Consider the following 53,909-nt stretch of genomic DNA (forward strand, 5'->3'; position numbering starts at 1 on the left):
CGATCCCACGATACCCAATAGAGCTGTCGGCTAGATAGTCTTGGACAACCGCGAGCTTGAATTGCTCGCTGTACTTGGTCATGAAAAAACCCCAAAAGTTGTGTCCAACTTTTGGGGGTCAGTTCACTTCGGGTGTCCCTTTTTTCATGGCGCTGCGTTCAGGCGCAGCCGCATCGCGTATTCCATGCGCCCGGGCGCCCCCGCCATCGGATAGGCCTCGCCCAGCACCGTGAAGCCCGCGCGCTCGTACAGCGACACCGCCGCGCGGTTGGCGCAGTTCACGCCCAGCCCGACGGTGTGTGCGCCGCGCTCCCTGGCCCAGGCCAACGCTGCGTCGAGCAGCGCGGCGGCCACGCCGCGGCCGCGGCACTGCGGCGCGACCCACATCTGGTAAAGGTTCACGGTGTCCGGATCGTCGGCATCGACCTTGGCCCACACCAGCCCGACGGCGTCGCCGTCCAGTTCCGCGACCAGCGGGCAATCGATACCGGACACCGCTGCCTTGTCGAGCCGCGCAGACCAGCTGTCGAGCGGACGCGCCGCTTCCTCTGCGAGCGAGCTGCCGAAGGCCTCCGGGGAGTCCTCCAGCGCACGCAGGCGGATGCTGCGGTAGGCCGGCCCGTCGTCCGGCCGCAGGCGGCGGATCAAGGCTCCCGCCATCACTGGCCCGGATTCAGCGTGCGGCCCTTGGCGGCATAGCCGGAAGCCTTGGGCGCATCGGTCCAGGTCGGGCGCGCCGTGTCGTTGGCGATGTCGTACACGCCCTGCGCCAGCATGCGCGTCACGCGCGCCATGTTGTCGTAGTCGAGCTTGTCCCAGGTATCGTCCTTGCCGTGGTAGTCCGAGAAGCCGTAGGCCACCGACAGCGTATGCGCCGGCACACCGACGTCGGCCAGCGACTGGTTATCGGCGCGCGAGAAGAAGGCGTCGCTGAAGGATGCGTGCTTCCACAGGCGGATGCCGGTCTGGTCGGCCGACTTCTTGAGCATGCTGCCGAGGGTCGAGAAATCGTAGCCGGTCATGGCGATGGAATTCTCTTGCTTGCCTTCGCTGTCGTCGGTGCGGCCGGTCTGCTCGAGGTTGATGTTGACCACCGTGTCCTTCAGCGGGAACACCGGGTGGCGCGCATAGTACTTCGAGCCGAGCATGCCGAGTTCTTCGCCGAAGAAGGTCATGAACACGATGCTGCGGCGCGGACGCTCCTTGCGCGAGGCCAGCTGGTTGGCCGCCTCGATCACCGAGACCACGCCGCTGGCGTCGTCGTTGGCGCCGTTATAGATCTCGCCGTCGCGGATGCCGACGTGGTCGTGGTGGGCCGTCATCAGGACGTAGGTGTTCTTCAGTTGCGGGTCCGAGCCGCGCAGCACGCCGACCACGTTGCGCAGCTTGACCGGACGGACGCTTGCTGCCGCCACCGCAACGCGGACCTGCGCCCCACTCTTTTCCAGCGCCGCTGCGGCGTCAGCCGCGTGCAGCACCAGCACCGGCGGCGCGCCCTTCACGACCGGCTGCTCCGGATTGATCAGCCAGCCGCCGGTGCCGGCGCCGTGGCGCTTCTCGCGGTCGATCATGATGACCAATGCCGGCTTGCTCTTGAGTTTTTCCTGCAGCTGGCGCGCGGCGCCCGGTACCGGGGCGGCCGGCACCACCAGCACCTTGCCGTTCGCGGCCTCGCTGTTTTCCAGCGCTTCCTTCCAGGGCATGAACACGGCCGGCGTACTCGCCAGCGACACCGCATCGAGGAAGTTGCCGGTCGCGCCGCCCGCCGGCACGGCGATCGTGCTGCCGCCGGCATTGATATTCAGGCTCACGTCCCCGGCCTTGCGCTCGGCGTACTGCCAGTTCGCAGTCTGGAAGTAGCCGTCGTCGCCGGCCGGCTCCAGGCCCGCCTTGCGGAACTGCGTCGCGATGTAGTCGGTCGCCAGGTCCTGCCCGCGCGAGGGCGTGCCGCGGCCTTCCAGCTCGTCGGAAGCAAGGTATTTCACGTGGGTGCGCAGCGCATCGGGGGTGATGGTCGCGGTGGGAACCTGGGCGCAGCCGGCGGCGGCCAGTGCGAGGACGAGAGCGGAAAGGTAAAGACGCATGCGATTGCTTTCGGGTCAAATGGCAAGAAAGGCAATATCGCATGGCGCCCCACGGCTGGTCAATCCGCGGCGGCCACAAATGAATGCATATGTCTCGCCTTCGGTCACGGCGCGGCCCGCAGCCGCTCTTCCAGTTCGTGTTCTTCCGGCGGATTGGCGAATACCTGCTGCAGCGTCCAGCCTTTCTTGTCGAGCAGGTAGGCTACCTTCAGGTGGAATTCGCGATACAGGCCGCTCCTGCCGAAATCGAGCTCGCGGGCGCCCGCGGCGAACAGGCTGCGGTTCTCGTCGAAATCGAAGTCGCCGCCCTTGCCCACGTAGTCGGCATAACCTTCCAGCAGCCATTGCGGATAGCGCAGCATGACAGTGCGGCCAAAGGCGCGCGACACGTCCGCGTGGGTGATTTCATGCGCGATGTAGTACGACAGCGAACGCTGCGCGGCATCGGCGATCGGTCGGGGCCCTGGCGGCAGAATGCGGTTCGCCGGGATATCGGAAGCGCGGATGAACACCTGCCGTGTCAGCCAGACGTCGGTGGCGCCGCCCATGCGCGAATGGAAGGCGCGGCCGTACAGCCACAGCCGCCAGGGCTCGTTGCAGAAGAAGATCTCGACCGGGACCTCGCGGTCGTGCAGGGACGAGGTACGCAGGCGCCGCGTCACGTCGTCGAGCACTTCCGTGATCTCGCCCGGGATCGGCTGGTCCGACCAGACCTGATAGTTCTGGTAGACGCTGCGGTAGGCAAACACCGGCTTGGGGAACACGCATACCAGCAGGTACAGGCTTGCCACCGCCAGCAGGCCGGCCAGGCAGGTCTTCAGGAAGCGCGCCAGGCGGCGAACCGGGCGGGCGGTTTGGATGGTCCGTGCTATCAAGATCGTTCTCGCGTCAGGGCGGCGACCGGCGGGATGCCGGATGCGCGACAGGCGCAAGTTACTGAACGAGTCTTATCGAAAGCTTAACGGAGGGCGCGTCGCGCCCCGCCGGGTGAAGAATATGCGGATTGCGTAGAACTCAGTCCTCTTCCCACGCCTCGTGCGCCGCGGTCGGCGGCCGCCGGTAGACCTTGCCCTGGGTGGTGAAGCCGATCAGGCGCGCCACCACCGCCGCCAGGTACATCACGCCGACCAGCATCTCGATGCTGCACAGGGCGCGCGCATGCACCGTGAGCGGAATCACGTCGCCGATGCCGGTGCTCGAGAGCAGCGCGAAGCTCAGGTAATTCAGCTCGCTCCACGAGCGCGGTGCGGATGCGTTGACGGCAGCCGCAAAGGTGCCGGGCTGCAGCTCCTGCACCATCAGATAGAGGTGGGTGAAACCCCAGGCCAGCAGGGTGAAGGTGGCGCCGGCCGCGAACAGTTCGTCGGTGGTGGCACGACGGTCGGCCATCATATAGGCGATCAGGCTGCCGGCGGCGTAGAAGTAGAACAGTGCTTCCAGCGCCGAGGACCAGGGCAGCAGCGTGCTGCGCAGGTCGAGGAAGGACTGCAGCGCCAGCAGGATCACGATCGGCACCGCCAAGGCCACGCTGATCCAGGTCTCGCCCGGGGTGCGGCGCACCATGCGGATGGTCAGCGACAGCACCAGCACGCCGAACACATTGAACGCCGCGTGCCCGGCCGGCGCATGTTCGATGAAGGGATACAGCAGCATGCCGAGCAGCTGCACCAGCAGCAGGATGGCGGAGGGATGGCGGCGCGTATGGATCAGCAGGCGCAAAGGTCGCATGGTCAAAAAAGCAAAGTGGATCACCCCCTCATTGTAGGACCCCTTTGGCCGAACAGCGCACAGAATGCGCGCACCGCCGCGTCCGGATCCTCGGCCGCGTAGACGGAGGTGATGGCCGCCACCATGGACGCGCCGCGCGCTACCAGTGGAGCGGCATTCTGCGGCGTCATCCCGCCGATCACGACCATCGGCAGCGACACCCGGTCGCGCCACACGTCGACCAGTTCCGCCGGGGTGACGAAACTGTATTTTTTCACCGGCGACGGATAGAAGCCGCCGAAGGCGACATAGCTGGCGCCGGCCTGCTGGGCGCTTTCCGCCAGCTTCAGCTCGCCGTAGCAGGAGGCGCCGACGATCTTGTCCGGACCGAGCAGCGCGCGCGCATGGGCGACCGGTGCGTCGGTGCCGCCCAGGTGCACGCCGTCGGCATCGATGTCGCGGCACAGGTCGATGTGGTCGTTGATGACCAGCGGCCGGCCGTAGCGGCGGCACAGCGCGAGCAAGGCCCCCGCCTGTTCGGCGCGCAGGGCCGGGCTAGCGCTCTTGTGCCGGTACTGCACCAGCGACGCGCCGGCGGCCAGCGCACTGCCGGTCACCGCCAGCAAGGTGTCGGTGTCGTCCCAGTCCGGTGTGACGAGATAGAGTCCGCGCAGGGAGTGCGTGTCCATGATGCTCCTTTCAGTGTGTATGGAGGATGCGGCGCGGGATGCGCTGTCCCGGCGCGATCCAGAAGGCATGCGCCAGCGTCTGGTGGCAGTAGTCCTGCGCGTGCTCGAGTGATTCGCCCATGGCGTCGCCCAGCGCCAGGCGCGCCGCGATCGCGGCGGCCAGCGTGCAGCCGCTGCCGTGGTAGCTGTGCGGCAGGCGCGGCATGCGCCAGCTGCGCTGTTCGACGTTGGCGCGCAGCCAGCGGTTGACCACGATGTCACCCTCGCCGTGTCCGCCGGTCAGCAGCACATGCTCGCAGGGCACGGCCCCCAGCGCCTGCGCTTCCGGCAGGTTCGGCACCAGCACGGTGGCCAGCGGCAGCAGCTCGGCCAGCGCCGCCAGCGCGCTGCCCCTGCCGAGCGCATCGCCGTGGCCGCTGGCCAGCACCGGGTCGAGCACCACCGGCAGCTGCGGGTCGGCGGCGCGCAGCTGCCGCAGCAGGCGGGCAATGGCCAGCGCGTTCTCGCGGCAGCCGGGAATGCCGATCTTGACCGCATCGATGCTGCAGGCATCGATCAGGGCGTCCGCCTGGCGCAGGATCAGGCCAGCATCGACCGGCTGCACCTCGTGCACCCGGTTGTTGTCCTGCACCGTGAGCGCGGTCGCGACCGGCAGCGCATGGCCGCCGAGCGCGCCAATGGCGGCAATGTCCGCCGCCAGCCCGGCCCCGCCGCCGGGATCGAGCCCGGCGAACACCAGCACGGTCGGCACCATCAGGTGGCCATGCCCTGCAGCGGCGACGAGGGCGCGGCAGCGAAACGTTTCGGCATGCGCCCCGCCCGGTAGGCTTCGCGCCCGGCGATGACGGCGTGGCGCATGGCGCGCGCCATGCGCACCGGGTCACCCGCCGCGGCGATTGCGGTGTTCATCAACACGCCGTCGCAGCCCAGCTCCATCGCGATCGCCGCGTCCGACGCGGTGCCGACGCCGGCGTCGACCAGCACCGGCACCGTGGCCTGCTCGATGATGAGCGACAGGTTCCACGGGTTCAGGATGCCCATGCCCGAGCCGATCAGGGAAGCGAGTGGCATCACGGCCACGCAACCGATCTCCTGCAGGATGCGGGCCTGCACCGGGTCGTCGCTGCAGTAGACCATCACGTCGAAGCCGTCACGCACCAGGGTCTCCGCGGCTTTCAGGGTTTCCGGCATCTGCGGGAACAGGGTCTTCTCGTCGCCCAGCACTTCGAGCTTGACCAGCTTGCGCCCGCCCAGCAGCTCGCGCGCCATCTGCAGGGTGTAGACCGCGTCCCTGGCCGTGTAGCAGCCGGCCGTGTTGGGCAGGATGGTGAATTCGTCCGGCGGCAAGACGTCGAGCAGGCTGGGGGCGTTCGGATCCTGGCCGATGTTCACGCGGCGGATCGCCACCGTGACGATCTCGGCGCCCGCTGCCAGCGTGGCATCGCGCGTCTGCGCCAGGTCGCGGTACTTGCCGCTGCCGACCAGCAGGCGCGAGCCGTACTGGCGGCCGGCGATGGTGAGGAAATCATTGTCTGCAATTGCGTTCATTTCTTCTCCTGTAGCGTGGGCGGGTCTCCCGCCCACGCGGTTGACCGGCCCATACCAAAACGTCGTGTCAATTCATACGGGATGTGACCGCGTGGGCGGAATCCGCCCACCCTACGAATTCAACCGCCGCCGATGGCGCGGACGATGTCTATCTTGTCTCTGGCCTGCACCTGGCACTGCGCCCAGCGCTGGCGCGGCACCACTTCGCGGTTGACCGCAACCGCCACCGCCTGCCCGGCCAGCCCGAGCTGGCCGGCCAGTTCCTGCAGCGACACCCCGGGCGGCACGCGGTAGGGTTCGCCATTCAGTTCGATGTCCAGCATCACACCTCCCGGTACAGCCTGGCGCCGCCGCGCACGAATTCGATCGCCTTTTCTTCCATGCCCCTGGCCAGTGCCGCGTCTTCCCCAACGCCGCTGGCGGCGGCGTACTCGCGCACCTCCTGGGTGATCTTCATCGAGCAGAAATGAGGCCCGCACATCGAGCAGAAATGGGCCACCTTGGCGGAATCCTTGGGCAGGGTCTCGTCGTGGAAGGCGCGTGCCTTGTCGGGGTCGAGGCCGAGGTTGAACTGGTCTTCCCAGCGGAACTCGAAGCGTGCCTTGGACAGGGCGTTGTCGCGCATCTGCGCGCCCGGGTGGCCCTTGGCCAGGTCGGCGGCGTGGGCCGCGATCTTGTAGGTGATGATGCCGTCCTTGACGTCCTGCTTGTCGGGCAGGCCCAGGTGCTCCTTGGGCGTGACGTAGCACAGCATGGCGGTGCCGTACCAGCCGATGGTGGCGGCGCCGATGCCGGAAGTGATGTGGTCGTAGCCGGGCGCGATGTCGGTAGTCAGCGGTCCGAGGGTGTAGAACGGCGCCTCGCTGCACTGCTCCAGCTGCAGGTCCATGTTTTCCTTGATCAGGTGCAGCGGCACGTGGCCCGGGCCCTCGATCATGGTCTGGACGTCGTGCTTCCACGCGATTTGCGTGAGCTCGCCCAGGGTCTTCAGTTCGGCCAGCTGGGCTTCGTCGTTGGCATCGAAGATCGAGCCGGGGCGCAGGCCGTCGCCCAGGCTGAAGGACACGTCGTAGGCCTTCATGATCTCGCAGATCTCTTCGAAATGCGTGTACAGGAAGGATTCCTGGTGGTGGGCCAGGCACCACTTGGCCATGATCGAGCCGCCGCGCGAGACGATGCCGGTCAGGCGCTTGGCCGTCATCGGCACGTAGGCCAGGCGCACGCCGGCGTGGATGGTGAAGTAGTCGACACCCTGCTCCGCCTGCTCGATCAGGGTGTCGCGGTAGATCTCCCAGGTCAGTTCCTCGGCCTTGCCACCGACCTTTTCCAGCGCCTGGTAGATCGGCACCGTCCCGATCGGCACCGGCGAGTTACGGATGATCCATTCGCGCGTCTCGTGGATATGCTTGCCGGTCGAAAGGTCCATGACGTTGTCGGCGCCCCAGCGGATCGCCCAGGTCATCTTTTCCACTTCCTCGCCGATGGAAGAGGTCACGGCCGAGTTGCCGATGTTGGCGTTGATCTTCACCAGGAAGTTGCGGCCGATGATCATCGGCTCGATTTCCGGGTGGTTGATGTTGGCCGGGATGATGGCGCGGCCTCGCGCCACTTCCTGGCGCACGAATTCCGGTGTGATTTCAGGCGGGATGCTGGCGCCGAAGGACTGGCCGGGATGCTGGCGCGCCATCAGGCTGGCCACGCGCGCGCCCATCGGGCCGGAATCGACCAGCGAAGCGAGATATTCCTTGCGCCGCAGGTTTTCGCGCAGGGCGATGAATTCCATCTCGGGGGTAACGATGCCCTGGCGCGCGTAGTGCATCTGGGTGACGTTGCGGCCCGCTTTCGCGCGGCGCGGGGTGCGCTGCAGCTCGAAGCGCAGCGCGGCCAGCGCCGGGTCGGCCAGGCGCGCCTTGCCGTAGTTGGAGGTGGGACCTGGCAGCTCCTCGGTGTCGCCGCGTTCGAGGATCCACGGCAGGCGCGGCGTGCCCAGGCCGCGACGCACATCAATGGAAGTTAGCGGGTCGGTGTACGGCCCCGAGGTGTCGTAGACGAACAGCGGCGGGTTGGCTTCGCCGCCGAAGCTGTCGGGCGTGGGCGATTGCGAGATCTCGCGCATCGGCACGCGGATGTCGGGCCGGCTGCCTTCGATGTAGACCTTGCGCGAGTTGGGGAAGGGTTCGATCGCCGCCTGGTCGACCGTGGCGGTCGCGGCTTCAAACTTGTGCGGTGCGTTCATGTGGCTCCTTTGCGGAGCCAGCAAAGGAGTGTGCCAGTACGGCCGCGCAGGCGCGTGCGCACCTTAGGCCTGCTTCTGACTGCTTCCCTTCGCTGGCATTATCCAGATCAGGTTCGGAGGGTATTTCTCACCCGTGTCGCGCATTTGCATATCTGCGACAACAGGACCCCTAGCGTGTGCCGCGCCCGGCTTCCCGGACGCAGCGGGCCGGATTATAGCGCCATCTACTCTATAATGGTTCTTTTCGCACAATTTTTAGCTCAGCACACCATGGAACTAGCCAAGTCTTTCGAGCCCGCAGACATTGAACAATACTGGCGCACCGAGTGGGAAAAGCGCGGTTACTTCACCGCCACCATGGAGGACGGCAAGCCGTCGTTCAGCATCCAGCTGCCGCCGCCGAACGTGACCGGCACCCTGCACATGGGCCATGCCTTCAACCAGACCGTCATGGACGGCCTGACCCGCTACTACCGCATGCGCGGCTATAACACCGCGTGGATCCCGGGCACCGACCACGCCGGCATTGCGACCCAGATCGTGGTGGAGCGCCAGCTCGACGCGCAGAAAATCTCGCGCCACGACCTTGGCCGCGAAGCCTTCGTGGAAAAGGTCTGGGAGTGGAAGGAAAAGTCGGGCAACACCATCACCGGCCAGATGCGCCGCATGGGCACCTCGCCGGACTGGCAGCGCGAATACTTCACCATGGACGAGACCCGCTCGAAAACCGTGGCGGAAGTCTTCGTGCGCCTGTACGAACAGGGCCTGATCTACCGCGGCAAGCGCCTGGTCAACTGGGACCCGGTGCTGGGCACGGCGGTGTCGGACCTGGAAGTCGACTCGCAGGAAGAAGACGGCTCGATGTGGTACATCAAGTACCCGCTTGCAGACGGCTCGGGCCACCTGACGGTCGCCACCACCCGTCCTGAAACCATGCTGGGCGACGTCGCCGTGGCGGTCGACCCGACCGACGAGCGCTATACGAGCCTAGTCGGCAAGCTGTTGACCCTGCCGCTGACCGGCCGCCAGATCCCGGTCATAGCGGACAGCTACGTCGACAAGGAATTCGGCACCGGCTGCGTGAAGATCACCCCGGCCCACGATTTCAATGACTACGCGGTCGGCCAGCGCGCCGGCCTTGCGCCGCTCAACATCTTCACGCTGGACGCGAAGATCAACGAAAACGGCCCGGCCCAGTACCAGGGTCTGGACCGCTTCGCCGCGCGCAAGCAGATCGTCGCCGACCTCGACGCGCAAGGCCTGCTCGAGCAGGTCAAGCCGCACAAGCTGATGGTCCCGCGTGGCGACCGCACCAATGTCGTCATCGAGCCGATGCTGACCGACCAGTGGTTCGTCGCCATGAGCAAGCCGGCGCCGGAAGGCACCTTCAACCCGGGCAAGTCGATCACCGAAGTCGCGCTGGAGAAGGTCGCGAGCGGCCAGATCAAGTTCGTGCCGGAGAATTGGACCACCACCTACAACCAGTGGCTGGGCAACATCCAGGACTGGTGCATCTCGCGCCAGCTGTGGTGGGGCCACCGCATCCCGGCATGGTATGGCGAGAACGGCGAGATCGTCGTCGCCCGCAGCGAAGAAGAAGCCAGGACCAAGGCGGCAGCACAAGGCATCGCCGGCGAATTGCGCCGTGACGACGACGTGCTCGATACCTGGTTCTCCTCGGCCCTGGTGCCCTTCTCGACCATGGGCTGGCCGGAAGAAACCCCGGACATGAAGCACTTCCTGCCTTCGTCCGTGCTGGTGACCGGTTTCGACATCATCTTCTTCTGGGTCGCCCGCATGGTGATGATGACGAGCCACTTCACCGGCAAGGTGCCGTTCGAGACCGTGTACGTGCACGGCCTGGTGCGCGACAGCCAGGGCCAGAAGATGTCGAAGTCGAAGGGCAATACGCTCGACCCGATCGACCTGATCGACGGCATCGACGTCGAGTCGCTGGTTGCCAAGCGCACCACCGGCCTGATGGACCCGCGCGCCGCCGAGAAGATCGCGAAAGCGACGCGCAAGGAATTCCCGGAAGGGATCCCGGCTTTCGGCACCGACGCCGTGCGCTTCACCATGGCGAGCTATGCGTCGCTGGGCCGCAACATCAACTTCGACCTGGGCCGCTGCGAGGGCTACCGCAACTTCTGCAACAAGCTGTGGAACGCCACCCGCTTCGTGATGATGAACACGGAAGGCAAGGACTGCAGCCAGCCGAACCCGGAAGACCTGTCGCAGGCCGACCGCTGGATCATCTCGCTGATGAACCGCGTCGAGCTGGACGTGGCCAAGGGCTTCGCCGACTACCGCTTCGACAACATCGCCAGCAGCATCTACAACTTCGTCTGGTACGAATACTGCGACTGGTACCTGGAACTGGCCAAGGTCTCGGTCCAGCAGGGCACGGAAGCGCAGCAGCGCGCTACCCGCCACACCCTGCTGCGCGTGCTGGAAGTGGTGCTGCGCCTGGCGCATCCGATCATCCCGTTCGTGACCGAAGCCCTGTGGCAGGCGATCGCGCCGATGGCCGGCAAAACCGGCGACAGCATCATGCTGCAGCCTTACCCACTGGCCGACACCTACTTCGTCAGCGAAGAGGCGGAAGCCTGGATGGAGCAGCTCAAGGCACTGATCGACGCCACCCGCAACCTGCGTGGCGAGATGTCGCTGTCGCCGTCGGTGCGCGTGCCGCTGTTCGTCGAGCCGGGCAACAATGACGACCGCGCCCGCATGTCGGTGTTCGCGCCCTACATCCAGTCGCTGGGCAAGCTTGCCGAAGTACAGATCGTCGACGCCCTGCCGGAATCGCCGGCCGCCGTGTCGATCGTCGGCACTACCAAGCTGATGCTGAAGGTCGAGATCGACGTCGCCGCAGAACGCGAGCGCCTGTCGAAAGAGATCGCGCGCCTGCAGGGCGAGATCGCCAAGGCGAGCGGCAAGCTGTCCAACGAAAGCTTCGTCGCGCGCGCTCCGGCCGCGGTGGTGGAGCAGGAAAAGGAACGCGTGGCGAACTTCTCGGCGACGCTGGCCAAGATGCAGGAACAGCTGGCGAAGCTGCCGGCAGCCTGAGGCGTCGTCCTTGCCTCCCCGGTTCGTCCAGCGGGCATGCCTGCCGCACGAACCATGCGTCATGTAATCAAGCAGTTCCCGTTCAATGACAAGTTCCGATACGGGCGCCGGTCCACGCGCCGCGCCTGGCCGTCCCGGCCCGCTGGCGCGACGCCTGCTGCCGAACGAGCCCCGCGTAGCCGCTCCAGTCCGCGAGGCCACGCTGACCGCCCAGTACCTCTTGCCCGCCATTGCCGAACTGGGCGCCTGCATGCTGGCCGTTCGCCTGCAGGTAGACGCCGAACTCGGGCGAGCGAGCCCTGTCAAGCAGGGCAAGGCATACCCACTAGGGCATTGCCTGGAAATCAGCCTGGCTGTGCAGGATCGCCTGCGCTCGCTTGACGAGTCGCAGTTGCCCGAGCAGGCCGCCGCCGGATTGCGCGCGCTGCGAGCCTTCCAGGCTGCCGGCGGCACCGTGCGCCGGACCTGGGGGGCGCTGCGCGAACAATACTTCCAGAACGCCTTCCAGGTCGGCAGCCTGTACGTCGACGTCTCCAACGACACCGTGACGATCACCAAGCCGAAGGTCGAAATCCTGCCTTTCGACGAGGCGCAATTCGTACCGATCCGGGATTTCGTCCACTTCCGCCAGATCGGGTCCGGCTATTGGGAAGGGCATTGGTATGCGAACCACCTCTTGCCCGAGCTTGCCCCGCATTGCCCGCTCATCCACGTGAAGCCCAACGGACACATCAAGATCCATGACGCTGCCCAGTACATGCTGGCGCTGACGCGCGCCGGTGGCTTCGCGCCAAGCGCTGCGGTGCTGCGCGAGGCGCCGATGCCGGACGCCGTTTTCGAGCAGGCCGCGACGGCGCTGCGCAGTGCCGGATATGCCTTGCCCCGTGACGCAGCGCAGGGGCGCGAGCAGGCCCTGCAGCAGTGCAGCCGCCAGCGCGCCAGGCGCTGGCACCAGTCTCCTGATGTTCTGAAGCGCGTCGTCCAGGACGTCCAGCAGGCGAACCTGCGGCTGGTGCAGCACACCGCCAACACCCACCCATCACCCACCCAGGATCAAGCCGTGAAAACTATTACGATCGACAACACCGATTATGATGTCGCCAGCCTCTCCCAGGAGGCGAAGGTGCAGTTACAAAGCATCCAGTTCGTGGACCAGGAACTCGCCCGCCTGCAGGCGCAGCTTGCTGTGCTGCAGACCGCGCGCGCGTCCTACGTCCAGGCCTTGAAGAGTCTCCTGCCGCCGGCCTGAATCCGGCGCGCCACGCCTTATTTTCCGGTCGATGCTTGCTGGCTGCGCAGCGCCTCCACTGCCCCCACCACCGCCTTGTGCGCTGCCCCGCACTCCAGCCTGGCCATCTGCTGCATGCTCATGCCTTTCCCGATCTCTTCCGCCACCAGGTAGCCCAGGTAGCAGCCACGCCGCGCCGGCAGGCCAGTGCCGTCGCCGCCCCGGCCCTGGAACAGGCCCGCATAGTGCGTCTGGTCCTCGCTCTCCAGCTTGCCGTGCAGGTCGTCGAAGGCGCGGCCCAGTTGCTTGCGCGTGTCAGCCACCAGGTTGTGGGGAATGTCGAGCAGCAGTTCGCTGTTGTTCGCCGACGGATTCATGCGCTTGGCCACGTAAGTCGCCAGGCCTTCGTTCCACAATCCCACCCACACCGGCTCCTTCGCGCAGTTCATGTTGTGGTAGTCGTGGAACAGCTCATGGTGGAAGAAGGCCGCTTCGTCGCCATCCCCGTGGTACTTGACCATGGCGTCGGCCCCGAAGATGAAATAGGTTTTCCCGTCGAATGTACGGGTGCCGCCATCCATCTCGCCGAGCGAGTGCAGGAACCAGATGTCGGTCTTGGCCGCGTAGTCCGGGAAAGTGGCGCGGAAGCTCGCGATATGGCCCGGCAGGTCCTGGGTGAAGCGCGCCACCTTCCTGTCATAGGCGGCTCGCATGGACGGGAATTCGGTACGGGCTTTGGCGATTTCCCCGTCGTGCTGGGCCTCGGTCCGCCTGCCCCCGAAGCGCTGCACATCGTAGAAGGCCGGGAAGCGCGATGCAATGGTGGTCTTGAAGTCCTGCACGAACGCGCTGTCCGGCTTGCCCGCGTTGCGGTCCCACACCTGCGCGAAGGGAGTGGCCAGCTCATGCACTTGCATGCTCAGGCCTTTCACCTCGGCTGCGCCGGTGGAGGCGGACAGGAGGGCGCCCAGCACCAGGGGCAAGCGGAAAAAGCTCTTCACTGCGGTTCCTCGGTCAAAAATGGCGGATTGTATCGCTTTGGAAACAATTAACATGTCATCAAAGTGTCGGCGGATTGTCAACTTGGCCCTGCCGCGACGATTGGAAGGAATCCTCGGATTCCACTATCCACTTGTCTGGACGGGTTTGCTACACTCTGCCATACCAATAACGATTCTGGAGACCCAAGATGCGACAACTGATGAAGGCAGGCCTGATCGCCATGATGTTCGCGATGCCGGCAGCGTGGGCGCAAAACGCCTCGCCAGCGGGCGTATGGAAAACCATCGACGATGAGACCGGCAAACCCAAGTCCCTCGTCCGCATCACCGAAGAGAACGGTGTTTTGACCGGCAAGATCGACAAGCTGTTCCGCCCGGCCGACCAGGACCAGAACCCGAAGTGCACCGCCTGCGAAGGCGCGCGCAAGGACCAGCCGATCGTCGGCATGACCATCCTGTGGGGCCTGAAGAAGGACGGCAACGAATACACCGGCGGCGAGATCCTCGATCCGTCCAAGGGCAAGACCTACAAGAGCAAGCTGAGCCTGAAGGACAATGGCAGCAAGCTCGACGTGCGCGGCTACATCGGCGCGCCGATGTTCGGCCGTACCCAGACCTGGGTGCGCGAGCAGTAATCTTTCAAGGCGGCCTGCGGGCCGCTTTTTCGTATGTCGCCCGCCAAGGCCTACCTCTTCCTTGCCTTCGCCATCGTGGCCGAGGTCATCGGCACCACCGCGCTCAAGGCCTCCGACAGCTTTACCAAACCGCTGCCCAGCCTGGTCACGGTGGGCTGCTACGCCCTCTCCTTCTACCTGCTGACCTTCAGTCTGCGGATACTCCCCACCGGCATCGCCTATGCGATCTGGTCGGGCGTCGGCATCGTCCTGATTTCCCTGATCAGCTGGGCCGTCTACGGGCAGCGCCTCGACCTGCCTGCCATCGCCGGCCTGGCGCTGATCATCGCGGGCGTCGCGGTCATCAACCTGTTCTCGAACAGCGTCAGCCACTGACTCTTCCATTCGCGCGCCACCAGGATTGTAATTTCGCTATCTTCTCGTTACTGCTGAGTTGTATGCACAACGATTTGTAACGAGGAAACCATGATTTTCTTGCGTCTCGCCTGCCTTGCCGCCGGCATCCTGGTGCTGGTGGCGCCACCGGCCATGCTGTTCCCGAAAGGCGCCGGCCTGTTCGAGCTGTCGCGTTCCGTCACCCTGCTGGCGGCCTTGCTGCTGGCCGCGTCGAGCTTCTTCATCGTCGGCATGACCATCCACCGCATCAAGCGCTCGCCGGCGCTGGGCCGCCTGTGCGCCCTGCTGCTGGGGGCCGCCTTCGTGGCCGGGATGGCGACCATGTGGCACAGCGCCGAGCCGCTGGCCCTGTGGATGAGCGGCGCATTGCTCTGCTTTACCCTGCTGGTCGCGCTGGTGCTGGCCTTCCTGGTGCTGCAGGAACCCAGCCCGAGCCGGGTGCGGGCGCGCGAAAAGCGCCAGCACCGCCCGCCGGTTCTGCATCACCTGTAAACACGCGCACGGCAAAACAGGCCGCCGTCTTCGGCAGGCGCGCTGTGCTATCGTCGGGGCCATCAACGGCCCATAGCCAGATCCCCGATGAGCATACCGACCAGTGCCCCAGGTCCCATCAACGCTGCGCGCCCCGTGGTGCGAGGCCGGCTGCTCCGCTACCTGCGCCTGCTCAGCCTGTTCGCCGGCGTGCTCGCCCTGGTCCATCCACCCCTGCTGCTGCGCCGCATCTCCCACCTGCTGCCGGATATCGCCGAACCCTTCGTCATGCTGGGCGGGATGCTGCTCGCGGCCGGCGGCTACTTCGTGATCGGTCTGGCGGGCCACCGCATGCGCCGCTCTCCGCCGCTGCGTTCCCTCGCTCCGCTGCTGATGATGGTGCCCTTCGGCGCCAGCGCCACCGTGGTCTGGCATGGCGGCCATCCGATGCTGCTGCGGGTGTGCGGCTTCCTGATGGTGTTCACCCTGGTGCTGTACATGAGCTTCATCTATCCCCTGACGCACACCCCGAAGCCGAAGAGCAGCCGCCGCGCGCAAGCCTACAGCCAGCCGGCGTCGCGCGCCATGCGGTAGGCCTCGACCCGGTTGGCGGCGTTGAGCTTGCTGATCGCCTCGGACAGGTAGTTGCGCACCGTCCCTTCCGACAGGTGTACCTGGCGCGCGATGTCGCCGCTGCTCTTGCCTTCCCCGGCCAGGCGCAGCACCTGGCGTTCGCGCTCGGTCAGCGGGTCTGCCCCGCCGCTCCAGCTTTCCATTGCCAGTTCGGGCGCGATCGCCCGCCCGCCGCCATGCACGGCGCGGATCGCCGCCGCCAGGGCGTCGACCGGGGCGTCCTTGAGCAGGTAACCGCGCACGCCGGCCTCCATGGCGCGCCGCAGGTAGCCGCTGCGCCCGAAGGTGGTCACCACGATCACCTTCGCCCCCAGGCGGCGCTCCTTCAGCTGGGTCGCCAGCTCCAGCCCCGTCATCAGGGGCATCTCGATGTCGGTCAGGACGATGTCGGGCTGCAGGCGCTCGCACATGTCGAACGCTTCGCGCCCGTTGGTGGCGGCGCCGGCGACTTCGAAGTCGGGCTCGAGCCTCAGCAGCGCGGCCATTGCGCCGAGGACGAGGGTCTGGTCTTCGGCCAGCAGGATGCGGATCATGACGTGGCTCCGGTGGGAATGCGCAGTTCGAGTTCGAGGCCGGCGCGCGCACGCAAGGCCAGCCTGCCGCCGACCGAGGCGACGCGCTCGCGCATGCCGGACAGGCCGTTGCCGTGGCGGATATCGGCCTCGCTGCGCGCCTTGCCGTCATCAAGGATGCGCAGCACCGCCACGCCGTGCTCCAGTGACAGCGAGACGCTGCAGCGGCTCGCGCCCGCGTGGCGCACCACATTGGTCACGGCTTCGCGCAGGGCCAGCGCCACCACGTTCTCGGCAGCCGGCGCCAGCTCGATGCGCTCGACTTTCTCTTCCAGCCGGACGTCGGCCGCCGCCAGGCTGGCGCGTGCGCTTGCCAGCGCGCTGGCCAGCCCTTTTTCGCGGTAGCCGGTGACGGCGGCGCGCACCTCGGCCAGCGCCTGGCGCGCGCTGGCTTCGATGTCGCCGACTTCGCGCGCGCAGGCATCGGCATCGCGGTGCACGAGTTTACGCGCCAGCTCGGCCTTCAGCGCAATCAGCGACAGCGAATGGCCCAGCAGGTCGTGCAGGTCGCGCGAGATGCGTTCGCGCTCGGCGATGGTGGCCATGTGCTCGACCTCTTCCTGCTTGCGCATCAGCTGCTGGCGCGAACGGCGCAGGCGCGCATCCATCACTGAGCCGAAGCCCACCGGCAGGCTGATGGTCAGGATCGGCATCAGGAACATGAAGCGCGTCTCTTTAATCTGTAGCGAGGCGAGCAGCGCGCAGACGACGATAGCGCCGATCGCCAGCATCGCCTGCTTCATGCGGTCGATGCCGGCCGCCATGGCGCAGGCGAAGATGAAGAAGGTGGCCGCACCCGGATTCCACCGCACCCAGGCCGTGCCGATCAGACAGCCCGCGAGCATGCAGGCATAGACCTGCCAGCCGCGCGCCCAGTAGCTGGCGAAGTACAGGGGCACGAACACCCCCAGCGTCAGGATCAGCATCGCCAGTTCCAGCGGCCCGGGCGTGATGTAGGCGTACTTCCAGCCCATGTAGCCGAGGCTCAGGAGCCAGAAATAAGGCATCCTGCCCTGCTCCGGCGGCACCCACGGTCCCTTCAGCATCCCCATGATCTTCTTCATCGTCGTCTTCGTCTTGTTACGGCAGCAGGCGCACGTCGGCGATCTCGAAGCGGTAGTCGCCCGGCTGCGGGCCGGCGTTGAATCCTAACATGGTGATGGCCGCCGGATCGATGCCTTTGAGGTCACTAAAAGGGACGCTGACCTCGGTCCACTCCGGGCCTGCGGTAAAACTCTTCGCACCGGGCATCTGCACGCCCTGCGACATCGCCATCATCTGGTAGGTCTTGCCGTCGCCGCGCACCTTGAAACGCACGGTCTTCGCCGCGCTCAGGTTGACCGGCTGCATCGGCTGGGCGCCCGGCATGAAAGCCACGCCCGACCAGGCGAAGGGCAGGCCCGGCGCAACCGTCGCACTGATCGCGAGCGGCACCTGGCCGTCCGGCAGGGCCGGCTGCGGCGCCAGCTTCACGGTCGACTTACCGCCGGCGAAGCTGTCGGTGGACGGTCCCCAACCGATGCCGATCGGGCTGGCCAGGCGCTTCTCGCTGAACTGGCTGATACGGCCATCCGGCGGCAGCGCAATGGGATTGCTTCCCTGCGCTTCCTGGGCGGCCTTGGCCACCTGGCGGCGCTGGGCATCGACCAGGCCATTCGCACTCTCGCCATCCTTCCATACTTCGACAATCCGGCGAGTGGCCAGGATGTCGGCGGTGGGATTACCCTCGACCAGCAGAAGGTCCGCCTTGTAGCCCTTGGCGATGCGGCCGCGCTGGCCCAGCTTGAAGGCCCCGGCCGGCGCGCTGGTGGCGGCGGTGAGCGCCTGCGAGGGCGTCATTCCCGCCTCGACCAGGGCCGCCAGTTCGCGGTGCATGCTGACGCCATACTGGGTGCCCGGGTTGCCGGCATCGGTCCCGGCCAGCACCGGCACGCCCGCCTTCACCATCGCGGCGGTGACGGCTTTCGGCGCCACCAGCAGCGCCGGTTTTGCTTCATTGCCGTACCTGGCCTTGAGCGGCGCCTGCCCATCCTTGTCGAGCAGCGCAGCGAAGGACGGGTTGGCCAGCAGGTCGTCGCCGCGGAAGTTGGCCATGCTCTCGAGTACCGCGAAGGTCGGAATCACGAAGGCGCCCTTAGAGCGCGCCAGCCTGGCCAGCCCTTCAGCATCGGCGGAACCAGCCGCAAACAGGTGCACCAGCCCATCTGCGCCCGCCTCCAGCACGGCGCGCGCATCCTTCTCGTTGCTGATGTGGACTACGGCCAGCTTGCCGCGCTTGTGCGCCGCGTCGATCACCGCCTTCACCGTGGCCAGGTCGAGCGATTTGTAGCCATAGCCGCCTTCCATCACGATCTTGATGAAGTCCGAGCCTTCTGCAATGCGGGCGTCCACGAAGGCTTGCGCTTCTTCCGGCCTGGTGATGGTCGGGATCGCGATGCCGAACTGGGTGCCGTGGCCACCGGGCGCCGTGACCAGGGTGCCGGCTGAGAACAGGTCGGCGCGGCGGCTGTTGCCGCCATGTGCCATCTCGAGCTTGGCCTTCTTCAGGGTCGGCACGTCGGTGAACATGTCGATCTGGGTGGTCACGCCGAACAGCACCGGCAGTTCGTGGAAGCGGAAGGCGTGGGTGTGGGCGTCGATCAGGCCCGGCAGCAGGGTGCGGCCGGTGCCGCTGACCACGCGGGCGCCCTGCGGCGCCTTGCCCTTGAAGTCGGCGTCAACGATGACGCCGTTATCGAACAGGACCGAGCGGCGCTCGTGCACGCGCTCGCCGTCGAAGACGCGCACGTCCTGCACCAGGGTGGGCGCGGCGTTGGCCGAATTTGCGGACGCTGCCAGCAGGAGGCTTGCGGCGACGGACAGGACTTTCAGGGCGGTGGGCTTCATGCGTTCCTCGCATTGGTTGGTGTGAAGCCAGTATGCGAGAACGGCGATGGCGCCTGTAGAAGCAGGCGCCATCAGTTTGTCATGACAATTGTCATGCCCTTATGGGGAGGGTGCTGTCCCCTGTCCTGGCGCCGGCCCGTCACGCATGGCTTGTTCGTACGCCGCCTGAAGTTCCTTGAAGACCGAGCGCTCGGGTGCCTGTGCGCCCAGGTGCAGGTAGCGCAACTCTTCCATGAATGCGTCCCACAGCGCTGGGCCGCCTGCTTCCAGCAGCTCGGCGCGCACAGAGAGTTCCTTGCTTGGTGCCGTGTGGCGGCGGCCCCAGGATCCCAGGTGCGCAAGCAGCGGCACCAGCTGGATGCTGGGCTCCGTGAGCGAATAGATGGCTTTCTGACGATGTTGCGGGTCCGGTGCCTTGCTCAGCAAGCCGGCGGCGACCAGACGTTTGAGACGATCCGCCAGGATGTTCGAGGCGATCCCTTCTTCGCTGTTCGCCAGCAGGTCGCCATAGGTACGCCGGTTTCCGAACATGAGGTCCCGGATGACGATCAAGGTCCAGTGATCACCCAACTGTTCCAGTGCCAGGTTGATCGGGCAAGCTGAGCGACCTTTTTGCGGCATCGATATCTCTCCAAATTAATATTGCCTTCCACAGCGCCGCAGCGTAGAGTTCAACCACTTGCAATATGCAATCGGTTGAACTCACCCAAGCATCATACTCTGTAGAGGGACATCCCATGTCGCTTTTGCTTTACGGTCATCCGTTCTCCTCATACACCCAAAAGGTGCTCGTTGCGCTATTCGAAAACGATGTTCCTCATTCTCTTTTATCGCTCGATGACAATGCGCCGAACCATGCGCAACACACTGCCGACTGGCTGGAGCGCTGGCCACTGCGCACGTTTCCATTGCTGGTAGACGCCGACCGTAGCATCGTCGAGGCCAGCGTGATTGTCGAATACCTGCAGCTTGCCTACCCGGGCGCTGTCCCGCTGCTGCCGGAAGATCCGCTGGATGCGCTGAACGTGCGCTTTCTCGACCGCTTCTTCGACCTGCACGTCATCGCTCTGGTGCAGCATGCGGTGGGCGGCGCATTGAGCGGCGATGCCCTCAAAAAACAGGAAGCGCACACCCATGCGGCAGAAAAACTGGAACTGGCCTACGCATGGCTCGAGGCCCACCTGATCAGGAACAAGGCCCCCTGGGTAGCCGGCGCCAATTTTACTCTCGCAGATTGTGCCGCAGCCCCGTCCCTGTTCTATGCTGACTGGACCCATCCGATCAGTGCGGCCTATCCGGAAGTACGTGCGTACCGGGCGCGTTTGCTGGCGCGCCCCTCGTTTGCGCGCGCCGTGAATGGAGGTCGGCCATTCAGGCATTACTTCCCCTTGGGAGCGCCTGACAGGGATTGACTGCTTCAACTGAGGTGGACGCATGCCTGGACGGCGGCTTGCCCGTCACGTAACGCAAACGGAGGATCTGTTGGGACGCTTAATCTTCAGTATCAACCTTACCCTGGACGGCTGCGTCGACCACCAGGAAGGCATCGCCGACGACGAAACACACGCCTTCTTCACCCGCCTCATGGACGAAAGCGGGGCAATGCTGTGGGGCCGCGTCACCTACGAGATGATGGAGAGCTACTGGCCAATGGTCGCCCGCGGCGCTACCGAGGCGCCGCCTGCGATGCGCGAGTGGGCGCTGAAGCTGGAGGCCAAGCCAAAGTATGTGGTGTCCTCGACACGAACGGACTTCCCCTGGACAAACAGTCACCACATCGTCGGCGAGCTGCGATCGGGCATACAACAGCTCAAGGACGCGACACCGAATGGCGTGCTGCTCGGTAGCGGCAAGCTCGCGACCGAGCTGGAGCGGCTGGACCTGATCGACGAGTACAGGCTGCTCGTCCACCCCAGGATCGCCGGCCATGGCCCTACCCTGTACGCAGGCGGACTGCCCGGCACGCGACAGCTCGAGCTGGTCTCGGCGACACCACTGCGCAACGGCGCGGTCGCCATGCACTACCGGCGCGCGCACTGATTCGACCGCGTCCTCGTCCTGCTCATGAGAAAAAGCGCAGGCGATGCAGGACGCATTGATCATCAGCCGTCCCCGCTCCATACTGCAGGCGCTGAACCTCACTTGGAGCTGCCCCATGCCTGTCGAATCCACCGTCGCCGTGCCGGTATCACTGCCGCAGTCGGGCGTCACCTGGATCGATGAACCGGTCCATCTGGCCGACGCCTTCGCGATCCCGCTTCCCGCCGGCGCAACGCGCGACCCGGAAACCCTGGCCCGCTTCATCGTCGCGCACCAGCCGGGCTGGGTCGATTGGCTCACAGGCCTACGCGACACCATCGTCGCCTGCTTCGGCCTGAAAACAGCGCGCCAGCTGGCGCAGCTGGCCGGCAGGGAGAAGAACGAGCGGGTCGGCATCTTCCGCATCTACACCAGGTGCGAGAACGAGATCGTGCTGGGCGAGGACGACCGGCACCTCGACTTCCGGGTGTCCATCCTGTGCGGTGCGCAAGACCTGACGGTGACCACGGTGGTCCACTGCCACAACCTGCTGGGACGGACCTATCTGTTCGTGATCGCCCCCTTCCACCGCATGGTGGTCAAGGCCAGCCTGCGCCGTGCAGCGAGGATCGGCTGGCCCGCATCGGGCCACTTCAGCGAATGATGGTCGTCCCCAGTTTCTGGGCTGAAGCGAGGGCCCAGTATCGCCGTAAAGGAAAGCAGATCACGATCAGGCGTTTCGGCTGGTCCGACGCCAGCGAAGAGGACGCACAACGCAATGCACAGGCACGCGTCGACGAAGCGCTTGCGCGTGCCGTCTCCGGCGAGCCCTTGCCGCGGCGCGAGCGCAAGGTGCCATACAACGGCGGCGATGGGCTCCCGATCCGGGAAGAAGTGGTCGACCGCATCGGCGACACCGTCATCACCCGCAACTCATACGGCGCGCGCTGCCTGAATACGCCAGGCGTGCTGTTTGCCGATATCGATTTCCCTGCCGGCGCCAGTTTGCGCATGGTCGGCGGCATCGCACTGGTCCTGCTCGCGGTCTGTGCGGGTGTGGTATATCGCCTGGCGGCGAGCGGCGAAAGCACCCGCATGTTGTGGATAGCGGGTGTGATCGCCGCGCTGCTGACGCTGTCGCTTTCATCCGCGATCGCGAACCTTATCCACCGCATTGGGGTGCGGACCGGCGGCGGGCCGGAGAAAATCGCCCGCGCGCGCGTTCAGCGCTTCATGAGCACGCGTCCCGACTGGTTGGTCCATGTCTACCGTACGCCGGCCGGATTGCGCCTGCTTGCTACCCACCGCCTGTTTGATCCGCTGGAGCCCGAGGTGGCCGAGTGCTTCCGTGAATTGGGCACCGATCCCGTGTACGTGGCCATGTGCCTGAACCAGCACTGCTTCAGGGCGCGCGTCTCGGCCAAACCCTGGCGCATCGGGATTGAAGGCCGGCTCACCCCACGGCCCGGCGTCTGGCCGGTTTCTCCTGAGCGGCTGCCGCAGCGACGAGCGTGGCTTGCTCACTATGACCAAGTGGCCACCGGCTTCGCTGCCTGCCGCTTCATGGAGTCGATCGGCGGCGGCGTCAGCGCGCCTGCTGCACTTGCAGTGCAGCAGCTACACGATGAACTGTGCCAAGCCCGCTCCGCGCTGCCGATTGCCTGAACAGTGTGTTGCGTGCACCGATTGAATGCGCAGCCTGTAGCAGACATAAGATCTCCCCCTTTCACACCATCACAATCTTTTTCGATAGCGAGACGATCAATGCTGAAGCAGCTATTAACACTCTTTGGGATATCTACTGCAGCTCAAGTCAATGCTCAACCCATTCCCGATGCTGCCGAGCAAGCGTTGCTGCGGCAGATTGCCGAACGCAGTAAAGCAGATCCCCTCATCGGCGCAAAAATTGGTAGTAAGGAGCTCACTCAACGCTTACTCGGCGCGATGAAAACCGAGCGCGGCGTCCATATCGAATCATTACTCTGCGCTCTCGGTGCTCTTGCAGGTTACTCGTGTCAAGCTGCTGTCCGGGCGCAAGCCGTTGCGCGCGGTTTGCCGGAAGTTGGCCTGCTCACTTCCGTGGAGACGAAGGACGGCAAGATCTACTTTTTTGGTGACGACCTGAACAAACTGCTAGCCGAGTCTCAATATTCCGTTTGGAATATCGCCGGTGGCGGCGCACAACAGGCGGGCTGCGGGACTCTCCCCGATGTCGCGGACATATTCAAGCACGCCTCGGCAGTGGTCGGAACACAGGCGTTTGGGGTGCCACGTGTGCCCGATCAGCACACACCACATGATCTTCCACTCAACTATATCCACACCCTTTGGCCGGCGCTGAAGCCTCTTATCGTCAAGTTCTGCCCCAATCCCGAACACTGGCCTGTTTTGCTGAGCCTATCCATCCAGGAGGTCATCGTTATGGGAAGAGCGACGCTCGACCCATGCCTTGCGCTTCGTTTGGTCATGGAGTCGGCAGTTCCGATGTCAAAGGTAAATCTGAATGATGCCTAGCTTGATTTCGGAAACCGTCGCATACCACGCCGCTTAATATATCGTTGAGCGACCGCTTTTGAAATGCGACAGCTTCCGCGTGCAGTCGAGAACTGTAGGTCGTGACAGGCAGTACTCGGCCAGAAGCGGTTGTTCGTCCAAGCTTACTTAGGGATCGACAGATGAGTGAAATCGGATACACAATTGTTGAACCGCCTTCAATAGGGGAATGGCTCGGGAACGTAAAGAATCGTGCGATGCTGTTAGCATTGTTGACATGGCTACGATATCAACTTTCTGACGCACTGAAAGACGATTTTCCGGCGCTGAAAATTGAGGTTATCAAGGTTGAGTATCTAGGTTCGTACCCTGCATTTGGCATTCAGGGCGATAACGACGTCCCATCTGATCTTCCTGAGCGGATCAATGGCCTGATAGAGCGCATCTTGTCCGACTCGTCGATCGCTGACTTCCTCAACTTCGCTATGAATGACAACATCGATTGGGCCGCTGAAGCACAAACTCTTCTCGGTCTTTAAGGTCTGCTTTGGGTCAACATCTGGCTGTCCAGACGGTCTGCCGCTTTACCCCCCGAACCGCTACTCATCGATACCAACGGCAAGAAAATCTGCTCAGGGCTTGCGAAACACGATCGCATGCTGCATTGGAAGCGACTTGACGCTGCGTTCCCACTTCAGGCCATGCGCAGTGGCTTCACGTCGTACCTGCTGCTCGCTCATCTTATGCAGCGGCTTGATCGCGACTGCCGGATCCTCGGCACGGTATTCGACGAAGACCACGCGCCCGCCCGGCTTGAGGGCGCCGACGATGCTGTCGAGGACTTCCGAGGGATAGGCGAGTTCATGATAGACATCGACCATGATGGCCAAGTCGACGCTGGCTGGCGGCAGTTTAACGCTGGTTTCGCTGCCCAACACCGAGACCACGTTGCGCACGCCGCGCTTTGCCATCTGCTTGTCGAGCATGCCGATCATTTCCGGCTGCACGTCGACTGCATAGACACGTCCTCCGGGCTCGACCTTCTTTGCCAACTGCCAGGTGTAGTAGCCAGTGCCGGCGCCGATGTCGGCCACCGTCATGCCGGGCGCCAGCGCCAGTTCCCGCAAAAGCAATTCCGGACGCTCCTCGCGTGCGCGGCTTTGGCGCTCGAGCCATTGCGCGCCCTCCCATCCCATCACGCCAGCGATCTCGCGGCCCATGTAGCGCTTGCCGATGCCGTCAGGGCTGGGTTCGATCCGTTCATAGCGCGTATCGGTGGTCTCTGATTGTGCGACGGCATCGATACTAGCGGATGACAGCAGCGTCAGAGCCGACAGGCAGGCCAGCAGGATGGGTAGAATACGGTGAGTGTGCCAGGTGCGGCAGTTGCGCGAGCAGGTGGGGTGCATGATCGGTTTCCGTAAGAAGTTGCTGGTGCAATAGCGTCGGCAGGCTTGCGGTGAACAGGAATGATCAGTGTAGCTGCGTTGGCGGCTCAACGTGCGTTGGCTAGCTTACAAATTCCTTCATCACTACAAAGGAGTTGATCGACTCTCCTGTCGACTGGCATCGAATCTGGCCGCGCCCGAAAGGATCTTATGCACGCGATTTACTTTAGATGGAAAGTAGCCTCTGGCCATGAGCGAGACTTCGAACAGGCCTGGCTGGAACTCACCAAGCTTGTACGCGACGAGCGAGGCGGGCTAGGGTCGCGCCTGCATCGGTGCGCCGATGGCCACTATTTCGCGTATGCCCAATGGCCGTCCGAACTCGCCTGGGCTGCACAAGCCGAGCCAAGCCCACGCATGGTCGAGCTGCGCAACCGGATGCGTGAATGCGCTGAACTCGTCGATGGCCCGCTGCGGGGTGACGTCGTTGCCGACCTCCTGGTGTCGGCTCCCGACTAAGCTGACAGGCGCCTCGTCAAGCAGGCGGCAGGTTGTCCCACAAATCGCCCGTCGGACTGATACGCGGCGCGGTGACGCCGAAGTGCTGATACGCCAGCGGCGTCGCGATACGCCCGCGCGGCGTGCGCTGCAAATACCCCTGCTGGATCAGATAAGGTTCCAGCACGTCCTCGATGGTGTCGGCCGCTTCGCCGATCGCCGCCGCCAGGTTGCCGATGCCCACCGGGCCGCCGGCGAACTTGAACAGCACCGCCTCCAGCAGCTTGCGGTCCATCACATCGAAGCCGACCGTGTCGACATCCAGCATCTTCAGGGCGCGGTCGGCCATCTCGACGGTGATCTCGCCGGTCCCCTTTACTTCCGCGTAGTCGCGCACGCGGCGCAGCAGGCGGTTGGCGATACGCGGCGTGCCGCGGGCGCGCTTGGCCACTTCGCGCGCGCCGGCTTCGTTGATCGGCGCTTCGAGCAGCGCGGCGCTGCGGGTGACGATCTTGGTCAGTTCCTCGACGTTGTAGAACTCGAGGCGCGCGACGATGCCGAAGCGGTCGCGCAGCGGGTTGGTCAGCATGCCGGCACGGGTGGTGGCGCCGACCAGGGTGAAGGGCTGCAGGTCCAGCTTCACGGAACGCGCGGCGGGGCCCTCGCCGATCATGATGTCGATCTGGTAGTCCTCGAGCGCCGGGTACAGGATCTCTTCGACCACCGGCGACAGGCGGTGGATCTCGTCGATGAACAGCACGTCGTTCGGCTCGAGATTGGTGAGCAGCGCGGCCAGGTCGCCCGGACGCTCCAGCACCGGGCCGGAGGTCTGGCGCAGGTTGACGCCCATCTCGCGCGCGATGATGTGCGCCAGCGTGGTTTTACCCAAGCCCGGTGGCCCGAACAGCAGCGTGTGGTCGAGCGCTTCGCGGCGCTTGCGGGCGGCGCTGATGAAGATTTCGAGCTGGTCGCGAATCTTGGACTGGCCGACGTATTCGTCCAGCTGCTTGGGACGCAAGGCGCGTTCGATCGCCTCCTCGTTGGGCGAGGCCGGAGCCGCGTCGATCACGCGGTGCTCGGTGAAATTGTCGGTCTGGATGCTCATGCTTATGCTTTCGACAGGGCCTTGAGTGCGAACTTGATGCCGTCAGACACGCTCGATCCGGCCGGCATGTTCTTGATCGCGAGGAGCGCTTCCTTGTCAGAATACCCCAATGCGAGCAGCGCATTGAGCACGTCGGCCTGGGCGTCGTCGCGCGCTGCCCCGCCGACCACGCCGATGTCGGCGCCCAGCTTGCCCTTCAGTTCCAGCAGCAGGCGTTCCGCGGTCTTCTTGCCGATGCCGGGAATCTTCACGAGGCGGCCGGTTTCCTGCAGCGTGACGGCCTGCGACAGGTCGGCCACCGACATGCCCGACAGGATCGACAGCGCCATGCGCGCACCGATGCCGGTGATCTTGATCAGCTGGCGGAACAGCGCGCGCTCGGACGCGGTGCCGAAGCCGAACAGCAGGTGGGCGTCCTCGCGCACCACGAGGTGGGTGAACAGCACCACTTTTTCGCCGGTATGCGGCAGGTTGTAGAAGGTGCTCATCGGCACGTCGACTTCATAGCCGACGCCGTTGCAGTCCACCAGCACGTGGGGCGGCGCTTTTTCGAGCAGGGTTCCGGAGAGACGACCGATCATGTGGTTTCCTATTGTTCTTAAACGAGGCGGCTGCGTTTCATGCGCAGCGCCGGCGCCGACGGCGACAGCGCGCCGACCAGGGCCAGCGTGTCGACGCTGTGGGCGTGGCAGATCGCCACACCGAGCGCGTCGGCGGCGTCGGTGCCGGGCAGGCCCGGCAATTTCAGCAGGCGCGCCACCATGTCCTGCACCTGCGCCTTGGCGGCCTTGCCGGTGCCGACCACCGCCTGCTTGACCTGCACCGCCGTGTATTCGGCGACGTCGAGATCGGCCCCTACCAGCGCTGTGATGGCGGCGCCGCGCGCCTGGCCCAGCAGCAGCGTGGATTGCGGGTTGACGTTCACAAAGACTTTTTCGATGGCCGCGCAGGTGGGCTGGTAGGCCGAGACGATCTCGCCCACGCCGTTCAGGATCACCTTCAGGCGCGGAGGCAATGCCCCTTCCAGCCCGGTCTTGATGGTGCCGGACGCGATGTAGCGCAGTTTGCTGCCGTGTTTTTCAATGACGCCGAACCCCGTCGTACGCAGGCCCGGGTCGATGCCGAGAATAATCATTGCGGAATGATATACGGCTGGAGGGTGTTCGTGGGAAAAATACTGTGCAAAAACACAGTGATGCGTTTGTGGTACGCGACGAAACTGGGTTCCGGCCTTCGCCGGAACGACGGTCTTTGGGCTAAAGGTTAACTCAAACAACGTCGTCCCGGCGCAGGCCGAGACCCAAGTTTACGTAGATCAGTGACGGAAGTGACGGGTGCCGGTGTACAGCATCACAACGCCGCGCTCATCCGCCGCATCGATCACTTCCTGGTCACGCATCGAGCCGCCCGGGTGGATCACGCAGGTCGCGCCCGCATCCACCACCACGTCCAGGCCGTCGCGGAACGGGAAGAAGGCATCCGAGGCCACCGCCGAACCGCTCAGGGACAGGCCGGCGTTCTGCGCCTTGATCGAGGCAATGCGCGCCGAGTCGATGCGGCTCATCTGGCCTGCACCCACGCCCAGGGTCATGCCGTTGGCGCAGAACACGATGGCGTTCGACTTGACGAACTTGGCCACGCGCCAGGCGAACATCAGGTCCTGCAGCTGCTGCTGGGTCGGCTGCTTCTTGCTGACCACGCGCAGTTCACCCAGGCCGACGTTTTTCGCATCCGGCGCCTGCACCAGCACGCCGCCGCCGACGCGCTTGAGGTCATAGGCGTTCTGGCCCTCGCCCAGCGGGATCTCGAGCAGGCGCACGTTCTGCTTGGCCGACATGATCTGGCGCGCCTCGGCGGTGAAGCCTGGAGCGATCAGCACTTCCACGAACAGCTTGGCTACGGCTTCGGCAGCCCTAGCGTCGACTTCGACGTTGAAGGCAATGATGCCGCCGAAGGCCGAGGTCGGGTCAGTCTGCAGCGCGCGCGAATAGGCGTCCAGCGCATCGACGCCGATCGCCACGCCGCAGGGGTTGGCGTGCTTGACGATCACGCAGCCGGCCGGCTGGCCCAAGCCGCCCAGCGACTTGACGCATTCCCAGGCCGCGTCGGCATCGGCGATGTTGTTGTACGACAGTTCCTTGCCCTGCAGCTGTCGGTAGTTGGCCAGCGCGCCCGGGGTCGCGACCAGGTCGCGGTAGAAGGCGGCGCCCTGGTGCGGGTTTTCACCGTAGCGCATGTCCTGGACCTTCTCGAAGCTCACGTTCAGGGTCTGCGGATAGCTGGAGCGGGTCGCGTGCTGGCGGTCTTCGCCAAGGCTGGTCAGGTAATTGGTGATTGCGCCGTCGTATTGCGCCGTGTGCGCGAAGACTTTCTTGGCGAGGCGGAACTTGGTTTCATAGCTCACCGGGCCGGCCGCGGTACCGGTGCCCTTCATCTCGGCCAGCACCACGCCATAGTCGGCCGGGTCGACGATCACGACCACGTCACGGTGGTTCTTGGCGGCCGAGCGCAGCATGGTCGGGCCGCCGATGTCGATGTTCTCGATCGCGTCTTCCAGCGAGCACTGTTCCTTGGCGACGGTCTGCTGGAACGGGTACAGGTTCACCACGACCATGTCGATCTGCGGGATGCCGTGCTCTTCCAGCTTGGCCACGTGCTCCGGCAAGTCGCGGCGGGCCAGGATACCGCCGTGGACCTTCGGGTGCAGGGTCTTGACCCGGCCGTCGAGCATTTCCGGGAAACCGGTGTAGTCGGCGACTTCAGTCACTTGCACGCCATTTTCCTGCAGCAGCTTTGCGGTGCCGCCGGTGGACAGGATGTTGACGCCGAGAGCCGACAGCGCCTTCGCGAAATCGAGGACGCCGGTTTTGTCGGAAACGGAAATCAGTGCTTGTTTGATCATGGTGAGGCCTGTTGTTGAGAATTCTGGCGTCGGGGCGGACGGACGGCGTACCGGCCGCGCCCCAGACGCACGGCCATCGCCATGCGGTCTGTTACAAGAGACCGTGCTCCTGCAGCTTCTTGCGCAAAGTATTCCGGTTGATGCCCAGCATCTGCGCCGCGTGCGACTGGTTGCCGTCGGCGCGCGTCATGACCACTTCAAGGACCGGTTTTTCCACCGTCAGGACCATCATGTCGTAGATGTTCGTCGGTTTCTGCTCGCCCAGATCGTTGAAATAGTCCTCGAGGCTTTTCTGGACGACTTCCTGGATACTTTCTTTGCTCATGTTCTCTGCTGCTTTATCCTGGTTAATGATTGCTCGCTGCTGACGCAACGTGTCCCCGTATGTTCTGATTCTTATGTCGTGCTTTATGCCGCCATCGCCTCGTCGACCTGATGCGCGGGCCGGTATTGTAACCGCTCGCCATGACGGAGTTGCGATTTGAAAAACGCGTCGACCGCCGCCAGCTGCTCGGCGGTCGATTCCAGCAGGTTCATACGCTGGCGGAACTCTTCCCCGCCCGGCAAGTCCTGCACATACCACCCGATGTGCTTACGGGCGGTGCGCACGCCGACGTATTCGCCATAGAAGGCGTAATGCGCCGGCAGGTGTTCGTTCATCAGGCCGCGTACTTCTTCGACCATCGGCGCCGGCAAGTACTCACCTGTGCGCAGGAAATGGTCGATCTCGCGGCAGATCCAGGGGCGGCCCTGGGCGGCGCGGCCGATCATCACGGCGTCGGCGCCAGTGTAGTCGAGCACGAACTTCGCCTTTTCCGGGGTCGTGATATCGCCGTTGGCGACCACCGGGATGCCCACCGCCGCCTTGACGGCGCGGATGGTGTCGTATTCGGCCTCGCCCTTGTAGCCGTCGGCGCGGGTGCGGCCATGCAGGGTCAGCATCTGGATGCCGGCCTGTTCCGCCATGCGGGCAATGGTCAGGGCATTCTTGTTCTGGCGATCCCAGCCGGTGCGGAACTTCAGCGTCACCGGCACGTCCACCGCTTCGACGACGGCATGCAGGATGCGCTCGACCAGGTCTTCGTGCTGCAGCAGGGCGGAGCCACACCAGCTGTTGCACACCTTCTTCACCGGGCAACCCATGTTGATGTCGATGATCTGGGCGCCGCGCTCGACGTTGAACCTGGCGCAATCAGCCAGGTCCTTCGGATCGGCGCCGGCGATCTGGACTGCCTTCGGCTCCATTTCCCCAGTGTGGTCGGTGCGGCGCGAGGTCTTTTCGCTGGCCCACAGGCGCGGGTTCGACGCCGCCATTTCGGACACGGCGTAGCCGGCGCCCAGCTGCTTGCACAACTGGCGGAACGGACGGTCGGTCACCCCGGCCATGGGGGCGACGAAGACATTGTTACGCAGGGTGTATGGACCGATTTGCACAGCGGAAAAGTCTCTAAAGTTTCTCGGGGAACCTATTATTTTACCTCATTCGCTGCTCAAAATAGCGGCAGAATTTTTGGGGGTTGTTGCGTGTGTGATATTGGCAGGTGGGGGAAGTGGGGGTAGGCGGTGCAGTTTCAGGTTCAAGGATGAGCTAACGGCAGGCGACGGAATTGGGCGAAGTGATGCCGGCGGCATCACTTCGGCCTTCGCCGGAACGACGTTTTGAGGCTAACGCATGAACTGCCGTAATCTATGTTTCAACCTATAGCCTGAGGACCGTCATCCCGGCGCAGGCCGGGATCCAATTTCCCCACCAAAGCCCCCTACGTCAAATCATCCAACACCGCCGGCCGGAGATGCCCCACCTCTCCCCAGCTCACCAACTTCAGCCCGCCCTCCTCCACCACAAACCGGTTCACGCTCGCATTGAGCACCTTGAAGTCGCGCGGTGTTTCCAGCGACAGGCCGAGCGCCGCGCGGTAGGCGCATTCCAGCACGCCGCCGTGCGCCACCAGTGCAATCGTCTTGCCCGGATGCGCTTGTGCGTGCGCCAGGATCGCGCCGACCGCCCGCTCGTAGAACTGGCGGAAGCTCTCCCCCTGGTTGGTTCCCGGTGGCAGCACGCCGTCGACGTCGCGCGCCTGCCAGGCTGCGAATTCGAGCGGGAAGCGGGCTGCGATCTCGCTGTACAGCAGGCCTTCGAAGCCGCCGTAGCAGCGCTCGCGCAGCGCCGGGTCGGTGGCTACCCGGGCGCCGCGGGTGTGGGCGATCGCCTCGGCCGTCTGGCGCGCGCGCATCAGGTCGCTGGACACGATATGGTCGACCGGCTCGGCAGCCAGGGCGGCACCAAGCAGCGCCGCCTGGCGCTCGCCCTCCGCGTTGAGCGGAATGTCGAGGTGGCCCTGCAGCCGTTTTTCGGCGTTCCAGGCGGTTTCGCCATGGCGGATCAGGAGGATGGTGGTGGGCGTGACTGCGTTATCGTTCAAAGGCATGAGGTCCGTTCGCCCGAACCTCGGGGCGGTGTTTACAGAAGTGTGGATGCGACGTCGGGGTTGAGCGAATACACGCCGAAAGTGCGCGCTTCGTCCAGGATGTGGCCGCGGATCGCCAGGCGCAGTTCGGGGCCGGTGAAGCGGCCGACCAGCGGCAGGCGCGGAATGTCGAGCGCGTACAGCGTGAACACATAAGTATGCACCCGTTCGTCGTTCCATGGTGGACAGGGGCCGTCGTAGCCGTAGTACTCGCCCGCCATGTCGGGATCGCTCGCGAACCAGCCGGTGTAGTCGTTGATGCCCTGGCGCAGCTGGTGCTCGGTGCCGTTCTTGATGGTGAACGGCATCAGGGGACCGGACTTGCCATGCGGCGTGACCATGTCCGAGAACATGCCCTCGGCCAGGGACTTGATGCAGACCGGAATGTCGACCAGCGACCAGTGGAAGAAATCGACCCGCGGCAGCGAGGCCGGCACGGTCTTGCCTTCCTGGTTGACGTCGCCACCCACGGAGGGCACATCGGGGTCGTGGCAGATCAGCACCAGCGACTTGGTTCCAGCCGGGACATCGTCCCAGGCCAGGTGCGGGCTGCGGTTGCTGGACAGCTTGATGCGGCTGCCGGGATCGATCGTGGCAAACGCACAGTGAGGCGGGATCAGCCCGCCTTCGGTGAATGAATCGCTCCAGATGCGCATAAGTCCTCCCTGCCCTCCCTGCTATTGACCCTTGATGGCAGTGCGGGTTTCAGCGCCCCGCGGCCGACACCGCGACCGGATCAACCTGAAGCCAGAAAGTGACGGGACCATCGTTGATGAGCGAAACTTTCATGTCCGCGCCAAATCTGCCGGTCTCGACAATGCCATGGCGTTCGCGGGCCCGGCGCACGACATGGTCGAACAGGCGCCGCCCGTCTTCCGGCGCCGCCGCCGGCGAGAACGAGGGACGGGTGCCCGATTTCGTATCCGCCGCCAGCGTGAACTGCGGTACCAGCAGCAGGCCGCCGGCGGTATCGGTGACGCTGCGGTTCATCTTGCCGGCCTCGTCCGAGAACACCCGGTAAGTCAGCAGCTTGGCCAGCAGGGCCTCGGCTTCGCGCTCGGTGTCGCCCTTCTCGGCACACACCAGCACCATCAGGCCGGGGCCAATCGCGCCGACGGTCTCGCCATCGACGCGCACGCTGGCTTCGCTGACGCGCTGCAGCAGTCCGATCATCGCTCCGGCGCACCGGCGAGGGTCACGCGCGCAAACTTGCGCTTGCCCACCTGCATGACGAAGGTGCCGGCCTCGATCTGCAGGCCTTTATCGCTGACGACGGCGCCGTCGATGCGCACGCCGCCCTGGTCGACCATGCGCATGGCTTCCGAGGTCGAGGCGCACAGGCCTGCCGCTTTCAGCAGCTGGGCCACGCCCAGCGGCGCGCCAGAAAGGGTGACTTCCGGCACTGCGTCCGGGATCCCGCCCTTGGAGCGGTTGACGAAGTCGGCCAGGGCATCCTCGGCGGCCTGGGCCGAGTGGAAGCGCGTGACGATTTCCTTGCCCAACGCCACTTTCGCGTCACGTGGGTTGGCGCCTGCAACGACCTCGGCCTTGACCTGCGCGATCTCGGCGATCGAGCGGAAGGACAGCAGGTCGTAGTACTTCCACATCATGTCGTCCGAGATGCTCATCAGCTTGCCGAACATGGTGTTCGGGGCCTCGGTGATGCCGATGTAGTTGTTCTTCGACTTGGACATCTTCTCGACGCCGTCCAGGCCTTCGAGCAGCGGCATGGTCAGGATGCACTGCTGTTCCTGTCCGTAATCTTTCTGTAACTCACGGCCAACAAGGAGGTTGAACTTCTGGTCTGTGCCCCCAAGTTCGAGATCCGCCTTCAAAGCGACCGAATCATAGCCCTGCATCAAAGGGTAAAGGAACTCATGCACCGCAATCGGGGTCCCACTCTTGTAGCGCTTGGTGAAGTCGTCGCGCTCCATCATGCGTGCCACGGTGTAACGCGAGGCGAGCTGGATCATGCCGCGCGCGCCCAGCGGGTCACACCATTCGGAGTTGTAGCGGATTTCCGTGCGCGCGGCGTCCAGCACCAGGGACGCCTGGCGGAAATAAGTCATCGCGTTTTCCTCGACCTGCTCGCGGGTCAGCGGCGGACGCGTGGCATTGCGGCCCGAAGGGTCGCCGATCATCGAAGTGAAGTCGCCGATCAGGAAAATCACCTGGTGACCCAGGTCCTGCAACTGGCGCATCTTGTTCAGCACCACGGTATGGCCGAGGTGCAGGTCGGGCGCAGTCGGGTCCAGGCCGAGCTTGATGCGCAGCGGCGTGCCCGATTGTTCGGAACGCGCCAGTTTCTGGGCGAACTCGCTTTCGATCAGCAGTTCATCGACACCGCGCTTGGTGATGGCCAGCGCCTCGAGCACCTTTTCCGTCAACGGCAGGGGGGCGGAGGATTTTGCCGGGACGGTGCTGCCGGACGCTTCGTTTGAAGTCATAAATTCGTGTAGGAAAATATCTAAGACGGTTGTAGGACCACTTCTTTTGGTATAATTCACGATCCATTTTATGTTTCCCGCAGATAACTTTGCAGAAACATAAGAGAAAAGATCCTGGAAGTTCAGCCGCAAATTTTAACTGATTGCATGAACCCTATACAGAAAATCACCCGTCAAAGCCTGCTCCAGCTGGTGCCCCGGACCCGCAAGGCGCGTATCGTCAGCGCCGGCGCTGCGTTCCTGAGCGTGTGCGCCTTCGGCGCCGTCGCCGTGGCCCCGATCGCTCCTGACGCGGCGGACGTGCCGGTCAAATCGATCGAGCAAACCCTGGAACTGCCTAACCTAGCAGACCAGATCGCCGCCCTCCAGCAGAACGAGCAGCAATTCATCCACGAGGAGCGTATTCGCCCAGGCGATTCGCTCGGCTCCCTCTTCAACCGCCTTGGTGTCGACGACGCCGACGCCCAGAAATTCGTCCGCACCGACAAGACCGCCCGCCGCCTGCTGTCCCTCAAGACCGGCAAGCGACTCCAGGCCGAAACCGATGAAAATGGCCTGCTGCTGTCGATGCGCGCCACGATCACCGACGGCAAGGCTGGCGAAGCGCGCCAGATCTCGGTCGAGCGCCAGGGCGACAAGTTCGTCGCTGTCGAAGCGCCGGCCAAGCTGGAACGCCGCGTCGAAATGCGTTCGCGCGAGATCACCAGCTCGCTGTACTCGGCCACCGACTCCAATGTCGACGGCGGCAGCATGCCGGATTCGGTCGTCAACCAGATGATCGAGATGTTCTCGACCAACATCGACTTCCGTTCGGACATCAAGCGTGGCGACCGCTTCAATGTTGTGTACGAAACCTTCTGGCTCGACGGCGAACTGGTCAAGACCGGCCGCATCCTGGCGGGCGAATTCGTCAACCGCGGCGTGGCCTACCAGTCGGTCTGGTACGAAGACCCGGTCACCAAGCAGGGCGGCTACTACAGCCTGGACGGCAAGGCGCTGAAGAAGGCCTTCCTCAAGTCCCCGCTCGAATTCTCCCGCATCTCGTCCGGCTTCTCGATGCGCGTGCACCCGATCTCGGGCAAGTGGAAGGCGCACAAGGGCGTCGACTATGCCGCCTCGATGGGCACCCCGATCCGCGCGGTCGCCGACGGCACCATCGACTTCGTCGGCGTCTCCGGCGGCTACGGCAACCAGGTCGTGCTCAAGCACTGGTCGAACTATAGCAGCGCCTACGCCCACATGAGCCGCTTCGCACCTGGCCTGCGCAAGGGCAGCAAGGTCAGCCAGGGCCAGGTAATCGGCTATGTCGGCTCGACCGGCTGGTCGACCGGCGCCCACCTGCACTACGAGTTCCGTGTCGCAGGCGAAGCCAAGGACCCGAACAAGTTCAAGTCGCTGGCCCAGCAACCGCTGACCCCGGCGGAAGCCGCCCGCTTCCGCATGGCCGCCGCCGACATGAAACACCGTTTCTCGCTGCTTGCACCGAGCGGCAACGCAATGGCAGCCCGCTAAGCGCGCTTAAGCGTCTCCCCAGAAACAAGAACGCCCCGCCGCATCGTCGATGCCGCGGGGCGTTCTGTTTTGGGAGACTGGTTCAGGAATCGCGGCGTTCCGCCGCGCACGCACGGTAGGCCAGCGCGGCGTAGGTGGCGGACAAGGCGCCCAGCCCGCCGCCCAGGCCGACATGGCCGCCGAAGACGAAGCCGGCGCAGCTGATGCCAAAGGCGACAGCCGCGAATGTGAAATGCTTCGATTTCCTCATGTCCCTACCCCACGCAAGTGTGCGATGCGAAACCAGTCTAGCACTCTGATTTTCCGCAATATGCGCACATTGCAACAAACGTAGCTGAATTACAGTATTCAGTTGCCGCTTTGCATCTTGGCGCGGGTGTCACGATCGAGCAAGGCCCTCAGCAGCGCAGTCAGGGGATGGGCTGCCGTGTATTGCCGGCCGTAGTCCAGATTAAAACCGTAATCGAAGTCGGGGGGATTGCGGCCTTGGTTGTGCTGCAAAACAGTTTCCAGTTTGTCGAAAGCCTTTACCAGCGTGGCCTCGCGCGAGCTTACCGCGTCGTACTCTTCCCACAGGGACATCAGTTGTCCGCGCAGGCCGGGGTCGAGTGGCGCGGTGAGCTGCAGCATGTCCTGCCGCTCTTGCAGGCGCTTGGCCTCCCGGTCCACCTGGGCCATAGCGGGAATGTCGCCGTGGATTGCTTCTCCCAGGTCGTGCAGGATGCACAGCTTGAGCAACTTCAGCATATCGACGCCGGGCAGCTGGTCTTCGAAGGCGAGGACCAGCAGGCACAGGCGCCAGCTGTGCTCGGCCGTACTTTCCGGGCGGCCCTGCGAGGTGTGTCCGCTGCGCAGCGTGTCCTTGAGCGCCTCGGCCGCCTTCAGGAAGGCGAGCCGGCCTTCGAGCAGTCCCTCGTCCATGTCAGCGCATGCAGTCGGGGAAGGACAACTTGCCGTTGCGGGCTTGGCACTGCTTGACGTTGGGAGGCAGGTCCGTGAAGGTCTTCGATTCGCCGTTCTTCAGCTTGAACTCGGCAAACACTGCGTGGGTGCAGACCAGGGAGGGAGAGCCATTCTTGACGGCCGCTTCCTTGCAGTCGGAGGCGTACAGCAGGAAGGCACATTCGCCCAGCAGGCCGGCGCCGCAGCTGTAGGTCGCAGTGGTACGCCCGCCCAACTGCATGGTGGGTTGGGCGCTGGCGGTCGCACCGGCCAGCGCCAGGAAAGCGGCAAGCATGAAAGAAGGCTTCATCATGGTGGAATGCGTCGTTCAAAGTTGCGACGATAGCACGGCGGCGGCCGGAATTCCTCCAAAACTCTCGCTCGATGGCTGCAGGCGCTTTCTTCCTCGCACTTCCACCGCCAGCCGCCACCGTACTGCCCCAGCGCTTGGGCTGGAAGTTCTCGTCCACCAATATGCGAAACATGCCTCGCTTCCGCTTTTGGCCTCGACCGTTTAGTATGGCCTGTCGCATCGGCATGCTTTCCTACTGAATATGAACACCTCCTCTCTCTATATCGGCCTGATGTCTGGCACCAGCCTCGACGGCGTGGACGGCGTACTAGTCGACTTCGCCGGCGGCAGCATCCGCAGCATTGCGGCCGCCTTCACGCCCTTCCCTGCGGAGCTGCGCAGCGAACTGATGGCGCTGCAGGCCGCCAGCGAGAACGAGCTCGAGCGCGAAGGCCTGGCCGCCAACGGCCTGGCCCTGTGCTATGCCGACTGCGTGCGCCAGCTGCTGCCGTCTGCCAATGGGCCGGTGGCGGCGGTGGCCGCGCATGGCCAGACCATCCGCCACCGTCCGGAACTGGGCTTCACGCGCCAGACCAACAACCCTGCCCTGCTGGCCGAACTGAGCGGCATCGACGTGGTCGCCGACTTCCGCACCCGCGACGTTGCGGCCGGCGGCCAGGGCGCGCCGCTGGTGCCGGCCTTCCATGAGGCAGCCTTCGGCAAGCCGGGGACGGCGCGCGTGGTGGTGAACATCGGCGGGATCGGCAACATCAGCGTGCTGCACGGCGACGGCCGCGTGACCGGTTTCGATACCGGCCCGGGCAATGTGCTGATGGACCTGTGGATCGGCCGCCACCTGGGCAAGCCCTACGACGAGGATGGCGCCTGGGCCGCCGGCGGCGGCGTGCACCAGCCACTCCTCGACGCCCTGCTGGACGAGCCCTACTTCCGCCAGCCGGCCCCCAAGAGCACCGGCCGCGACCTGTTCCACGACCGCTGGCTGGATGCGAAGCTGAAGGGATTCGAGGATCTGGCGCCGGCCGACGTGATGGCGACCCTGACGCGCCTGACGGCGGTGACGATCGGCGACGCCATCCGCGACGAAAACGTGGCGGTGGAGGCGGTCTACGTGTGCGGCGGCGGCGCCTATAACGCCACCCTGCTGCGCGAGATCGGCAGCGCGCTGGGCGGGACGCGGGTGGAATCCACGGCGGCGCTCGGCATCGCGCCGAACCGGGTCGAGGCGCTCGCCTTTGCCTGGCTGGGTTACCGCTTCATGGAGCGCCAGCCGGGCAACCTGCCGGCGGTGACGGGCGCACGCGGGCCGCGCATCCTCGGCGCGCTGTATCCGGCCTAATCCGTAGGGTGGGCGGGGAATATAGTCCAGTGAACTATATTCCCGCCCACGCGGTCAAATCACAGTACTGCAGCCCGTGCGGCTGCTCATATCACAACTATCACCGCGTGGGCGGGCAAGCCGCCCACCCTACAATTCCATATCCGGCGTAAACGTCAAAGCCCGGTCGGAACCGGGCTGTTGAAAAGGAACGGCCCGGACGAACCGGGCCGTTGGCTGCCCGGATCGCCGGGCGGCCTGGGGGTCAGGCGGAGAACGACGAACCGCAACCGCAGGTCGAGGTGGCGTTCGGGTTCTTGATCACGAACTGGGCGCCTTCGAGGTCGTCTTTGTAGTCGATCTCGGCGCCGACCAGGTACTGGTAGCTCATCGAGTCGATCAGCAGCTGGACGCCGTTCTTTTCCATCGTGGTGTCGTCTTCGTTGACGATCTCGTCAAACGTGAAGCCGTACTGGAAGCCGGAGCAACCGCCACCCTGCACGAAGACGCGCAGCTTGAGATCGGGATTGCCCTCTTCCTCGATCAGCTGAGCAACTTTCTGTGCGGCGCTGTCGGTGAAGTTGATCGGGACGGGGATCGTGTCGTGCTCTTGCACTTCGGCGACTGCGGTCATGAAACACTCCTGGTGAAATACGAATTGCAGCCATTATAGACCGTTGGCGCAACTCATGCTGCCGACCCTGCCGCCTAACCAGCAGCAGCGTCGGCTAGATGAAACACCGGTTCGCTGGCGGGTTCGTGGGTCAGTTTCCCCGTCACGAGGGCGCCGCCATGCATCTCGAGCAACCGGTAATGTACATCACCATGTATGCGGCCTTTCGGCTGTAATTCAAGGAGTTCCGACGAATACACCGAGCCGGCGATGTAGCCGTTGACCACCAGGCTGGCGCAGCGCACCTCGCCTTCGATCCGGGCGTGCTCGGACACGATCAGCATCGAATCGGCACCTTCCGCCGCCACCACGTTGCCGTGTACCTCGCCATCGATGCGCAGGCCGCCGGTAAAGCACAGGTCGCCTTCGATCCGGGCAGAGATGCCAACCAGGCTGTCAATTTCGCTTTTTACTTGCCGACCGAACATGATCCACCCCCGTCAAATGTGTACCCGCGCATCAGTCAATTTACCGTGCTCAACAAGTACGGCCTTGATGTAGATCGGCTCGGCAGGATTGCGTGCCGGAAGCGCTCCGGCGCGGAGGAATAAAAAAGGCCGCGTCGAGCGCGGCCTTGGATGGGGAGCCCCTGGATTAGGGCAGCAGCGCGATCTGCTTCAGCCCGGTAGTCTCGTCCAAGCCGAACATCAGGTTCATGCACTGCACCGCCTGGCCGGAAGCGCCCTTGACCAGGTTGTCCTGCACCACCAGGATCACGACCGTATTGCCGCCTTCCGGACGGTGCAGCGCCAGGCGCAGCATGTTCGAGCCGCGGGTCGAGCGGGTTTCCGGGTGCGAGCCGAAGGGCATCACGTCGACAAATGCGCTGTCCTTGTAGGTGTCCTCGAACAGGGCCTGCAGGGCCGCGTCGTCGATGTCCTTGGTGAGGCGCGCGTACAGGGTCGCGTGCATGCCGCGGATCATCGGCACCAGGTGCGGGGTGAAGATCAGGCCGACCTTCTGGTCGGTGTAGCGCGCCAGCTGGGCCGAGGTTTCCGGGGTGTGGCGGTGGCCATGCACGCCGTAGGCCTTGAAATTGTCGCTCGACTCCGAGAACAGCGTGCCGATCTCGGCCTTGCGGCCGGCGCCCGAGACGCCCGACTTGCAGTCGGCGATCAGGTTGCCCGCATCGATCAGGCCGGCCTTGAGCAGCGGCACGAAGCCGAGCTGCATGGTGGTCGGGTAGCAGCCCGGGTTGGCGATCAGGCGCGCCTTCTTGACGTCGTCGCGGTTCAATTCCGGCAGGCCGTACACGGCTTCCTCGATCAGTTCCGGCGCGGTGTGCGGGATCTTGTACCACTTCTCGAACGTGGCCTGGTCCTTCAGGCGGAAGTCGGCCGCCAGGTCGATCACCTTGACGCCGGCCGCCAGCAGCGCCGGGGCTTGCGCCATGGCGACGCCATGCGGGGTGGCGAAGAACACCACGTCGCACTGGGTCAGGTCGGCCTTGTCCGGGCTCGAGAAGGCCAGGTCGACAACGCCGCGCAGCGAGGGGAACATGTCGGCCACCGGCAGGCCGTCTTCCTTGCGCGAGGTGATCGCGGTCAGCTGCACATCGGGGTGCACGGCCAACAGCCGCAGCAATTCCACGCCCGTGTATCCGGTTCCGCCAACGATGCCAACTTTGATCATGTTCTGTTCCTTCGTGATGTAAAAATGACCTTTCCAGGACGAGGCTGCATTTTAACAGCGGTGAAAAATGCGTGTGGCGAGGGACCTGCAAAGGATATTTGCACCCTGAGCTCTGCAGGCAAATATTCTTTGCAGGCGCTTCGTGACAGCCCTTAGTGCAGCTGGTTCTTGAGCCGGCGCAGTCGCCATTCGATGAAGATGCCGGCGAAGCCGCAGGCAAAGACCAGGGCGCCAATGTATTGCAACATCCGGTTGCCGGTGCTTTCCATGCCCCTGATCCTGGTCAGCTCGAAGCGGCGCTTGCCGTTTTCGGTGGCTTCGTAATAGACGGTGCCGCGGCTTTCGGGCCATTCCACGGTAAGCGGACGCTCGCGCCTGGCCGTGAACTCGGACAGCAGCTTGCTCGCCTCTTCATTCGAGATGAGTTTGGCACGCTGCTGCAGAGCCAGGATCTTTCCGTAGCTGTCAAACACATTCTCCCCTTCGCCAGCCAGGAACACTCCGGGAGATTTGTAGACGTACAGGTTGTTCGGGAAAAAGATGCCATCGTTCGCCGCCAGCATGATGGCGAAACCGAGTAGCCATGCTCCCGCCGATCCGAACAGCCAGCGCCTGGTCTGGTGCACCTGTTCGGTGACGACCTGGTTCTTGAACTGGCTGACGGCCGGGACGTGGCGCAGGGTGGTGTCGATCACGTCCCGGTCCATCTCCTGCAGGAAGGTGGCCGCGTCTACCCCCAGGGCCGACACGATGGTGTCGAACATCTCGGCCGAGGGGATCGACTTGTCGTTTTCCAGCTTCGACAGATAGGACTGCTCGATGCCGGCCAGCGCCGCGAACTGCGGCTGGGTCAGTCCCTTGTCGGTCCTGAGGTCCTTGAGTCTTTCGCCAAAATTCATGTCATCCCCTCCTGAAAGTCGATGGAAAACCCGTATTCTTGGGGATTCATGCAGGACTTGAAAGATGAATATCGGCGAATACGCATGAATCTGGCTGCTCGCCATGCGCGGCGCATGAAAGCAGCAGTAATGGACCCGAAAAACAAAAAGCCGCCCACCTTGCGGAGGACGGCTTTCGCAGCAGCGCCCGGAGGCGCTGCCAGCAGCAGGAGGCGAATTAACGCTTCGAGAACTGCTTTGCGCGGCGTGCTTTACGCAGGCCGACTTTCTTACGCTCGACTTCACGGGCGTCACGGGTGACGAAACCGGCACGTGCCAGGTCGCCCTTGAGGCCTGCGTCGTAGTCGATCAGGGCGCGGGTGATGCCGTGGCGGACGGCGCCTGCCTGGCCCGACTCACCACCACCGTGCACGTTGACCTTGATGTCGAAACGCTCGACGTTGCCGGTCAGTTCCAGCGGCTGACGGATGACCATCAGGCCGGTTTCGCGCGAGAAGTATTCTGCGGCCGGCTTGCCGTTCACGATGATCTGGCCCGAGCCAGCTTTGATGAACACGCGAGCGACTGCACTCTTGCGACGGCCAGTGCCGTAGTTGTAGTTACCGATCATGTCAGTTCCTTAGAGGGTCAGTGCTTGTGGTTGCTGTGCTGCGTGCGGGTGCGAACCTTCCGCGTACACTTTCAGCTTCTTGATCATTGCATAGCCCAGCGGGCCCTTCGGCAGCATGCCTTTGACAGCCTTTTCCAGGGCACGGCCCGGGAAGCGCTGCTGCATCTTCAGGAAGTTGGTTTCGTAGATACCGCCCGGGTAGCCCGAGTGACGGTAGTAGGTCTTCTGGGTGGCCTTGGTGCCGGTCACGCGCAGCTTGCCTGCGTTGATGACGACGATAAAGTCACCGGTATCGACGTGCGGAGTGAATTCCGGCTTGTGTTTGCCGCGCAGTCGGAGTGCCACTTCGCTGGCAACACGTCCGAGGACCAAGTCCGTCGCGTCAATCACAAACCAGTCGCGCTGGACTTCATGGCCCTTAGCGGAAAAAGTTTTCATGTTGACTTCCTAATAAGTTAAATGCTCACTGTGGTGGTTCCGCCCTTGTTGCAGCGGACTCTGCCTTATTATCTTCCCTGAGCAAAGGGAAAGCCCACGATGATAGCCGAACAGCAGACTTCCCGTCAATCCGCGCAGGGCCCGCTGTCGCATTTTCTCCGCCCGCTTCTGACTTAGTTCGTTCTTCGCAAACAAAGCATTCCCTGATCGCATAATTTCATGCGATGGTGCAACTAAGACATTGACCGTTAAAACGATGCCAATCTAGTATGCAGGCATCCTTTGAGGAGATTGTGTGAAGACAAGATCGTTACTTCCCCTGGCTGCGCTGTGGCTGGCCGCCTCCGCAGCCCAAGCCCTGCCCTCCGGCGCGGCCGCCACCGCCGCATCCAAGGCCGTCCGCGGCTGCCACCTCCCCGGCGTCACCGATACCCTGCGCTGCGTCACCATCGACGTGCCCGTGGACCATGCCAAGCCGGGCGGCGACAAGCTGAAAATCCACGTCACCATCGCCCCGGCCCACCGCCAGGGCACGCGCGGCGATCCGCTGTTCGTGCTGGCCGGCGGCCCCGGCGAAGCCGGCAGCGACGTCGCCCCCTTGCTGTCCACCGCCTTCAACCGCGTGCGCGCCACCCGCGACATCGTCTTCATCGACCAGCGCGGCACCGGCCGCTCGGGCAAGCTCGATTGCAAGAGCAAGCCGGAGCACGAGCGCATGACCGAAGACCAGCTGGAAGCGGAACTGCGTAGCTGCATCGCGGCGACCAAGGCCCCGTTCGCGGCCTACACCACCGACGCCGCTGCGCGCGACATTGAAGCGGTGCGCACGGCGCTCGGCTACGGGACGGTCAACGTGTTCGGCGGCTCCTATGGCACCCGCCTCGGCCAGGCCTATGCGCGCCTGTATCCGCAGAGCGTGCGCAGCCTGGTGCTGGATGGGGTGGCCGCGCCCGACCAGGTGATCCCGGCCGGCGCCAAGGATGGCCAGGCCGCGCTCGACAAACTGTTTGCCCAGTGCGCCAAGGATGCCGGCTGCAACAAGACCTATCCCAACCTGCGCGCCGAATACGAAGGTCTGGTGGCGAAGCTGGAAGCGGCCCCGCTCAAGCTGAACCTGCCCGATCCGCGCACCGCCCAGCCAGTCGAGATCACCATGACGGCCTCGCGCTTCCTCGGCACCGTGCACGGCATCCTGTACTCGCCGGCCGACGCGCGGCGCCTGCCCTTCCTGGTGCACAGCGCCGCCCAGGGCCGCTGGCAGCCCTTCATCGCGCGCCAGAACCTGTCAGGCGATTTCGGCGGCGAAGGCCATATCGCCACCCTGCTGCACTTCGCCGTGGTGTGCGCCGAGGACGTGCCGCGCATGACACCGGAGCTGCTCGCCGCCGACAAGGGCAAGCTGACCAAGACGCTGGCCGACAAGATTCCTTCGCTCTGCAAGGCGCTGAACGTGCCCGCCGTGCCGTACAAGGAGCCGGCGCGCATCGAGGCCCCGGCCCTGCTGCTGTCCGGCGCGCTCGACCCGGTCACCCCGCCGCACCGCGCCGAAACGGCCGCCAAGTACATGAGCCGCGCCCAGCACGTGGTGGTGGACAACGTCGGCCACGGCGTGTCGCAGCTCGGCTGCGCGCCGCGCCTGCTGCGCGCCTTCCTCGACAAGCCGCAGGACAAGCTGGACGCCGCCTGCCTGAAAGAGATTCCGCCCCCGACCTTCCAGCTCGGCAGCTTCGGCCCGCAACCATAAGGCAAAGAACATGATTGAAGTCCACGATGTACGCAAGAAGTTCGGCGCCGTCCAGGCCTTGGGCGGGGTCAGTTTTACCGCGCGCGACGGCCAGATCACCGCGCTGCTGGGCCCCAACGGCGCCGGCAAGACCACCCTGCTGCGCACCCTGGTCGGCCTGCTCAGGCGCGACCACGGCAGCATCGCGATCGACGGCGTCGACCCTGAAAAAGATCCGATGGAAGTGCGCCGCAACATCGGCTTCCTGACCGACCAGTTCGGGCTGTACGAGCGCCTCAGCACGCGCGAATACCTCGTGTATTTCGGCGAGTTGAACGGCATGAAGGGCCCGGACCTGAACAAGCGCATCAACGAAGTGTCCGAGCTGCTGGGCATGGAAGATATCCTCGAGCGCCGCACCAAGGGCTTCTCGCAGGGCCAGCGCATCAAGGTCGCGATGGCGCGCACGCTGCTGCACCGCCCGCGCCACCTGCTGCTGGACGAACCGAGCCGCGGCCTGGACGTCATGAGCACGCGCGCCCTGCGCACCGCCCTCAACGTCCTGCGCGCCGACGGCTGCTGCGTGATCATGGCCACCCACGTGATGCAGGAAGTGACCGCGCTGTGCGAAGACGTGATCGTGATCGCCGGCGGCCACACCGTGGCCCAGGGCTCGCCTGAAGAACTGTGCCGCCGCACCGGCATCGCCAACCTCGAGGACGCGTTCGTCAACCTGGTCGGCACCGAAGAAGGAATCGCATGAAAACCAAACTCTGGATCGTCTTCTGGAAGGAGCTGCGCGAGACGCTGCGCGACAAGCGTTCGCTCAGCATGCTCGCCCTGTTCACGCTGTTCTACCCGGCCATGATCGGCCTGATGCTGCACCAAGGGATCAACAAGAGCACCAAGACCGAACGCGAAGGCATCGAGCTGGCCGTGATCGGCGGGGCCAAGGCGCCGACCCTGATGTCGCAGCTGGCCCAGAAGAACATCACCGCCAAGGAGACGGCGCCGATGGACGAGGAAGCCATCGGCGAGCTGCTGCGCTCCAAGAAGGTGGCGGCGGTGCTGCGCCTGCCGGACGACTACACCGACAACTACATGGCGATGCGCCCGGCGCGGGTCGAGATCTGGTACGACTCGGCCTCGGACCGCGATCGCCAGCGCGGCGACGTGGAAGAGGTGCTCAGGGCCTACGGCAGCAACATCGCCGGTGCGCGCCTGCTGGCGCATGGCGTGTCGCCGGCCGCCCTCAACCCGGTCATCGTGCAACGCTACGACACCGGCACCAATGCATCGCGCTCGGCAGTCCTGATCGGCGGCATCATCGGCATCCTGTTCTTCCCGGCCTTCATGCTGAGCATGTCGGCGGCGGTCGACAGCACCGCCGGCGAGCGCGAACGCCGCTCGCTCGAAGTGCTGATGGCGCAGCCGGCCCGGACCTGGGAACTGGTGTGCGGCAAGTGGCTTGCCGCCAGCACGCTCGGCATCGTCGGCGTGACGCTGGAACTGATGCTGGCGCACCTGATCCTGAGCTGGCTGCCGCTGGAAGAACTGGGCATGACCTGGAGCCTGGGCTGGGGCGACCTGCTGCTGGTCTGCCTGGTGACGGTGCCGCTGGCGCTGCTGGGCGGCGCACTGCACATCGCGCTGGCGATGAACTCGAAATCGTTCAAGGAAGCGCAGACCATGATCAGCTTCGTGCTGATCGTGCCGATCATCCCGGGCTTCGTGGTGTCCTTCATGGAGCTCAAGACCGCGCAATGGATGTACATGGTGCCCTTCCTGTCGAACCAGACCCTGGTCACCGAGATGTCGAAGGCGGGCCACGTCGGCGCCATGCCTTTCCTGCTGACCGTCCTGTGTTCGGCAATCCCGGCCGCCCTGATCATCGCCTATGCCAGCTGGCGCATGAAGAGCGAGCGCTACGTGCTGGGCGTCTGAGGCCATCCGCGCCATCGACCTCGAAGGGGCGTCCGGCAAGGGCGCCCGAAGGGGACAACCACTGGTTGTCCCCTTCTGTTTTACAATGCTCCGGCTACAGCATCCTCAGCGGAGAAATCGAATGGAAGTGAAAGTCAGCTGGAACGGCCCCTCGGGCATGAGTTTCCGCGCCGAGACCGGCAGCGGCCACATGGTGGCGATGGACGGCGCGCCGGAGGGCGGCGGCCACAACCTGGCGCCGCGCCCGATGGAGATGGTCTTGGTCGGCACCGGCGGCTGCACCGCCTACGACGTGGTCCTGATCCTGAAACGCGGCCGCGAGGACGTGCGCGGCTGCGACGTGACGCTGCAGGCCGAACGCGCGGAGACCGATCCCAAGGTGTTCACCAAGATTAACTTCCACTTCACGGTCACGGGCCGCAACCTGAAGCCGGCGGCGGTGGAACGGGCGGTGAGCCTGTCGCACGACAAGTACTGCTCGGCGTCGATCATGCTGGCCAAGACGGCGGAGATCACGCATACGGTGGAGATTGTGGAGGTTTGATCTGATTGCTGGCCGATTGACGGCTTCAGATCTCGCCACCAGCCTTTAATCCGTCATGCGCGCCACTGGCGCCCATGACTTCCGGCGAAGGCCGGAATCCAATTTGCATGAGCAGTCGTAACGCATGCAAAATTGGGTTCCGGCCTTCGCCGGAACGACGTTTATGGGCAGCGTGAAACGAATCGGGGAGCGTGTCAGCCCCCCATCCATCAAATGCGATACGCCGTCGTCGTCATCACCTTCGACATCGCCTGCATCAGGAACTTCACCGGCACCGGCGTCTCCGCCGCGCCCAGCGCCTGGGCCGACGCGCCGTGGGCGATTTCATCGACCCGCATCTGCTCCACGATCGCGCGCGAGCGCACATCCTGTGGCGGCAGGTCTTCCAGGTGGCGGTTCAGGTGCGCCTCGACCTGGCGCTCGGTCTCGACCACGAAGCCCAGGCTCTGCGGGTCGCCCAGCTTGGCGGCGATGCTGCCCAGCACGTAGGAACCGGCATACCACAGCGGATTGAGCAGACTGGGCTGCGAACCCAGTTCGGACAGGCGCTCGGCCGTCCAGGCCAGGTGGTCTTCTTCCTCGCGCGCCGACTTGGCGAACTGGGAGCGGATCGCCGGGCTCTTGCCGAAGCGCGCCTGCGCATCGTACAGCGCCTGCGCGCACACTTCGCCGACATGGTTCACGCGCATCAGGCCGGCGCTGTGGCGGCGGTCGTCGTCGCTCAGCTCGCAGTCGGTGTGCTGGGTGCCCGGGTTCGGACGCGAGGCCGCGGCGACGCCGCCGACCACGCGCAGGGCCTTGTCGAAACCGGTGATCAGGCTGTCGAGGGGGGTACTGGAACGGTATGCACTCATGATGTTGTCGATGCGATATGCGAAAACATCATTATAGGCCTTGCCGGGATGGGCCGGCGCTAGCTGCCGGGAAGCTCGGCCTTGCGGCGTGCGATCCAGTCGGCCAGCGGTCCGGCCGGCTCCAGCCCCGAGATGTTCTTCGCCACGCCCAGGTTCAGCTCGAGCAGGAAGGGAATCGACGGCGCCGGGACTTCCGGGCAGTGGCGCGCGAACGCCTCCATGAAGCGCGCCGACTCGACGGTCGGCATGACCTTCTCGCCGCTCATGAACTGCAGCACGCTGGTGATGGTATGGCCCTTGCCCAGGGTGTGGTAGATGAAGCGGTTGAATTCGCGGTCGACTTTCTTGAAGTCGATCGCCTCTTCCGTCATCAGCGCCGCCAGGTAGAACAGCCCGAGCGCGACCCGGAACCAGTCGGTGGATTCGGCACGGTCGCGTCCTTCGCGCATCAGCGCCAGCAGCTTGTCCTGGATGGCCTTGTTCATCCTGCCATTATCCACGTTTATACGGCTAGCGCGAGCAATGTTTACAAAAAGAAACACCTCGTGCATGGCGTCATCGGCCTATCCCCGGATTATGCAGTCTGGGCCACTAATGCGTCCGTGCGTCGCAGAGATACCACAAACATCAAAACAATTTAATACAATGCAAGTGTAGAAAAGGTTTATATGCACGCTTGGGGGCATGGCATGGAATTGAAGATCCGCAATTTGTCGAAGACCTACGCCAATGGCGTGGTCGCGCTCGACCGCGTCACGCTGACCATCCCGGCCGGGATGTTCGGCCTGCTCGGTCCGAACGGCGCCGGCAAATCGACGCTCATGCGGATCCTGGCCACCCTGCAGGAGTGCGATTCGGGCTCGGTCTTCCTGGACGACATCGACGTCCTGGACGAAAAGGACGAGGTGCGCCGCATGCTGGGCTACCTGCCGCAGGATTTCGGCGTCTACCCGAAAGTGACCGCTTACGAACTGCTCGACCATTTCGCCCAGCTCAAGGGCCTGTCGCACAAGCACCGCAGGCGGGAAGTGGTGGACGGCCTGCTCCAGCAGACCAATCTATGGGAAGTGCGCAACCAGCGCCTCGGTACCTTCTCGGGCGGCATGCGCCAGCGCTTCGGCATCGCCCAGGCCCTGCTGGGCGACCCGCGCCTGATCATCGTCGACGAACCGACGGCCGGCCTGGACCCGCAGGAACGGGTGCGCTTCCACAACCTGCTGTCCGAGATCGGCGAGGACAAGACCGTCATCCTGTCGACCCACATCGTGTCCGACGTGGCCGATCTGTGCTCGAACATGGCGATCATCAACAAGGGCCACGTGCTGCTGTGCGGCGACCCGCAGGACCTCACCTACGAGATCGAAGACTTCATCTGGGCGCGCTTCGTCACGAAGCAGGAGCTGCCCGTGTTCCAGAAGCGCCACCAGGTCATCTCCACCCGCCTGCTCACCGGCCGCACCCTGATCCACGTGTATTCCGAGACCGACCCGGGCGACGGCTTCGAACCGGCCCGCGCCAGCCTGGAAGACGTCTACTTCGCCACCATCGCCGGCAAGCATAATGCCGCAGCAGGGAACTGCTGATCTATGGGGCAGCTCTTCGCCATCGCCCGCTTCGAGGCGCGGCAGCGCCTCAAGCTGCTGTCGACCTGGATCTACTTCGGCATGTTCCTGGCGCTGGCGATGCTGTGGATGGCGGCCGCCGGCGGCGCCTTCAAGGACGCCCTGGTCACCTTCGGCGGCCGGGTCCTGATCAATGCGCCGCGCCAGGTCGCGCTGACCGCGTCCTTCCTCGGCTGCTTCGGGGTGATCGTGGTGGCGGCCGTGATGGGGCGCTCGGTGCAGCAGGACTTCGAATACGAGATGCAGCACTTCTTCTTCAGCGCGCCGATCCGCAAGGCCGACTACGTGCTGGGACGCTTCCTCGGCGCCTTCGTCACGCTGGCGGTGATCCTGTCGAGCATCGTGCTGGGCGCCTGGCTGGGCAGCTTCATTCCCGGCATCGAGCCCGACCGCGTCGGACCCCACCACGTCTCCAGCTACCTGCTGCCCTGGCTGCTCACACTGCTGCCGAATACCTTCATCTTCGGCTCCCTGTTCTTCGTGCTGGCCGCGCTGTCGCGCCGCATGCTGCCGGTCTACGTGGCCAGCATCGTCATGATGATCGGCTACATCGTCGCGCCATCGCTGGCGCGCGACCTCGACTACAAGACCCTGGCCGCCCTGATCGATCCCTTCGGCACCACGGCCCTGATCCGCCTCACCGAATACTGGCCGATCGCCGAGCGCAACGCGCGCCCCGTGATGCTGGAAGGCGTCTACCTGGTCAACCGCCTGATCTGGATGGCCTTTGGCCTGGTGGTCCTGCTGCTCGGCTACTGGCGCTTCCACACCACCGGCAACCTGGACCCGCGCCACAAGAAGGGCCAGGGCCAGCAGCTGGCCGACACGCTCGCCGGCCTCGCTCCCGGCAGCCTGTCCCACTCCGCCGTCGACACCCGCGAGCGTCCCGACTTCGAGCGCCGCAGCCTGGCCGTGCTGCTCGGGAAATCGGTCCTGTACAACCTGCGCGAATCGTGCCGGAACGTCTACTTCCTGGCGCTGGCGATCGCCGGCGCCCTGATCCTGGCGGCCAGCTCGCTCGACCTGGGCTCGATCTACGGCACCAATACCTATCCGGTCACCTACATGGTGCTGGAACTGATCCGCGACGTGTTCGCGCTCTACATGCTGGTGGTGACCACCCTGTTCGCCGGCGAGATGGTGTGGCGCGAACGCGAGGCGCGCATGTCGCAGATGCTCGATGCCATGCCGGCGCCGACCTGGCTGCCGCTGGCCGGCAAGACCCTGGCGCTGGTCGGCCTGCAGGCCCTGCTGCTGCTGATGGCGATGGTGGTCGGCATGCTGATCCAGCTGTTCAAGGGCTGGTTCGGTCTCGAGCCGGGCCTCTACCTGCGCTTCCTGTTCACGGTGCTGCTGCCGCAGTACGTCCTGCTGGCGGCGCTGGCCGTGGCGGTGCAGGTCATCGTCAACAACCGCTACCTGGCCTACTTCATCCTCATCGCCCTGTACCTGGTCTTCACGACCGCCGCGAGCATTGGCTACGACCACCCGATGCTGGTGTACGCCGGCTCCCCATCCTTCACCTATTCGGCGATGAACGGCTTCGGCCACTACCTCCTGCGCGAGCACCTGTTCCAGCTGTACTGGAGCGGCCTGGCCCTGATGCTGCTGGTGGCGGCGCGCGTGCTGTGGGCGCGCGGGGTCGACAGCGGCTGGCGCGAGCGCCTGCGCCTGGGCCGCCGCAACCTGACCCAGCCGGTGCTGGCCGGCTTCGGGATCGGCTTCCTGATCTTCGCGGGCACCGGCGCGCTGCTGGCGTATGAACTGCACGCCGGCCGCTTCCAGACCAGCGCCCAGCAGGAACGCCAGCGCGCCGAATACGAACTGCGCTACCGCCGCTACGCCAGCCTGCCGCAGCCGCGCATCAGCGACGTGAAACTGGCGGTGGACATCCATCCCGAGCAGCGCAGCCTGCGCGTGAAAGGGACCTACCAGCTCGAGAACCGGACCGGCAAGCCGCTGCAGGACGTGATCCTGTACCAGGATCGCCGCGCCAACCTGGAATTCAACCTGTCGCAGCCGGCGCGTCCCGTGCAGGCCGATCCGGAGCGTGGCTTCTACCACTTCCGCCTGGCCGAACCGCTGGCCCCGGGGGCACGCATCGCCCTCGAATTCCGCGTCAGCTACGTACCCGGCGGCCTGCTGGGACTGGGGCGCGACACCCCGGTGGTGGGTAACGGCAGCTTCTTCACCAATGAGCTGATGCCGCGCATCGGCTACCAGCCCGCCGTGGAGCTGACGGACGACCGCGACCGCAAGCGCCGCGGCCTGCCGCCGAAGGATCCGATGGCCGCGCGCGACGACCAGGCCGCACGCGCCAACAACGGCCTGGGCGTGGACGCCGACTGGATCGGCTTCGATGCGGTCGTCTCGACCAGCCCGGACCAGATCGCGATCGCTCCGGGGACGCTGGAGAAGGAGTGGATCGACAAGGGCCGCCGCTGGTTCCACTACCGGATGGACAAGCCGATCCTGAATTTCTATGCGATCCAGTCGGCGCGCTACGAAGTACGGCATGACCGCTGGCAGGACGTGACCATCGACGTGTTCTATCACCCGGGCCACGAAGTCAATGTCGAGCGCATGATCCGCGGCGCCCAGGCCGGCCTCGACTACGCCTCGCGCCGCTTCGGCCCCTATCCCTTCCGCGAGCTGCGCATCGTCGAGTTCCCGCGTTACGGCAATTACGCCCAGGCTTTCCCCGGCACCATCCCGTTCTCGGAAAGCATGGGCTTCATCGCCCGCATCGACAACGATTCGCCCAAGGACATCGATTATCCGTTCTACGTGAGCGCCCACGAGACCGCGCACCAATGGTGGGGCCACCAGCTGGTGGGTGCGAATACGCGCGGCGCTACCGCGCTGTCGGAAAGCCTGTCCGAATACACCGCGCTGATGGTCATGAAGCGCGCGACCGGCGGCCAGAAGATGCGCCGCTTCCTGCGCTACAACCTGGACGCCTACCTGATGGGCCGCGCCACCGAGCGCCGCAAGGAGCTGCCGCTGGCGCAGAACGAGAACCAGGACTACGTCCACTACCGCAAGGGCAGCCTGGCGCTGTACCTGCTGCAGGACCTGCTCGGCGAGGAAGTCGTCAACGGCGTGCTGCGCGGCCTGCTGCAGGAGCATGGCTTCAAGGGCGCGCCCTACCCGACGGTGACGGTGCTGGTCGATGCCCTGCGCAAGGTGACCCCGCCGGACAAGGCTTACCTGATCGACGACCTGTTCGAGCACATCGTCCTGTACGAGAACCGCGCCGACAGCGCCACCGTGCGCCAGCGCAAGGACGGCAAGTTCGAAGTCACGATCAAGGCCCATGCCGGCAAGGTGCGCGCGGACGAACTGGGCAACGAGAAGCCGGTGCTGCTTTCGGACTACATCGAATTCGGCGTCGACGACCGCAACGGCAAGCCGCTGGCGCGCGAGCGGCGCCTGGTCGACCGGGCCGCCCAAACCGTTACCCTGGTGGTAGACGCGCGACCGGCGCGGGCGGGCATCGATCCTGACAATAAGTTAATTGACAGAAAACCAACGGACAATATGCTTCCTGTCGACAACCCCTAAAATTAACGCTAATATTTCTGAAATATTACGTCGAGGAATATCATGTCGAACCTGGTTGCCGAGATCGCCGAAAAGATCCAGCTGCTGAACGCAGAAGAAAAGCATACCTTGATCCGCATGCTGATCCAGGACATCGACGGTCCCGACGAGGACGCGGACGAAGCCTGGCGCAACGAAGTGGTGCGCCGCGTGAAGGCGATCCGCAATGGCGAAGCCGCCATCCGCGCCCTGCAGGAATGGCAGGAGTAAGCACCCGATAGTGCCTCGAGCGCTCACGATGAAACCGCGGCCTGGCCGCGGTTTTGCATTTCAGACCCTTGATTGCCAGGACCGCCCGATGAAACGCCTGTTCGCCCTGTTTCTCCTGTTCGCCTGCATGCCGGGCCATGCGGCCGCGGAAGGCCCTGCTGTCGACGCCAGGCTGTCGGCCCTGCAGCAGCAGTCCTCGCTACCGGGATTCGCCGTGGCCGTGGTCTCGAACAAGGGCGTGCTCTACCAGCATGGCTTCGGCCTGGCCGACCTGCAGGCCAAACGCCCGTACACCCACGAGACGCTGCAGAACGTCGGCTCGGTCAGCAAGACCGTGGTCGGCGTGGCGGTGGTCAAGGCGATCGAACTCGGCTACTTCGGGCTGGACACCGAGATCAACCGCATCCTGCCCTTCAAGGTGCAGCATCCCCACACCGGCGCACCGATCACGGTGCGCCACCTGGTGACGCATACCTCCGGCATCGTCGACGACGACGAGATCTACGGCCACTCCTACTACCTGCTGCCCGATGCGGACAAGAACAGTCCACAGTACCGGCAGTTCAAGCGCGATTTCACCCTTCCCGGCCGCGAGGACCT

General features: G+C 64.6%; 59 protein-coding genes and 1 riboswitch (1 of these 60 running past the window's edge). Of the genes, 23 read left to right on the top strand and 36 right to left on the bottom strand.

Going from position 1 to position 53,909, the window contains the following annotated elements; genetic code table 11:
• Positions 1 to 144: 144 nt before the first annotated feature.
• From LK542_RS20805 to thiC, 9 genes are all read right to left on the bottom strand, one after another.
• Positions 145 to 660, bottom strand: coding sequence for a GNAT family N-acetyltransferase (locus LK542_RS20805; RefSeq protein ID WP_227813426.1), 516 nt, complete (start codon positions 658 to 660; stop codon positions 145 to 147).
• Positions 660 to 2,084 carry a M28 family peptidase gene (locus LK542_RS20810; protein ID WP_227799918.1) on the bottom strand — a complete coding sequence of 475 codons (1,425 nt, stop codon included), beginning with the start codon at positions 2,082 to 2,084 and terminating at the stop codon, positions 660 to 662. Before LK542_RS20810 ends, LK542_RS20805 begins: the two co-directional genes overlap by 1 nt.
• A 104-nt stretch (positions 2,085 to 2,188) precedes the next feature.
• On the bottom strand, positions 2,189 to 2,959 hold the full coding sequence (locus LK542_RS20815; RefSeq protein ID WP_227813427.1) for a hypothetical protein: 771 nt from the start codon (positions 2,957 to 2,959) through the stop codon (positions 2,189 to 2,191).
• Positions 2,960 to 3,098: 139 nt separating this feature from the next.
• The gene (locus LK542_RS20820) at positions 3,099 to 3,812 is read right to left on the bottom strand and encodes an ion channel (protein WP_227813428.1); all 714 of its coding nucleotides are present in this window, start codon (positions 3,810 to 3,812) and stop codon (positions 3,099 to 3,101) included.
• 20 nt (positions 3,813 to 3,832) lie between these two features.
• Positions 3,833 to 4,465 (bottom strand): thiamine phosphate synthase, encoded by a 633-nt coding sequence (gene thiE / locus LK542_RS20825; protein WP_227800554.1) that lies wholly within the window; start codon positions 4,463 to 4,465, stop codon positions 3,833 to 3,835.
• Positions 4,466 to 4,490: 25 nt separating this feature from the next.
• Entirely contained in the window at positions 4,491 to 5,234 is a 744-nt protein-coding gene (locus LK542_RS20830; protein ID WP_227813429.1) for a hydroxymethylpyrimidine/phosphomethylpyrimidine kinase, read from the bottom strand.
• Positions 5,234 to 6,028, bottom strand: coding sequence for a thiazole synthase (locus tag LK542_RS20835; protein WP_227799914.1), 795 nt, complete (start codon positions 6,026 to 6,028; stop codon positions 5,234 to 5,236). Before LK542_RS20835 ends, LK542_RS20830 begins: the two co-directional genes overlap by 1 nt.
• Before the next feature lie 119 nt (positions 6,029 to 6,147).
• Positions 6,148 to 6,351: a sulfur carrier protein ThiS gene (gene thiS / locus LK542_RS20840; protein WP_227813430.1), complete on the bottom strand. Its 204-nt coding sequence runs from the start codon at positions 6,349 to 6,351 to the stop codon at positions 6,148 to 6,150.
• A complete protein-coding gene (thiC, locus tag LK542_RS20845) occupies positions 6,351 to 8,264 on the bottom strand; it encodes a phosphomethylpyrimidine synthase ThiC (RefSeq protein WP_227813431.1) in 1,914 nt (637 codons plus the stop codon). The genes thiS and thiC overlap by 1 nt, the downstream gene beginning before the upstream one ends.
• Before the next feature lie 67 nt (positions 8,265 to 8,331).
• Positions 8,332 to 8,445: riboswitch (TPP riboswitch) on the bottom strand.
• Between the two features lie 89 nt (positions 8,446 to 8,534).
• Between thiC and LK542_RS20850 the strand changes: the two genes are divergently transcribed.
• Positions 8,535 to 11,333: a valine--tRNA ligase gene (locus LK542_RS20850; RefSeq protein ID WP_227813432.1), complete on the top strand. Its 2,799-nt coding sequence runs from the start codon at positions 8,535 to 8,537 to the stop codon at positions 11,331 to 11,333.
• A gap of 85 nt (positions 11,334 to 11,418) precedes the next feature.
• Complete coding sequence (locus tag LK542_RS20855; protein WP_227813433.1) at positions 11,419 to 12,582, top strand: DUF6447 family protein; 1,164 nt, start codon at positions 11,419 to 11,421, stop codon at positions 12,580 to 12,582.
• Positions 12,583 to 12,599: 17 nt separating this feature from the next.
• Here the strand turns inward: LK542_RS20855 and LK542_RS20860 are convergent, their stop codons facing one another.
• On the bottom strand, positions 12,600 to 13,562 hold the full coding sequence (locus tag LK542_RS20860; protein WP_227813434.1) for a hypothetical protein: 963 nt from the start codon (positions 13,560 to 13,562) through the stop codon (positions 12,600 to 12,602).
• Between the two features lie 188 nt (positions 13,563 to 13,750).
• Here LK542_RS20860 and LK542_RS20865 point away from each other — a divergent pair, with 188 nt between their 5' ends.
• The 4 genes from LK542_RS20865 to LK542_RS20880 all read left to right on the top strand — a co-directional run bounded on the left by LK542_RS20865 (position 13,751) and on the right by LK542_RS20880 (position 15,658).
• On the top strand, positions 13,751 to 14,197 hold the full coding sequence (locus LK542_RS20865) for a DUF2147 domain-containing protein (RefSeq protein ID WP_227799908.1): 447 nt from the start codon (positions 13,751 to 13,753) through the stop codon (positions 14,195 to 14,197).
• Between the two features lie 33 nt (positions 14,198 to 14,230).
• Positions 14,231 to 14,572 carry an SMR family transporter gene (locus LK542_RS20870; protein ID WP_227799907.1) on the top strand — a complete coding sequence of 114 codons (342 nt, stop codon included), beginning with the start codon at positions 14,231 to 14,233 and terminating at the stop codon, positions 14,570 to 14,572.
• 90 nt (positions 14,573 to 14,662) lie between these two features.
• Positions 14,663 to 15,085 (top strand): hypothetical protein, encoded by a 423-nt coding sequence (locus LK542_RS20875; RefSeq protein ID WP_227813435.1) that lies wholly within the window; start codon positions 14,663 to 14,665, stop codon positions 15,083 to 15,085.
• Positions 15,086 to 15,172: 87 nt separating this feature from the next.
• Positions 15,173 to 15,658 carry a hypothetical protein gene (locus LK542_RS20880; RefSeq protein WP_227813436.1) on the top strand — a complete coding sequence of 162 codons (486 nt, stop codon included), beginning with the start codon at positions 15,173 to 15,175 and terminating at the stop codon, positions 15,656 to 15,658.
• Here the strand turns inward: LK542_RS20880 and LK542_RS20885 are convergent.
• From LK542_RS20885 to LK542_RS20900, 4 genes are all read right to left on the bottom strand, one after another.
• A complete protein-coding gene (locus LK542_RS20885; RefSeq protein WP_227813437.1) occupies positions 15,625 to 16,230 on the bottom strand; it encodes a response regulator transcription factor in 606 nt (201 codons plus the stop codon). The genes LK542_RS20880 and LK542_RS20885 overlap by 34 nt on opposite strands.
• On the bottom strand, positions 16,227 to 17,333 hold the full coding sequence (locus tag LK542_RS20890) for a sensor histidine kinase (RefSeq protein WP_227813438.1): 1,107 nt from the start codon (positions 17,331 to 17,333) through the stop codon (positions 16,227 to 16,229). The genes LK542_RS20885 and LK542_RS20890 overlap by 4 nt, the downstream gene beginning before the upstream one ends.
• 16 nt (positions 17,334 to 17,349) lie before the next feature.
• Positions 17,350 to 19,155, bottom strand: coding sequence for a CIA30 family protein (locus tag LK542_RS20895; protein ID WP_227813439.1), 1,806 nt, complete (start codon positions 19,153 to 19,155; stop codon positions 17,350 to 17,352).
• A gap of 99 nt (positions 19,156 to 19,254) precedes the next feature.
• Positions 19,255 to 19,776 (bottom strand): helix-turn-helix domain-containing protein, encoded by a 522-nt coding sequence (locus LK542_RS20900; protein WP_227813440.1) that lies wholly within the window; start codon positions 19,774 to 19,776, stop codon positions 19,255 to 19,257.
• A 116-nt stretch (positions 19,777 to 19,892) separates the two neighbouring features.
• On the opposite strand from LK542_RS20900, the gene LK542_RS20905 reads away from it, so the two are divergent.
• From LK542_RS20905 to LK542_RS20930, 6 genes are all read left to right on the top strand, one after another.
• Positions 19,893 to 20,567: a glutathione S-transferase family protein gene (locus LK542_RS20905; protein WP_227813441.1), complete on the top strand. Its 675-nt coding sequence runs from the start codon at positions 19,893 to 19,895 to the stop codon at positions 20,565 to 20,567.
• Between the two features lie 70 nt (positions 20,568 to 20,637).
• Positions 20,638 to 21,195 carry a dihydrofolate reductase family protein gene (locus LK542_RS20910; protein ID WP_227799899.1) on the top strand — a complete coding sequence of 186 codons (558 nt, stop codon included), beginning with the start codon at positions 20,638 to 20,640 and terminating at the stop codon, positions 21,193 to 21,195.
• A 115-nt stretch (positions 21,196 to 21,310) separates the two neighbouring features.
• Positions 21,311 to 21,838 carry a DUF2867 domain-containing protein gene (locus LK542_RS20915; RefSeq protein ID WP_227813442.1) on the top strand — a complete coding sequence of 176 codons (528 nt, stop codon included), beginning with the start codon at positions 21,311 to 21,313 and terminating at the stop codon, positions 21,836 to 21,838.
• Entirely contained in the window at positions 21,835 to 22,839 is a 1,005-nt protein-coding gene (locus LK542_RS20920) for a hypothetical protein (protein ID WP_227813443.1), read from the top strand. The genes LK542_RS20915 and LK542_RS20920 overlap by 4 nt, the downstream gene beginning before the upstream one ends.
• A gap of 99 nt (positions 22,840 to 22,938) precedes the next feature.
• Complete coding sequence (locus LK542_RS20925; RefSeq protein WP_227813444.1) at positions 22,939 to 23,688, top strand: hypothetical protein; 750 nt, start codon at positions 22,939 to 22,941, stop codon at positions 23,686 to 23,688.
• A gap of 161 nt (positions 23,689 to 23,849) precedes the next feature.
• Complete coding sequence (locus LK542_RS20930; protein WP_227813445.1) at positions 23,850 to 24,206, top strand: hypothetical protein; 357 nt, start codon at positions 23,850 to 23,852, stop codon at positions 24,204 to 24,206.
• A 93-nt stretch (positions 24,207 to 24,299) separates the two neighbouring features.
• Here LK542_RS20930 and LK542_RS20935 read toward each other — a convergent pair whose 3' ends face one another.
• A complete protein-coding gene (locus tag LK542_RS20935; RefSeq protein ID WP_227813446.1) occupies positions 24,300 to 25,076 on the bottom strand; it encodes a class I SAM-dependent methyltransferase in 777 nt (258 codons plus the stop codon).
• Positions 25,077 to 25,265: 189 nt separating this feature from the next.
• Between LK542_RS20935 and LK542_RS20940 the strand changes: the two genes are divergently transcribed.
• On the top strand, positions 25,266 to 25,574 hold the full coding sequence (locus tag LK542_RS20940; RefSeq protein ID WP_227813447.1) for an antibiotic biosynthesis monooxygenase: 309 nt from the start codon (positions 25,266 to 25,268) through the stop codon (positions 25,572 to 25,574).
• A gap of 16 nt (positions 25,575 to 25,590) precedes the next feature.
• Here the strand turns inward: LK542_RS20940 and ruvB are convergent, their stop codons facing one another.
• The 10 genes from ruvB to tyrS form a co-directional block, all read right to left on the bottom strand.
• The gene (gene ruvB, locus LK542_RS20945) at positions 25,591 to 26,658 is read right to left on the bottom strand and encodes a Holliday junction branch migration DNA helicase RuvB (RefSeq protein ID WP_227799893.1); all 1,068 of its coding nucleotides are present in this window, start codon (positions 26,656 to 26,658) and stop codon (positions 25,591 to 25,593) included.
• Positions 26,659 to 26,660: 2 nt separating this feature from the next.
• A complete protein-coding gene (gene ruvA, locus LK542_RS20950; RefSeq protein WP_227813448.1) occupies positions 26,661 to 27,239 on the bottom strand; it encodes a Holliday junction branch migration protein RuvA in 579 nt (192 codons plus the stop codon).
• 17 nt (positions 27,240 to 27,256) lie between these two features.
• Positions 27,257 to 27,793, bottom strand: coding sequence for a crossover junction endodeoxyribonuclease RuvC (gene ruvC / locus LK542_RS20955; RefSeq protein ID WP_227799891.1), 537 nt, complete (start codon positions 27,791 to 27,793; stop codon positions 27,257 to 27,259).
• A 180-nt stretch (positions 27,794 to 27,973) separates the two neighbouring features.
• Complete coding sequence (gene purH / locus LK542_RS20960) at positions 27,974 to 29,560, bottom strand: bifunctional phosphoribosylaminoimidazolecarboxamide formyltransferase/IMP cyclohydrolase (protein WP_227813449.1); 1,587 nt, start codon at positions 29,558 to 29,560, stop codon at positions 27,974 to 27,976.
• Between the two features lie 91 nt (positions 29,561 to 29,651).
• Positions 29,652 to 29,885, bottom strand: coding sequence for a helix-turn-helix domain-containing protein (locus tag LK542_RS20965; protein WP_027865797.1), 234 nt, complete (start codon positions 29,883 to 29,885; stop codon positions 29,652 to 29,654).
• 83 nt (positions 29,886 to 29,968) lie between these two features.
• Positions 29,969 to 30,994 (bottom strand): tRNA dihydrouridine synthase DusB, encoded by a 1,026-nt coding sequence (gene dusB, locus LK542_RS20970; protein ID WP_227799889.1) that lies wholly within the window; start codon positions 30,992 to 30,994, stop codon positions 29,969 to 29,971.
• A 326-nt stretch (positions 30,995 to 31,320) separates the two neighbouring features.
• Positions 31,321 to 31,989 carry a histidine phosphatase family protein gene (locus LK542_RS20975; RefSeq protein WP_227813450.1) on the bottom strand — a complete coding sequence of 223 codons (669 nt, stop codon included), beginning with the start codon at positions 31,987 to 31,989 and terminating at the stop codon, positions 31,321 to 31,323.
• Positions 31,990 to 32,021: 32 nt separating this feature from the next.
• Positions 32,022 to 32,684, bottom strand: a complete 663-nt coding sequence (locus tag LK542_RS20980; protein WP_227813451.1) for a YbhB/YbcL family Raf kinase inhibitor-like protein — start codon at positions 32,682 to 32,684, stop codon at positions 32,022 to 32,024.
• A 49-nt stretch (positions 32,685 to 32,733) separates the two neighbouring features.
• Positions 32,734 to 33,201 (bottom strand): D-aminoacyl-tRNA deacylase, encoded by a 468-nt coding sequence (gene dtd, locus LK542_RS20985; RefSeq protein WP_227813452.1) that lies wholly within the window; start codon positions 33,199 to 33,201, stop codon positions 32,734 to 32,736.
• Positions 33,198 to 34,475 (bottom strand): tyrosine--tRNA ligase, encoded by a 1,278-nt coding sequence (gene tyrS / locus LK542_RS20990; RefSeq protein WP_227813453.1) that lies wholly within the window; start codon positions 34,473 to 34,475, stop codon positions 33,198 to 33,200. The genes dtd and tyrS overlap by 4 nt, the downstream gene beginning before the upstream one ends.
• A gap of 147 nt (positions 34,476 to 34,622) precedes the next feature.
• Between tyrS and LK542_RS20995 the strand changes: the two genes are divergently transcribed.
• Positions 34,623 to 35,987 (top strand): M23 family metallopeptidase, encoded by a 1,365-nt coding sequence (locus LK542_RS20995; protein ID WP_227799884.1) that lies wholly within the window; start codon positions 34,623 to 34,625, stop codon positions 35,985 to 35,987.
• 82 nt (positions 35,988 to 36,069) lie between these two features.
• Here LK542_RS20995 and LK542_RS21000 read toward each other — a convergent pair whose 3' ends face one another.
• The 3 genes from LK542_RS21000 to LK542_RS21010 all read right to left on the bottom strand — a co-directional run bounded on the left by LK542_RS21000 (position 36,070) and on the right by LK542_RS21010 (position 37,242).
• Entirely contained in the window at positions 36,070 to 36,237 is a 168-nt protein-coding gene (locus tag LK542_RS21000) for a hypothetical protein (RefSeq protein ID WP_227799883.1), read from the bottom strand.
• A gap of 98 nt (positions 36,238 to 36,335) precedes the next feature.
• Positions 36,336 to 36,908 (bottom strand): HD domain-containing protein, encoded by a 573-nt coding sequence (locus LK542_RS21005; protein WP_227813454.1) that lies wholly within the window; start codon positions 36,906 to 36,908, stop codon positions 36,336 to 36,338.
• Between the two features lies 1 nt (position 36,909).
• Complete coding sequence (locus LK542_RS21010; protein ID WP_227813455.1) at positions 36,910 to 37,242, bottom strand: hypothetical protein; 333 nt, start codon at positions 37,240 to 37,242, stop codon at positions 36,910 to 36,912.
• A gap of 241 nt (positions 37,243 to 37,483) precedes the next feature.
• Between LK542_RS21010 and LK542_RS21015 the strand changes: the two genes are divergently transcribed.
• A complete protein-coding gene (locus LK542_RS21015; protein WP_227813456.1) occupies positions 37,484 to 38,578 on the top strand; it encodes an anhydro-N-acetylmuramic acid kinase in 1,095 nt (364 codons plus the stop codon).
• Between the two features lie 244 nt (positions 38,579 to 38,822).
• Here LK542_RS21015 and erpA read toward each other — a convergent pair whose 3' ends face one another.
• From erpA to rplM, 6 genes are all read right to left on the bottom strand, one after another.
• On the bottom strand, positions 38,823 to 39,191 hold the full coding sequence (erpA, locus tag LK542_RS21020; RefSeq protein ID WP_227799879.1) for an iron-sulfur cluster insertion protein ErpA: 369 nt from the start codon (positions 39,189 to 39,191) through the stop codon (positions 38,823 to 38,825).
• A gap of 74 nt (positions 39,192 to 39,265) precedes the next feature.
• Complete coding sequence (locus LK542_RS21025; protein ID WP_227813458.1) at positions 39,266 to 39,658, bottom strand: polymer-forming cytoskeletal protein; 393 nt, start codon at positions 39,656 to 39,658, stop codon at positions 39,266 to 39,268.
• 166 nt (positions 39,659 to 39,824) lie between these two features.
• Positions 39,825 to 40,862, bottom strand: a complete 1,038-nt coding sequence (gene argC, locus LK542_RS21030; protein WP_227813460.1) for an N-acetyl-gamma-glutamyl-phosphate reductase — start codon at positions 40,860 to 40,862, stop codon at positions 39,825 to 39,827.
• A 152-nt stretch (positions 40,863 to 41,014) separates the two neighbouring features.
• Positions 41,015 to 41,761, bottom strand: a complete 747-nt coding sequence (locus LK542_RS21035; protein ID WP_227813461.1) for a helix-turn-helix domain-containing protein — start codon at positions 41,759 to 41,761, stop codon at positions 41,015 to 41,017.
• Positions 41,762 to 41,978: 217 nt separating this feature from the next.
• On the bottom strand, positions 41,979 to 42,371 hold the full coding sequence (gene rpsI, locus LK542_RS21040) for a 30S ribosomal protein S9 (protein WP_227799874.1): 393 nt from the start codon (positions 42,369 to 42,371) through the stop codon (positions 41,979 to 41,981).
• A 9-nt stretch (positions 42,372 to 42,380) separates the two neighbouring features.
• On the bottom strand, positions 42,381 to 42,809 hold the full coding sequence (gene rplM, locus LK542_RS21045; protein WP_227799873.1) for a 50S ribosomal protein L13: 429 nt from the start codon (positions 42,807 to 42,809) through the stop codon (positions 42,381 to 42,383).
• 295 nt (positions 42,810 to 43,104) lie between these two features.
• Here rplM and LK542_RS21050 point away from each other — a divergent pair, with 295 nt between their 5' ends.
• The 4 genes from LK542_RS21050 to LK542_RS21065 all read left to right on the top strand — a co-directional run bounded on the left by LK542_RS21050 (position 43,105) and on the right by LK542_RS21065 (position 47,020).
• On the top strand, positions 43,105 to 44,553 hold the full coding sequence (locus tag LK542_RS21050) for an alpha/beta fold hydrolase (protein WP_227813463.1): 1,449 nt from the start codon (positions 43,105 to 43,107) through the stop codon (positions 44,551 to 44,553).
• A gap of 10 nt (positions 44,554 to 44,563) precedes the next feature.
• Complete coding sequence (locus LK542_RS21055; protein WP_227799871.1) at positions 44,564 to 45,295, top strand: ATP-binding cassette domain-containing protein; 732 nt, start codon at positions 44,564 to 44,566, stop codon at positions 45,293 to 45,295.
• Positions 45,292 to 46,476, top strand: coding sequence for an ABC transporter permease (locus tag LK542_RS21060; protein ID WP_227799870.1), 1,185 nt, complete (start codon positions 45,292 to 45,294; stop codon positions 46,474 to 46,476). The genes LK542_RS21055 and LK542_RS21060 overlap by 4 nt, the downstream gene beginning before the upstream one ends.
• A 121-nt stretch (positions 46,477 to 46,597) precedes the next feature.
• Complete coding sequence (locus tag LK542_RS21065) at positions 46,598 to 47,020, top strand: OsmC family protein (RefSeq protein WP_227799869.1); 423 nt, start codon at positions 46,598 to 46,600, stop codon at positions 47,018 to 47,020.
• Positions 47,021 to 47,229: 209 nt separating this feature from the next.
• On the opposite strand, the gene coq7 is transcribed toward LK542_RS21065, so the two are convergent.
• A complete protein-coding gene (gene coq7 / locus LK542_RS21070) occupies positions 47,230 to 47,874 on the bottom strand; it encodes a 2-polyprenyl-3-methyl-6-methoxy-1,4-benzoquinone monooxygenase (RefSeq protein ID WP_227799868.1) in 645 nt (214 codons plus the stop codon).
• A 59-nt stretch (positions 47,875 to 47,933) separates the two neighbouring features.
• Entirely contained in the window at positions 47,934 to 48,359 is a 426-nt protein-coding gene (locus LK542_RS21075) for a hypothetical protein (RefSeq protein WP_227799867.1), read from the bottom strand.
• A gap of 204 nt (positions 48,360 to 48,563) precedes the next feature.
• Here LK542_RS21075 and LK542_RS21080 point away from each other — a divergent pair, with 204 nt between their 5' ends.
• From LK542_RS21080 to LK542_RS21095, 4 genes are all read left to right on the top strand, one after another.
• Positions 48,564 to 49,457, top strand: coding sequence for an ABC transporter ATP-binding protein (locus LK542_RS21080; RefSeq protein ID WP_227799866.1), 894 nt, complete (start codon positions 48,564 to 48,566; stop codon positions 49,455 to 49,457).
• Between the two features lie 3 nt (positions 49,458 to 49,460).
• Positions 49,461 to 53,060, top strand: coding sequence for a M1 family aminopeptidase (locus LK542_RS21085; RefSeq protein WP_227813464.1), 3,600 nt, complete (start codon positions 49,461 to 49,463; stop codon positions 53,058 to 53,060).
• A gap of 42 nt (positions 53,061 to 53,102) precedes the next feature.
• Positions 53,103 to 53,309 carry an addiction module protein gene (locus LK542_RS21090; RefSeq protein WP_227799864.1) on the top strand — a complete coding sequence of 69 codons (207 nt, stop codon included), beginning with the start codon at positions 53,103 to 53,105 and terminating at the stop codon, positions 53,307 to 53,309.
• An 88-nt stretch (positions 53,310 to 53,397) separates the two neighbouring features.
• A protein-coding gene (locus LK542_RS21095) for a serine hydrolase (protein ID WP_227813465.1) crosses the window boundary here: on the top strand, positions 53,398 to 53,909 show its 5' portion. 691 nt of this gene lie beyond the right edge of the window; only the first 512 of its 1,203 coding nucleotides appear in the window; the start codon lies at positions 53,398 to 53,400; the stop codon falls past the right edge of the window.

The organism is Massilia sp. IC2-477, assembly GCF_020707265.1.
GTDB lineage: Bacteria > Pseudomonadota > Gammaproteobacteria > Burkholderiales > Burkholderiaceae_D > Telluria.

Excerpts from the sequence above, each read along its gene's own strand:
- LK542_RS20880 (WP_227813436.1), top strand. The coding sequence starts at position 15,173 with ATGAGCATACCGACCAGTGCCCCAGGTCCCATCAACGCTGCGCGCCCC.
- LK542_RS20905 (WP_227813441.1), top strand. The coding sequence starts at position 19,893 with ATGTCGCTTTTGCTTTACGGTCATCCGTTCTCCTCATACACCCAAAAG.
- LK542_RS20920 (WP_227813443.1), top strand. The coding sequence starts at position 21,835 with ATGATGGTCGTCCCCAGTTTCTGGGCTGAAGCGAGGGCCCAGTATCGC.
- ruvB (WP_227799893.1), bottom strand. The coding sequence starts at position 26,658 with ATGAGCATCCAGACCGACAATTTCACCGAGCACCGCGTGATCGACGCG.
- LK542_RS21015 (WP_227813456.1), top strand. The coding sequence starts at position 37,484 with ATGAACACCTCCTCTCTCTATATCGGCCTGATGTCTGGCACCAGCCTC.
- LK542_RS20855 (WP_227813433.1), top strand. The coding sequence starts at position 11,419 with ATGACAAGTTCCGATACGGGCGCCGGTCCACGCGCCGCGCCTGGCCGT.
- LK542_RS21060 (WP_227799870.1), top strand. The coding sequence starts at position 45,292 with ATGAAAACCAAACTCTGGATCGTCTTCTGGAAGGAGCTGCGCGAGACG.
- rpsI (WP_227799874.1), bottom strand. The coding sequence starts at position 42,371 with ATGATCGGTAACTACAACTACGGCACTGGCCGTCGCAAGAGTGCAGTC.
- LK542_RS20900 (WP_227813440.1), bottom strand. The coding sequence starts at position 19,776 with ATGCCGCAAAAAGGTCGCTCAGCTTGCCCGATCAACCTGGCACTGGAA.
- LK542_RS20805 (WP_227813426.1), bottom strand. The coding sequence starts at position 660 with ATGGCGGGAGCCTTGATCCGCCGCCTGCGGCCGGACGACGGGCCGGCC.
- LK542_RS20870 (WP_227799907.1), top strand. The coding sequence starts at position 14,231 with ATGTCGCCCGCCAAGGCCTACCTCTTCCTTGCCTTCGCCATCGTGGCC.
- LK542_RS20975 (WP_227813450.1), bottom strand. The coding sequence starts at position 31,989 with ATGCCTTTGAACGATAACGCAGTCACGCCCACCACCATCCTCCTGATC.
- coq7 (WP_227799868.1), bottom strand. The coding sequence starts at position 47,874 with ATGAGTGCATACCGTTCCAGTACCCCCCTCGACAGCCTGATCACCGGT.
- LK542_RS20935 (WP_227813446.1), bottom strand. The coding sequence starts at position 25,076 with ATGCACCCCACCTGCTCGCGCAACTGCCGCACCTGGCACACTCACCGT.
- LK542_RS20890 (WP_227813438.1), bottom strand. The coding sequence starts at position 17,333 with ATGAAGAAGATCATGGGGATGCTGAAGGGACCGTGGGTGCCGCCGGAG.
- tyrS (WP_227813453.1), bottom strand. The coding sequence starts at position 34,475 with ATGACTTCAAACGAAGCGTCCGGCAGCACCGTCCCGGCAAAATCCTCC.
- LK542_RS21085 (WP_227813464.1), top strand. The coding sequence starts at position 49,461 with ATGGGGCAGCTCTTCGCCATCGCCCGCTTCGAGGCGCGGCAGCGCCTC.
- LK542_RS21000 (WP_227799883.1), bottom strand. The coding sequence starts at position 36,237 with ATGAGGAAATCGAAGCATTTCACATTCGCGGCTGTCGCCTTTGGCATC.
- LK542_RS20915 (WP_227813442.1), top strand. The coding sequence starts at position 21,311 with ATGCCTGTCGAATCCACCGTCGCCGTGCCGGTATCACTGCCGCAGTCG.
- LK542_RS20835 (WP_227799914.1), bottom strand. The coding sequence starts at position 6,028 with ATGAACGCAATTGCAGACAATGATTTCCTCACCATCGCCGGCCGCCAG.
- LK542_RS21090 (WP_227799864.1), top strand. The coding sequence starts at position 53,103 with ATGTCGAACCTGGTTGCCGAGATCGCCGAAAAGATCCAGCTGCTGAAC.
- LK542_RS20965 (WP_027865797.1), bottom strand. The coding sequence starts at position 29,885 with ATGAGCAAAGAAAGTATCCAGGAAGTCGTCCAGAAAAGCCTCGAGGAC.
- thiC (WP_227813431.1), bottom strand. The coding sequence starts at position 8,264 with ATGAACGCACCGCACAAGTTTGAAGCCGCGACCGCCACGGTCGACCAG.
- argC (WP_227813460.1), bottom strand. The coding sequence starts at position 40,862 with ATGATCAAAGTTGGCATCGTTGGCGGAACCGGATACACGGGCGTGGAA.
- LK542_RS21065 (WP_227799869.1), top strand. The coding sequence starts at position 46,598 with ATGGAAGTGAAAGTCAGCTGGAACGGCCCCTCGGGCATGAGTTTCCGC.
- LK542_RS20995 (WP_227799884.1), top strand. The coding sequence starts at position 34,623 with ATGAACCCTATACAGAAAATCACCCGTCAAAGCCTGCTCCAGCTGGTG.
- LK542_RS20830 (WP_227813429.1), bottom strand. The coding sequence starts at position 5,234 with ATGGTGCCGACCGTGCTGGTGTTCGCCGGGCTCGATCCCGGCGGCGGG.
- LK542_RS20865 (WP_227799908.1), top strand. The coding sequence starts at position 13,751 with ATGCGACAACTGATGAAGGCAGGCCTGATCGCCATGATGTTCGCGATG.
- thiS (WP_227813430.1), bottom strand. The coding sequence starts at position 6,351 with ATGCTGGACATCGAACTGAATGGCGAACCCTACCGCGTGCCGCCCGGG.
- LK542_RS20875 (WP_227813435.1), top strand. The coding sequence starts at position 14,663 with ATGATTTTCTTGCGTCTCGCCTGCCTTGCCGCCGGCATCCTGGTGCTG.
- LK542_RS21035 (WP_227813461.1), bottom strand. The coding sequence starts at position 41,761 with ATGAATTTTGGCGAAAGACTCAAGGACCTCAGGACCGACAAGGGACTG.
- LK542_RS20820 (WP_227813428.1), bottom strand. The coding sequence starts at position 3,812 with ATGCGACCTTTGCGCCTGCTGATCCATACGCGCCGCCATCCCTCCGCC.
- LK542_RS20930 (WP_227813445.1), top strand. The coding sequence starts at position 23,850 with ATGAGTGAAATCGGATACACAATTGTTGAACCGCCTTCAATAGGGGAA.
- LK542_RS21025 (WP_227813458.1), bottom strand. The coding sequence starts at position 39,658 with ATGTTCGGTCGGCAAGTAAAAAGCGAAATTGACAGCCTGGTTGGCATC.
- ruvC (WP_227799891.1), bottom strand. The coding sequence starts at position 27,793 with ATGATTATTCTCGGCATCGACCCGGGCCTGCGTACGACGGGGTTCGGC.
- LK542_RS20940 (WP_227813447.1), top strand. The coding sequence starts at position 25,266 with ATGCACGCGATTTACTTTAGATGGAAAGTAGCCTCTGGCCATGAGCGA.
- rplM (WP_227799873.1), bottom strand. The coding sequence starts at position 42,809 with ATGAAAACTTTTTCCGCTAAGGGCCATGAAGTCCAGCGCGACTGGTTT.
- LK542_RS20850 (WP_227813432.1), top strand. The coding sequence starts at position 8,535 with ATGGAACTAGCCAAGTCTTTCGAGCCCGCAGACATTGAACAATACTGG.
- erpA (WP_227799879.1), bottom strand. The coding sequence starts at position 39,191 with ATGACCGCAGTCGCCGAAGTGCAAGAGCACGACACGATCCCCGTCCCG.
- LK542_RS20925 (WP_227813444.1), top strand. The coding sequence starts at position 22,939 with ATGCTGAAGCAGCTATTAACACTCTTTGGGATATCTACTGCAGCTCAA.
- LK542_RS21055 (WP_227799871.1), top strand. The coding sequence starts at position 44,564 with ATGATTGAAGTCCACGATGTACGCAAGAAGTTCGGCGCCGTCCAGGCC.
- LK542_RS20810 (WP_227799918.1), bottom strand. The coding sequence starts at position 2,084 with ATGCGTCTTTACCTTTCCGCTCTCGTCCTCGCACTGGCCGCCGCCGGC.
- purH (WP_227813449.1), bottom strand. The coding sequence starts at position 29,560 with ATGATCAAACAAGCACTGATTTCCGTTTCCGACAAAACCGGCGTCCTC.
- LK542_RS21010 (WP_227813455.1), bottom strand. The coding sequence starts at position 37,242 with ATGATGAAGCCTTCTTTCATGCTTGCCGCTTTCCTGGCGCTGGCCGGT.
- ruvA (WP_227813448.1), bottom strand. The coding sequence starts at position 27,239 with ATGATCGGTCGTCTCTCCGGAACCCTGCTCGAAAAAGCGCCGCCCCAC.
- dtd (WP_227813452.1), bottom strand. The coding sequence starts at position 33,201 with ATGATCGGACTGCTGCAGCGCGTCAGCGAAGCCAGCGTGCGCGTCGAT.
- LK542_RS21075 (WP_227799867.1), bottom strand. The coding sequence starts at position 48,359 with ATGAACAAGGCCATCCAGGACAAGCTGCTGGCGCTGATGCGCGAAGGA.
- LK542_RS20895 (WP_227813439.1), bottom strand. The coding sequence starts at position 19,155 with ATGAAGCCCACCGCCCTGAAAGTCCTGTCCGTCGCCGCAAGCCTCCTG.
- LK542_RS20980 (WP_227813451.1), bottom strand. The coding sequence starts at position 32,684 with ATGCGCATCTGGAGCGATTCATTCACCGAAGGCGGGCTGATCCCGCCT.
- LK542_RS21080 (WP_227799866.1), top strand. The coding sequence starts at position 48,564 with ATGGAATTGAAGATCCGCAATTTGTCGAAGACCTACGCCAATGGCGTG.
- LK542_RS20885 (WP_227813437.1), bottom strand. The coding sequence starts at position 16,230 with ATGATCCGCATCCTGCTGGCCGAAGACCAGACCCTCGTCCTCGGCGCA.
- LK542_RS21005 (WP_227813454.1), bottom strand. The coding sequence starts at position 36,908 with ATGGACGAGGGACTGCTCGAAGGCCGGCTCGCCTTCCTGAAGGCGGCC.